This window comes from Pseudomonas putida (assembly GCA_041071465.1).
Classification (GTDB): Bacteria; Pseudomonadota; Gammaproteobacteria; order Pseudomonadales; family Pseudomonadaceae; genus Aquipseudomonas; species Aquipseudomonas putida_P.
In genome coordinates this window covers 2,926,031-2,983,701 of the sequence record CP163498.1, presented here as the reverse complement: position 1 = coordinate 2,983,701, position 57,671 = coordinate 2,926,031, and the positions used below count along the sequence as shown (strand labels likewise).

Below are 57,671 nucleotides of genomic sequence, written 5' to 3'. Positions count from 1 at the left end.
CGTACCGAGCAGCAGTTTCAGCAGTGGCTGGGCAGCCACCCGCACAACCCCTTGGCCTGGCAGCGGGTCAGTCATCTGGGCGACGAGCTGGCCGGGCTGCCCAAGGACCTGAGCCGGCGCACCCTGGAGGGTAGCCAGCGCCAACGCGTCAGCCGCCGGGACCACCTGAAGTTGCTGGGGCTGTTGGCCGTAGGCGGCAGCCTGGGCTGGGCCGCACGCGAACCGCTGGGCCTGCCACAACTGCTGGCCGACAGCAGCACCGCCACGGGTGAACGGCGCCAGTGGCAAAGTACTGACGGTAGCCGTATCCAGCTCAACACTGCCAGCGCCATCGACCTGCACTTCAGCGCGCAGCAACGCCAGCTGGAGCTGATACGGGGCGAAATCAGCCTGGACAGCAACCCGAATGACAACCGCCCGTTCCACATCGACACCCGTATCGGTCCGCTGACCACCGTCGATGGCCAACTGTTGCTGCGTGAAAACAGCCAGGGCCTGCTGCTGTCGGTGCGTCGAGGTGAAGTCACGCTGTTCCCTGCCTCGGCCTCACCGAGGCAGGTGCTGCCAGGTGAAACCTTGCAAGTCGGGACCAACGGCAGCATCCAGGCGTTGGCGCTGCACAGCGACCCTTGGGGCTGGACTGACGGGGTACTCAGCGTGCAACAAATGCCACTTGCCGAATTTGTCAGCGAACTCGGCCGCTACCGCCCGGGCCTGTTGCGCTGCGCTCCAGAGGTGGCGGGCCTGAAGGTCTCAGGCACCTATCAGTTGGCCGACACCGAGCAAATCCTGCAGTTGCTCAGCCGCAGCCTGCCGGTGCGGGTCGACTACAGGACCCGCTACTGGGTAAGCATCGGCGCGGCGTGAGGGGCATTATTCCGCCACAGCCCGCATCCGCCCTGCACGCCGATACGACTGCCTGGCAAAGCACACGAACAGCCCGGCCATCAGTGCCAGCGCCATGGGCAGGCCATGCGGCGCGACGTTCATGGCTGCCCCACTGACCAACGGCCCCACCAGGCTGCCCACGCCCCACAACAAGCCCACGCTGGCATTGGCTGTCACCAGGTCCTGGCCCTTGAAGCGCTGCCCGATCAGCACCAGCGCCAGGGTATAGATGCCCCCTGCCACCGCGCCCAGCACCACCAGCAGCGGCCACAGCAGCCAGGTCAGGTTCAGCAGCCAAGGCAAGCCGATGCCGATCGCCATCGCCACCAGCCCGCACGCGAGGTGCAGCCCGGTGCGCTCGACCCGGTCGGCCAACCAGCCCAACGGCAGCTGGAACAGCATGTCGCCGGCAAACACCACTGTCACCATCAACGCCGCCACGCCAACGGCAAAACCATGACTGGTGGCGTAAACCGGTAGCAGCGACAGCACCACGGCATCGAAGAACGAGAAGAATAGCACGGCCATGCACAACGCCGGCGCCACACGGAAAAACCCGGCTAGGCCGAAGCTCTTTTCGCCCTCTTCGTGTTCGACATGGTCGTTGGGCACGGTCAGCACGATGCACAGCAACGCCAGCCCATAGCAGACCGTGACGACACCCGTTATCCAGGGGCTGTTTGCGCCCAGCACTGCCAGCATGGCTGGGCCAAGCACCTGAAAACCGGTGAAGCTGGTGGCGTACAGGGCCATGATCTTGCCGCGGTTGTGCTCTGGGCACAGTTCGTTGACCCACGACTCGCCGAGGATGATGGCGATCCCCATGCCAAGCCCCAGCCCCAGGCGTAGCAGCGCCAGCAGCCACAGCGAGCCGAACGCCGATTCAAGCAAGGCAATGCTGACCGTGCACAGGCTGAAACACAGCAGATAGATGGTGCGCCGGGTGAGATGACGGCAACAGGCGTCGACCAGAAACGCCGAGAGCATCATGCCTGCGGCAGGGATGGCCGAGATGATGCCGATTTCCAGGGTGCTTGCCCCCGCCTCATGCAGGCGCAACGACACCAGCGGCAAGCTGGCCCCCAGGCTGAAACCCACAACCGAAACGGCGAACAACAGGCCCGCCAGTAAACGCATGTTCATGTACCACTCCTTGCAAACCGAAAAGACGTGCAGACACAGGCGCGCACGCCGGGGCGGCGAGCGACGCAAAAGCGCAGATCAGTTCAGGCGAGGTGTGGCGAAAAGGTGAAGGCAAACAGCACGCTGCGGCGGCGCTTGAGTACCGTGTCGCTCGGCCATGCACGACGCAGGGCCTGGAAGGCAGGCTGGCGGGCGCTGGGCAGGGATTGGGTACGGCACATTGCTTTGGCTACTACGCAGGTGGTTGGAAAAAGAGGCGGCACTCTAGGCCAAGGGTGCCCAATCGTCAATCGTCGGGGCTGCTTTGCAGCCCCGCTTGCATCAGCGCTTACCGGTGCTCGGCAACAACACCGCCAGTAGCCCGAACAATGGCAGGAACGAGCACAGCCCGTACACATACTCGATACCGCGCAGGTCTGCCACATACCCCAACAGCGCCGCGCCAATGCCGCCAAAGCCGAACATCAAGCCGAAGAAGATCCCGGCAATCATGCCCACACTGCCCGGTACCAGTTCCTGCGCATACACCACGATGGCCGAGAACGCCGACGCCAGGATAAAACCGATCACCACGCTCAGTACCGTGGTCCAGAACAGGTCGGCATACGGCAGCGCCAAGGTGAACGGCGCCACGCCCAGGATCGAGAACCAGATCACCGCCTTGCGCCCGATACGGTCACCGATCGGCCCGCCAAAGAAGGTGCCCGCTGCTACCGCGCCGAGGAACAGGAACAGGTGCAGCTGCGAGCTGGCCACCGATACACCGAACTTCTCGATCAGGTAGAAGGTGAAGTAGCTCGTGAAGCTGGCCATGTAGAAGTACTTGGAGAACACCAACAGGCCCAGCACGATCAGCGCCGCGATCACCCGATTGCGCGAAATGCCGTGGGTGGCTTGCACCGCCTTGCGCGCCTTGGCCTGGTTGAGGTGCTCCTTGTACCAGCCGCGCAGCATCAGGGTGACACCGAGGAAGAATAGCCCCGCCAGGCCGAACCAGGCCACGTGGGTCTGACCGAACGGAATGACGATGGCCGCCGCCAGCAGCGGGCCCAGTGCTGAACCGGTGTTGCCGCCCACTTGGAAAGTCGACTGGGCCAGGCCGAAACGCCCACCCGAAGCCAACCGCGCGATACGCGAGGTTTCCGGGTGGAAGGTCGACGAGCCGATGCCCACCAGCGCCGACGCCAGCAAGATCATCGGGAAACTGCCGACGAAGGCCAGCATCACGATGCCCACCAGTGTGCACAGGGTGCCTAGGGGCAGCAGGTTGGGCGTCGGTCGGCGGTCGGTGAAGAAGCCGACCCAGGGCTGCAACAGCGAGGCGGTGATCTGGAATGTCAGGGTGATCATGCCAATCTGGGCGAAGCTCAGGTCGTAGTTGGCCTTGAGCATGGGGTAGATCGCCGGCAGTACCGACTGGATCAGGTCGTTAATCAAGTGCGCCAAGGCACAGAAACCGATGATGCGCATCACCAGCGGTGTGGCCTGGTTGGCCGTTGCAGCGGTGGATGCGGTGGAGGCACTACTGGTGGCCATTTGCCTAAATCTCCGTCCTCAGGTTTGGGATCCGATTATCGGGAAACAAATAGATACATAGCTACCTTTTTTATCCCTCTGTCGCAACGTACTTGAAAATGGTTCTCAATATAATTAGCATCCTTGGCTCATTATCCCTGTCATCGTTGGGCGAAACGGCCCCTATCGTGAGCAGACCGAACCCATGAGCCCGATGCCCGCCAAGCAACTGCAGCCCGACCCACAGCAGGAAGCGCTGGAGTGGTTTTCGTTGCTGCGCCAGCCCGGTTGCGACGACACCCAGCGCCAGGCATTCGCGGCCTGGTGCCAAGCCCCTGAGAACGCACACGCCTATGCCGAGCTGGAAACGTTCTGGCAACAACTGCAACCACCCCCCGCTCGCCCTCGCCCACGGCAAGTCGCTGTGCAGCGCAGCCACCTGGGCAAATGGTTGGCGGTTGTATTCCTGCTTGGTTTGGGCGCCGCAGCCTACCTGTACTGGCCGCTGATGCAACGCCTGGCCAGTGAGCTGCACACCGATGTGGGCGAGCGCCGCAGCACGCGCCTGGCAGATGGCACGACATTGAACCTGGACAGCGCCAGCGCGATGAACGTCGACCTGCGCGGGCGCACCCGCCTGCTGCACCTGGTGCAGGGCCAGGTGTTCATGGAAGTGATGCTCGACGGGCGAGCCATGGAGGTAGAAGTCGGCAACGCCCGCATCCAGGTGTACGGCACCCGCCTGCAGGTAGCCCGCCATGCCGGGCGTGACGAACTCGTGGTACTCAGTGGCAAGGCCATGGTCACCCAGGGCGGTGAGCAGCGCATGGTCTCGGCGGGTGAGCGGGTGACCTTCGATGGCATGCGCATCGACCCGGTGCAGAAGGCCGACCTGAAGACCGCCGACAGCTGGCGCAGCGGTCGCCTGAAAGCCACCGACATGCCTTTGGGGCAAGTGCTGGAACGCCTTGCCGGTTACCAAGGGCAGCGTCTGTGGATGATGGATGAACAAGTGGCGCATCGACGCGTGAGCGGCGATTTCAATCTCGACCGGCCTGGCGAAAGCCTGCAATCCCTGGCTGACGCCCAGCATCTGCAACTGCAGGGCGTGCTGGGACACTGGCTTGTGGTGCGCTGAAACAGGGGCTGGCTGCTAAGTTTTTGAAAGCGTGCAAATTTTTTTTGAAATGAGTGTTGACAGGGGGGCCGTTCAAGAGAATAATGCGCGCCATCGGCTACATAGCTCAGTTGGTTAGAGCATAGCATTCATAATGCTGGGTCCGGGGTTCAAGTCCCTGTGTAGCCACCAAACAAGACGAAGGGCTTACCGCAAGGTAAGCCCTTTTTCTTTGCCTACGAAAAAGTTGTCGCCTGGCGATAGGCTGGCCCCTGCTGCAGCTACAGCGCCAATGACAGCGCCAATACCACGGCCACGATCAAGGCCAGTGCCTTCAGCCCCCGGCTCGAAAGGCGCTGCTGATTGCAGCTCAGTTGCGCGCTGCATGCAGGCGCCTGCTTGAGCACTTGCATGGGGCCCAGAGTTTCATGCATGCGCTGGAATGCTTCCAGATGCTCACTGTCCTGCGCTAACCAGGCACGGAACGCCTCACGGTCGCGCCCACTCGGCTGGCCCTCCAGACGCACCAGCCATTCGGCAGCTTCGTGAAGGATTTCCGGGCTCACAGACAGGCCTCAGCGGCGGCAGATGGGGTTGGTATCATCGCGAAGCTTCGCAAATGGGAATGATTCTATTCTAAATGGCCATCACCCCAACATGCAATCATCCCCGCTCAACGGATACCGGCCACCGCCACTGCCAGGCCAAGCCCGATCAACGCCAGCCCAATGACGCGGTCCACCAGCACCTGACGGTCGATCATTGCCTTGCGCAATGCTGTGCTGGAGAAAAACACTGCGACCAGGCTGAACCAAAGCCAATGGGCAAAGGACATGAATGCGCCGTAGGCGAATGCCTGCTTCAATGGGCTACCAGGTTGCACCACCTGGGTGAAGGCGCTGATGACGAATAACATGGTCTTGGGGTTGAGGGCGTTGGTCAGAAAGCCGGTGCGCAGCGCTTGCACCATGCTGGCGGCCGATTGACCGCCCCCCTCAAGGCTGATGCGTTGAGTATTGGTAAGCGATTTGTAGCCCAGGTAAACCAGATAGCCCGCGCCCAGTACTTTCATGCCCAGGAACAGCGCCGGGCTCTGGCTGATAACCACGGCAATGCCCAAGACCGTATACAGCACGTGCACTTGTACCCCCAGGGCGATACCCATTGCGGCGGCCAGCCCGGCCTTGCGGCCCTGTGCATAACTGCTGCGAGTGACCATGGCGAAGTCGGCGCCAGGACTGATGACGGCGAGCAGGGTAAACAAGGCGACGGCAATTAGTTCGGTCATGCTGAGGGGCTCTCGATAGGCGATGAAAATGCGCAGACCGCGTTATTATCGAGTGCTTATAGAAGAGTAAAAATCGATTTAAAGTGCTGTAAATCTGATAGTTTTCCTCACAGACAAGCAAAACGTTAACCTGTGCAAACGCTTGCACAGGCCAGCAGGAAGACCATGAAACTGCCGCCATTAAATGCCTTGCGTTACTTCGACATCGCCGCCCAAACCGAGAACTTCGTGCGCGCCGCCGAACACTTGCACGTCACTCACGGCGCGGTCAGCCGCCAGGTACGCCTGCTTGAAGAAAGCCTTGGCGTCGAGCTGTTCGAGCGCCGTAACCGGGCCATTTTCCTCACCCCCGCCGGCCGAGCCCTGCAAGGCACTACCCAGGCAATATTCGAACAACTCGAAGGCGCCGTGCAGCGCTTGCAACAACAGGCCCGCGACAATGTGCTGGTGCTGTCCTGCGAGCCGACCATCGCCATGCGTTGGCTGATCCCACGCCTGCCCCGCTTCCATGCTGCACACCCCGACCTGCAGTTGCACCTGGTGGCCGCAGGCGGGCCGCTGGACTTCGCCCGCAGCGGTGTCGACCTGGCAATCCGCCGCGACGACTTCCACTGGGGCAACCAGCTGTACAACCAGAAAATCTGTGACGAATGGATCGGCCCGGTGCGCCACCCCGGCGCCCCCATTCAACTGGACGGCCAGCGCTTGCTGCACAGCACCACCCGCCCCGCTGCATGGCCCACCTGGCTGCGCCTGAGCGGCCAGCAGGCACTGCACAACGAACGCAGCGACTACGAGCACTTCTACCTGTCTATCCAGGCCGCCAGCGCCGGCCTGGGCCTGGCCATGGCCTCAGCCCTGATGGTGGGCGACGAACTCGACAGCGGGCAGTTGCAGGCCCCCTACGGTTTTGTGCGCGACGGCTCGGCCTATCACCTGCTTAGCCCACTGCCCCTGGACGACAACAGCAAACGCCAGCGCTTCGCCGAGTGGGTAATGGACGAATGCCGGCGCTCTCTGGCTCATTTGGGCTTGTTGCAGAACGACGACCCCGCACTGCCATCGCCACCCCAGGTGCGATAACCGGCGGTATCCACGTGAATGCGGCCTGAAGGATAGCGCCCCAGGCCCATGTTCCAGGCCTGCCCGTGCTGCTGCCAGAAACGGCACAGCGGGTAGGGGTCGGCCCAGGCTGGCAGCAAGATATCGACGGCGAAAGCGCGCATATGCGCACTGTTCGCTGCCCCGCCGGCGCAGGCGTTCAGTCGCGGCTCACGGTAAGCCGAAACCACCTCGAACTGGCGCAGGATGCCTTGGTCATCGAGTGTCTTGATCAACGCAAGGGTGGTGCGCACAGCCGGCCAATTGCCGGCGGGTGGCACGGCGAAAGGCGACGCTCGGCACAGCTTCCAGTCCGAGGCCGACCGCAGCAACTGATGGATAGGCACTACCCCATATAGACGGGCATCGACCAGCATTTCACGAAAGGGCCGAGTTTGATGGTCACCAGCCCACTGGGCGAACATCCACACGTCGCGCTCATCGGCGTGAGCAGCCCCGGCAATCAACAGGCCTGCTACAAGAAGCAGTTTTTTCATCCTTAAGCCATCCGTGCTTGGAGAACAAAGAAAACCACGCTGTGGCTGCTATCGATTAAGCCAGGTCAATCCTCAAGCAGCGTGCAGGCCATCACCAGGGCATCTTCACGGCCACCAGCAATCGGATAATAGTCACGGCGTCGGCCGATTTCGTTGAAACCGTAACGTTCGTATAGACGATAAGCCGACTGGTTGCTGGCGCGTACTTCCAGGAAACATTCGCGACCATTGAGCTGGTAGGCCCGGGCCATCAGGTGCTCGAGCAGGCGCAGGCCCATGCCGCAACCCTGGTTTTCCGGCTTTACGGTGATATTGAGCAGGTGGGCTTCGTCGATGATCACGTTGATTACGCCATGGCCCACTTGCTGCTGGCCGTCGAACATCAGCCAGACCTCGTACGACTTGAGCGCATCCTGAAAGATTCCGCGGGTCCAGGGATGACTGAACGCGGCATATTCGATCTTAAGCACGGCATCCAGATCCGCCTCGGTCATCGGGCGGAAACTGATCGAGTCACTCATTCAACGCTCTTCCAGCGCGCCATCAGCTGGCGCATGGCTTTCCAGACGTCCGCCTTGCGTTGCGGCTCGTCCATCAACAGTTCAAGGCCCGGCAGCGCCCAGGCGTCGCCCAGGCCGTCCAGCTTAAGGGGTTGGTAATAGGCCTCGGCATCGGCATTGGCGGCAAAGCGCAGTGCCGGCAAGCCAATCAGCCACAGACAGGTGCTCGGGGCGTCTTCTAGGCGGGCCTGGACAAAACCCTGGACGAAATCGCGCGCGGCCTCCGGGCCCTGGTCCATGTTGCCGCGCACCAGCAGCGGCCAGCGCACAGGCTCGCCGATGATCTGCGGGGCGTCGGGCAGGCCGGCGGCACGCAGCATGTCCTTGAGCAGCAGGTAGGACGGGTCGCGGCTCTGGAACGGCTGGCCTGTGGCCAACTCCACCAGCAATAGGCAACTGCCGGTGCGCAGCAACTGCAACGAGAAGCGTGGAGGTGGCACGGGCGCCGGGCGGGGTGCCGCCGGCTGCTCTTCGGCCTCGACCGGCTTGGCGGCGGGTTTGGGCGCGCTGTTCGGGCGCGGGATCTCGATTTTCGGCCGTTCGCCGGAACGGGCCTGGGGTGTGGCGGGAGCGTCATTTGCAGCCGGTGCCGGCCTGATTTCGAAATCGACATCCTCGACCGTCGCCACCGGCAACAACAGCTCCGGCCGCGACGGTGCGGCGAACGGCAGTTCGGCGCGCGGCAACCAGTGCACCACTTGCATGGCGGAAAGGTAGGCGCGGCGACGGGGTTCGGTGAGCAAGGGATGGGTATCCGAGGGGTGAAGACAATTGGGCATTCTAACGTGTACGCCTTGGTTTTTGCAGCGCCTATCAGACCGAGCGCCGCCCGTGCGGCGCTCGCGCTCAAAAACGCCCCAAAAACAACGCCATACACCTACTAGCCATAAGGTTATCCCTCATTACAGACCAAGGGGTGAAAACCTCCCCCCGGGATGCAGTACAATCGCCCCCTTTTTCTTGGCAACGAGTCGAAGCCAATGATCGAACCCAAGCGCGTCCTGCGCGCCCTAGCCGAACACTGGGCCCTGATCGAGCCGCTGTGCGAGCGTTTCGACCAGGGCACCCTGAGCCTGGTCGAGTTGCGCCAGCATGTGGCCCGCCAGCAGCTCGAAAGCACCCCGCAGGACATCACCCAGCTACTCGACGTGTGGATCCGCCTGGATATCCTGGTCCCGGTCGCCAAGAGCCCGAACCGCTTCGAGCTCAACGCGCAGATCCACGACTTCCTCGCCTACCTGCGCCGCGAACACCGGCTGGGTCTGTGCCTGGAAATCGAAGCCTACTTGCGCCACCTGGAACGCCTGGCCGGGCACATCCAGGATGCCTTCGACAATCGCGACAGCGACGACCTGGCGCGCCAGCTGCGCCTGCTCGACATGCGCGTGCGCGATGTGCTGAAAAAGCTCGACAACGACGAGCAGGCGCTGGTGGCCGTGGCCGAACGGGCCAAGACCAGCAACCGCCAGATTCCGCTGCGCCAGCGGTATGCCGAAGTACTCGCCACCTGGGACGAATACGTCGAGCCGATGATCCAGCTGGTCAACGCCGACGGCGCCTTCGAGCAGGGCGTGCGCAAGGTCGAGACCGTGCTGTTGAAGCTGCTGGGCGAACAGGCGCGCCTGGGCCACCTGGTCGATGACGACATGCTGCTGCGCACCCATGCGCGCATCCTCGAAATGCAGACCAGCGCCCAGCTGACCCTGCGCCACGCCCGCGAGCTGCTACTGCCACTGCGCGAAGAAGCACGCCGGCACAATGCCGTGACCCGTGGCGCCGCACTGGCCCTGTCGGTGATCCGGCGCAAGGGCATCGATGCCGTGCCGCAAGCGGCCATGCCGATGTTCACCCGCCCGCAAAGCACCTTCCTTGGCAGTGCCAGCCAGGTCGAGGCCTACGTCTACGCCCTGGCCCGCTTCGAACCCAAGCCAGCGCGCTTCCCCAAGGCCCACAAGACCCAGTCCGGTGCCCTGCCCCGCGCCCCGCGCACGGTGAAAGAAATGGCCGAACGCTGCGAACAAGCCCTGCCGCTGCCTGACCTGATGGTCTGGCTGCTTGAGCAGGAGCCCGAGGGTGCTACGGACGAGTTGCTGTACTGGTTCTCGCGCCTGTCGCGGGAAAAACGCTTCAAGCGCGAACGCCTCGACCGCCGCGAGTACACCACCCAGGAACACCTGGTCAGCCTGCGCTCGTTCGCCCTGACCTCCAGCCGCGAAGACGCCGCCAGCGCGCCTACCGAATCCAACGCGAGCCCAGCCCATGCATCTTGATCTTTCCGAACTGTCCCAGCTCGCGCCGATCTTCCGCGAGCTGTTCAAAGGCTTCCACGTCAGCCGCCGCGACCCCGAGTTGTATGCGCAGCTGTCGAATTTCCAGGACCAGTACCGCACCCTGTTCAAGGCCCTGGGCTTCGAACTGGTGTGCGACACCCGTGGCTTCTACTACTTCGTCCCGGACATGACCGCCGCCCAGGTCAACAAGACCGCGCAGCGCCTGTCGCTGTTCACCTTCATCCTGGTCGAACACCTTGCCGACCAGGGCCGTGACCCGATGGCCGTACTCGACGGCGGCAGCATTGGCCGCGACGAACTGCCCTCGCTGCTGGACAAGTACCGCGACCTGTTCCTGCAAGCCGAAGTGCAGACAGTGGACGAGCTGGAAGAAAAGATCCTGCGGCGCATGACCCAGCTCGGCTTCGCCCACGAGGAAGGTGGTATCTACCGCTTCCTGCCGCCCATGCACCGCTTCCTCGATGTGTGCCTTTCGGTGCAGCAAGACCGCGACCTAGCCGCCACCCTGCACAGCGACCTGCCGCTGCCGCCCCCGGTACTGGTCGAGGAAGAAAGCGCCGAAGAACTCAACCGTACCGACGACCCGCTCGACCTCACGCCCTTCGAGGGCGAGGAAAGCGAAGAGGACGCGCTGGCCCGGGCCATCCGCGAAGAGCAACAGGAGATTGACGCATGAGCCAGGAACGCTACGGCATCCGCCGCTTCGCATTGCTCAACACCGCCGGCTACAGCCTTGGCCTGTTCCCGCTGGAGCACCCGCTGTCGGTGTACGGCGCCAACAACCTGGGTAAATCGGCGTCGATCAACGCCCTGCAATTCCCTATCCTGGCGCGCATGTCGGACATGAGCTTCGGCAAGTACAGCCTCGAGCAGTCGCGCCGCTTCTACTTTGCCAGCGACACCTCGTACATTCTCTGCGAACTGAGCCTGCCCCACGGCCCGCACGTGATCGGCGTGGTCGGGCGCGGCCCGGGTGGCGGTTTCGGCCACCAGTTCTTCGCCTACAAAGGCGAACTGGACCTGGCCCACTACCAGAAAAACGACACCTGCCTACGCCAGAAAGAGCTGTTCACCAACCTCGAGCGCCTTGGCATCAAGGCTTATGAAGTGAAGCCGGACGAACTGCGCCGGTTGCTGGTTGGCGGCCACACCTCGGTGCCGCTGGACCTGACCATGATCCCGCTGCGCTCCACCAGCGAGCAAAGCCTGAAAACCTTCCGCGCGCTGTTCATCAACCTGCTGCACATGCGCGAAATCACCGCGGCCAAGCTCAAGCAGCTGTTCCTCGACGCGTTCGAGCACAGCCTGCGTTCAGGCAGCGTCGACTACATCGCGGCGTGCGAAGAGGCCTTCCGCGACGTACGCCGCATGGAGCAGGACTACAACGCCCTGGTTGCTGCCGGCCCACTGGTCGAGGCCCTGGCTGGTGGTGTTGCCCAGCGCGACATCCTGCGCGGCAAGCTGCACCGCATTTCGCCTGTGCTCGACACCCTGCTGGGCACCTGGCAAGAATACGCCATGGCGCGCAAGGAAGAGCTGGTCATCCAGTCCGAGCACTACCGTGGCGAGCAGGACCGCCTGCAGAACGATCAGCGCGGCGGTACCCAGGAACTGATGCGCCTGGAACGTGAAATCACCGGTATCCAGCGCTGGCTGGGCGAGCTGTCGGTGCTCAAGCACCGCTTCGCCCTGGTCGATGACGTCAAGGTGCTGGAGCAGCAGTTGCTGGCGGCCAAGGACGCCCACGACGAACTGGCCGGCGCCCTGGCCCAGTCGCGGCAGTTCAGTGCCGAAGACCTGGACGAGCGCGTACGCGACCTGGAAAAACGCCTGAAGCAGGTCAAGCAGCAGCTGGACCACGCCGACAACAACAGCTACGCCCGCCTGCGCGAAGAGTTCTCGCAGCAGGACGTCGACCGCCTGATGCGCCTGTTCAACGGCGCACTGTTCAGCCTGCCGCTGGGCGACCGTGGCATCGAGCTGGACGACAGCGACCTGTGGGTGAAAACGCTGGAAGCGGTGCTGGATGGCTTCAAGGGCGAACGTTTCGAAGCCCCGGGCCTGGCCATCGACTTGACCCACATCGACCCGCCGGCACTGCAAGCCCTGGCGGACCGCGCCGCCCTGCGCGACCAGAAAGAGCGCCTGGAAAAGAGCTGAAGCAGCTCAAGACCCAGCAAGCCGTGGCCGCCGACCGCTCCGCCTCCAAAGCGCAGACCGAAACCCTGTACCAGGAAGTGCTGGATGCGCAGAAAGCGCTGGAGGACTTCCGCCGCAGCCAAACCCTGGCCGCCGAAGAGCCCGAGAAGCTGGAACAGCTGTCGCAACTGGAAGCCGCCCAGGACGAACTCAAGCGCTCCAGCGATGCCTTCACCGAGCGTGTCCAGCAGCTGTCGGCCAAGCTGCAGCTGGTCGGTAGGCAGCTTGGTGACCTGGAGTCCAAGCAGCGCACCCTGGAAGACGCCCTGCGTCGTCGCCAACTGCTACCGGCCGACCTGCCCTATGGCACGCCGTTCATGGAAGCCATCGACGACTCGATGGACAACCTGCTGCCGCTGCTCAACGACTACCAGGACAGCTGGCAAGGCCTGCAACGTGTGGATAACCAGATCGAGGCGCTGTACGCCCAGGTGCGTCTGAAAGGCGTGGCCAAGTTCGACAGCGAAGACGACATGGAACGCCGCCTGCAGTTGCTGGTGAACGCTTATGCGCACCGAACCGACGAGGCCCTGACCCTGGCCAAGGCCCGCCGCGCTGCAGTCACCGACATCGCCCGTACCCTGCGCAACATCCGCAGCGACTACGACAGCCTCGAGCACCAGCTGGCCTTGTTCAACCGCGAGATCAACAAGCGCCAGGTGTCCAACCTGGAAAGCTTCCGCGTGGTACTGGCGCCGAACAAGGAAGCGCTCAAGCACATCGACCAGATCATCCACAGTGCCGGCCAGTACGAAGAAGGCGAAACCCTGTCGGTGTTCGACCTGACCCAAAGTGCCGATCAGGACAACAAGAACGAAGAGGCCAAGGAATACCTGGCACGCCTGGTGGCAGCCAACCACAACCAGTTGGGCCTCAAGGACCTGTTCGAGCTGGCGTTCGAGATCACCAAGGTCAACGGCCAGCCGATCATCCACGCCGACATCGACGGCGCAGCGTCCAACGGCACCACCATGACCATCAAGGCGCTGACCAACATGTACCTGTTGCTGCACCTGATGGACCGCGACCTGGCCGGTCGCATTCGCCTGCCGTACTACCTGGACGAAGCGGCGGACATCGACGAACGCAACCAGGCGGCACTGCTGGAAACCAGCCTGCAGCTGGGCTTCGTGCCGATTCTGGCGAGCGTGAAGCCGCAGGTATCGGCACGCGTGGCGATCGACCTGGAAGGTGGCAGCGGGCCAAACGGCATCTACATCGACGAGGCGGACTGGAAGTTCATCAGCCGGCTGGATGAAGTGAAGGCGGTTGTGCGTGAGGATCAGGCCGAGGAATTGGCCTGATATCGGTGTGATGGGGCCGCTCCTACAGGGATATGTGCTCCCCTGTAGGAGCGGCCTTGTGTCGCGAAAGGAGGCCGAAGGCCTCCCGGCAATCTACCAGGCTATCAATGAGCCCAAGGCAAGATCGGTATCGCGGTCACCGCATTCTGCGGGCTGCCTTCGATCATGCGGTCGCTGTACACCAGGTACACCAGCGTATTGCGCTTCTTGTCCAAAAAGCGCACCACCTGCATGGTCTTGAACACCAGCGAGGTGCGTTCCTTGAACACTTCCTCGCCATCCTTCAACTCACCCTTGAAGTTGATCGGCCGACCTGACGGCAGGCAATCGACGCCTCCGCACGGTCTTCCGCCAGCCCCAAGCCACCCTTCATGCCGCCAGTCTTGGCCCGTGACAGGTAGCAGGTCACGCCCTCGACCTTGGGATCGTCAAACGCTTCGACCACAATGCGGTCGTTCGGCCCAAGGAACTTGAAGACCGTGGACACCTGGCCGACTTCCTCGGCCCCGGCCAGCATTGGCAGTGCCAGCGCTGCCACGGCAATCACCCGCTTGAACAGGCTCATACCAGCACCAGATTGTCGCGGTGTACCAGCTCAGGCTCGGCGCTGTAGCCAAGAATCGACTCGATCGCGTCCGAGGGCTGGCCAATGATCTTCTGCGCCTCCAGGGCGCTGTAGTTGGCAAGGCCGCGGGCCACCTCGATACCGTCCGGGCCAACACACACCACCATCTCGCCACGGCGGAAGCTGCCCTGCACGGTCTTCACGCCGACCGGCAACAGGCTCTTGTTGGCCTGGCGCAGTGCCTGCACGGCACCGGCATCCAGCACCAGGGTGCCACGGGTCTGCAGGTGGCCTGCCAGCCATTGTTTGCGCGCAGCGAGCATGCCGCGCTCGGGCGACAGCAAGGTACCCAGGCGCTCGCCCGCCTTGAGGCGATCCAGCACGCGCTCGATGCGGCCACCGATGATGATGGTGTGGGCACCGGAACGGGCAGCCAGGCGCGCTGCGCGCAGCTTGGTCTGCATGCCGCCACGACCCAGGGCACCACCGGTACCACCGGCCACGGCATCCAACGACGGGTCGTCGGCACGGGCTTCGTAAATCAGTTGGGCTTGCGGGTTGTTACGCGGGTCGGCGTCGAACATACCATCGCGGTCGGTGAGGATCACCAGCAGGTCGGCCTCGACCAAGTTGGCTACCAGCGCCGCCAGGGTGTCGTTGTCACCGAAGCGGATTTCGTCGGTGACCACGGTGTCGTTTTCGTTGATTACCGGCACCACACCCAGGTCGACCAAAGTGCGCAAGGTGCTGCGGGCGTTCAGGTAACGCTTGCGGTCGGACAGGTCGTCATGGGTCAAGAGGATCTGCGCGGTGTGCTTGCCGTGTTCGCCAAAGCTCGACTCCCAGGCCTGCACCAGGCGCATCTGGCCGAGCGAGGCCGCCGCCTGCAGCTCGTTCATCGCGCTCGGTCGCGTAGTCCAGCCCAGCTGGCTCATGCCGGCAGCAACGGCCCCGGAGGAGACCAGTACCAACTCCACGCCTGCCTCACGCAGCGCGACCATCTGCTCGACCCAAACGGCCATGGCGCCGCGGTCGAGGCCCTTGCCATCGGCGGTCAGCAGAGCACTGCCAATCTTCACGACCCAGCGCTTGGCGCCCGTCACCTTGCTTCGCATCTTCTTCCAACCTATGTCGAATCTGTAGATACCGTGGATACAAAAACGCCGCTCCAGAGAGCGGCGTTTAGTGTACTGCAACCGATCAGTCGCGCACGTAAATGATTTCCGGGCCGTCTTCGTCGTCCTCGAAATCATCGTCCCAACCGTCATCGTCGCCGATGTCGTGCACGCTCTTGACGCCGGTGCGACGCAGGGTACGGGCGTCGTCCAGGGCCTGCAGCTGGGCACGGGCTTCGTCTTCGATGCGCTGGTCGAGGTCGGCCAGCTCTTCGGCGTAGGCCGGGTCGTTGGCCAGGCGATCGGCGCGGTCTTCGAGGTAGCGCATCAGGTCATGGCTGAGCTTGTCGGTACCCTGCTTGGAGATAGCCGAGATCACGTAGACCGGGCCTTCCCACTCGAGGCGATCAATCACTTCCTGAACACGTTCATCACGCTCGTCGTCCATGACCATGTCCGACTTGTTCAGTACCAGCCAACGCTCACGCTCGGCCAGCGACGGGCTGAAGCGGGTCAGCTCGTTGACGATGACTTCGGCGGCATCGGCCGGGCTGCTTTCATCCAGCGGCGCGATATCCACCAGGTGCAGCAGTACGCGAGTACGCGCCAGGTGCTTGAGGAAGCGGATACCCAGGCCGGCACCCTCGGAAGCGCCTTCGATCAGGCCGGGGATGTCGGCGATGACGAAGCTCTTCCAGCGGTCGACGCTGACCACGCCCAGGTTTGGCACCAGGGTGGTGAACGGGTAGTCGGCCACTTTCGGCTTGGCGGCCGAGACCGAGCGAATGAAGGTACTCTTGCCGGCGTTCGGCAGGCCCAGCAGGCCGACGTCGGCCAACACCTTCATTTCCATCTTCAAGTCACGCTGGTCACCCGGTTTGCCTGGGGTGGTCTGGCGCGGCGCACGGTTGGTGCTGGACTTGAAGCGGGTGTTGCCCAGGCCGTGCCAGCCGCCTTGTGCAACCATCAGCTTCTGGCCAGGGGTCACCAGGTCACCGATCACTTCCTGGGTCGAGGCGTCAATCACGGTGGTGCCGACCGGCACGCGCAGGAACAGGTCTTCACCCTTCTTGCCGGTGCAGTCGGTGCTGCCGCCGTTGGAGCCGCGCTGGGCTTCGTGGTGACGGGTGTAGCGGTAGTCGACCAGGGTGTTCAGGTTTTCGTCGGCAACCATGTACACCGAGCCACCATCACCGCCGTCACCGCCGTTGGGGCCACCGTTCTCGATGAATTTCTCGCGACGGAAGCTCATGCAACCGTTGCCGCCGTCACCGGCTTTGACCCGAATCGATACTTCGTCAACAAACTTCATTAAAACCGCCTCTCGTCGGCAGACGAGCTGAATGACTCAAAACATGAGGCTCTTGCAAAAATGAGCGCGGCGGCCCCGTACGACCGTAGAAACCAACGCCGGCAACCCAGACAAACAGCTTTGCAAGAGGCTCACCACAAACGAAAAAGCCCCGTCGCATGACGGGGCTTCTGGAGCGACGTCGCGATTAAGCGGCGACGATGCTCACGTAACGGCGCATGAACTCGCCTTTCTTCTCGAACTTGATCACGCCTTCGATCTTGGCGAACAAGGTGTGGTCCTTGCCCATGCCAACGCCGTAGCCAGCGTGGAATTCGGTGCCGCGCTGACGGACGATGATGTTGCCTGGCTTGATAACCTGGCCGCCATACATCTTCACGCCAAGGCGTTTAGATTCTGAGTCGCGACCGTTACGAGTACTACCACCAGCCTTCTTGTGAGCCATGGTTCAATTCTCCAAATAAATTCAGGGGATCTAGGGGATTAAGCCTGGATGCCGGTGATTTTGATCTCGGTGAACCACTGGCGGTGGCCCATACGCTTCATGTGGTGCTTACGACGACGGAACTTGATGATGCGAACCTTGTCGTGGCGGCCTTGCGAAACGACTTCGGCCACTACTTTAGCGCCAGCAACAACTGGAGCACCGATGGTGACTTCTTCACCGTTGGCGACCAGCAGAACGCGATCGAAGGTCACGGATTCGCCAGTGGCGACTTCCAGTTTTTCGATCTTGAGGAATTCACCTTCAGCGACTTTGTACTGCTTGCCGCCGGTAACGATTACTGCGTAAGACATGGTATTTCTCCGATAATCCTGCTCACCCAGCGCTTTATATGATGAGTATTGGCTGGCATGGCTGCACAGGGCTGGAACGGCCCGGCGCAATTGCGTAAGGCAGGTGCTGCCCAGGAAGTTAGGGTGCGCGATTGTACGCAACCGCGGTTTTGCTTGCAAGTACCGCCCCCGGCCAGCTGGCACCGCGCCTTGACACACCGGGACCCGCGACCTAGCATGCCGCGCAACCTCACTGGAGCAGCCGATGCAACCCCAAACCTTCTACCGCGCGGTGGCTGATGATTTCAGCGCCGTCGACGAGATCATCAAGAAGCAGCTGACCTCGCGCGTGCCGCTGGTATCGAAGATCGGCGACTATATCACGTCGGCCGGTGGCAAGCGCCTGCGTCCCCTGCTGGTACTGCTGTGTGGCAAGGCCCTGGGCCGTGAAGGCGACGACCTGCGTCTGCTGGCCGCCACCATTGAATTCCTGCACACCGCCACCCTGCTGCACGACGACGTGGTCGACATGTCCGGCATGCGCCGTGGCCGCTCCACCGCCAATGCCCTGTGGGGCAATGCGCCGAGCGTATTGGTGGGTGACTTCCTTTATTCGCGCTCGTTCGAAATGATGGTCGAACTGGGCTCGATGCCGGTCATGCAGATCCTCTCCAAGGCCACCCGGGTGATTGCCGAGGGTGAAGTGCTGCAGCTGTCGCGGGTACGCGACGCCAGCACCACCGAGGAGGTCTACATGGAGGTGATTCGCGGCAAGACCGCGATGCTGTTCGAAGCCTCGACCCACAGCGCCGCAGCGCTGGCCGAAGCCACTGATGAGCAGCGCGAAGCCCTGCGCACCTTCGGCGACCACCTGGGCGTGGCCTTCCAACTGGTCGACGACCTGCTGGACTACAAGGGTGACTCGCAAACCCTGGGCAAGAACGTCGGTGACGACCTGGCCGAAGGCAAGCCTACCCTGCCGCTGATCTACACCATGCGCGAAGGCACTGCCGAGCAGGCCGCACTGGTTCGCCAGGCGATCCAGAAGGGTGGCCTGGAGGATCTGGAGCAGATTCGCGTGGCGGTCGAAGAGTCCGGCGCACTGAAGTACACCGCAGAGCTGGCGCGTGATTATGTGAAGCGTGCCATTGCATGCCTCGAAGTACTACCAGCCAGCGAATACCGGGATGCGCTGGTTGAGCTGAGCGAGTTTGCGGTCGCGCGTACTCACTGACAGACAGAGTCGTCTTCATTCGCGGGCAAGCCCGCTCCTACAAGGACTGCGCCGCCTGTAGGAGCGTGCTTGCCCGCGATGCTTTTGTCCGGACATAACCACTTCTGGAAAAATACCTTTTACAATGTGGGCTTTTAACCGCCCGTCTGTTTGTTTGAGGATCCGAAGTGAGCACTCTGCCACCCTGCCCAAAATGCAACTCCGAATACACCTATGAGGATGGCACTCAGCTGATCTGCCCTGAATGCGCCCACGAGTGGTCGGCCAGCGGCGATGCCGAGGCCATCGACGAGGTGGTGAAAAAGGACTCGGTCGGCAACATCCTGCAGGACGGCGACACCGTCACCGTGATCAAGGACCTCAAGGTCAAAGGTTCGTCCCTGGTGGTCAAGGTTGGCACCAAGGTCAAAAACATCCGCCTGTGTGACGGCGACCACGATATCGACTGCAAAATCGACGGTATCGGCGCCATGAAGCTGAAGTCCGAATTCGTGCGCAAAGTCTGATTACACAAAAATCCGCCAATTGGCGCTTGCTATTTTGATAATAAGAATTATTCTCATTGGAACCGCTTTCCAAGGAGAATAGCCATGACTTATCTGATCGACGCCTGGCTGGACCGCCCTCACCCCTACCTGCGCATTCTTCATCGGGAAACCGGCGAAGTGTGTGCGGTGCTTGAACAAGATGCACTTGACGAATTGCGTGACCAGGGCGACCTGGACATGAGCGGGTTGAATTCGAGTGAACCTGGGGTACTGAAGGAATTGGTGCGGAACTTGTTTCTGTTCTGCTATGCGCGGGCATTGCGCCCGATGGGGACAGATTGGAATTGAGGCCAGCAGGGCTGGCCTCTTCGCGAGCAAGCCCGCTCCCACAGCGACCGCGCAAGGTTTGAGTTCTGCGCAATACCTGGAGGAGCGGGCTTGCCCGCGAATGGGCCGCAATGCGGCCCCGAGGGCATTACAGAACGTCGAGCAACTCGACGTCGAACACCAGTACGCTGTGCGGCGGGATGCTGCCAACGCCTTGGGCACCGTAAGCCAGCTCGCTCGGCACGTACAGGCGCCATTTGCTGCCAGCGTTCATCAGCTGCAGGGCTTCGGTCCAGCCAGCGATCACACCACCAACCGGGAATTCAGCCGGCTGGCCGCGCTCGTAGGAGCTGTCGAACACGGTGCCGTCGATCAGGGTGCCGTGGTAGTGCGTACGCACGTTGCTTTCGCGGGTCGGCTTGGCGCCTTCACCTGCGGTCAGTACTTCGAACTGCAGGCCCGAAGCCAGGGTGGTGATGCCATCACGCTTGGCGTTTTCGGCCAGGAATTCCTTGCCAGCGCCAGCAGCGGCTTCAGCCTTGGCGGCCGCTTCGGCTTGCATGATGTCACGGATCACTTTGAAGCTGGCCGACAGGTCGGCTTCGCTGACGCGGCTGTCGGCGCCGTTGAAGGCGTCGGTCAGGCCGGCCAGGATGGCTTCCAGGCTGACGCCTGGTGGCGGGTTGTCGCGCAGCTGGCCGCCCAGCTGACGGCCGATACCGTAGCTGACGCGCGTTTCGTCGGTGGACAGATTGAGTTCGGACATTGTCGTGCTCCACTGCAGGGCGCAGTGCAGCCGCGCCCTTGATGAAAAGGGCGAGCAGCCTAGCACACTGGGGCGCGGCGAGCAGCTACCAGGCCGAGCGCTGGGAGATCGGCACCTTCAGGTCTTCTTCCGGGTGCGTACCCATGCCGCACATTTCGTCCTGCACCGACCAATGCACCAGGTTCATCGAGACCATGGGGATGGTTTGCAGCAACTTGCGCGCATCTTCCACCGAGTGCACGCGCAAGCGTTCACCACGGGTATCGGACAGAGGGTGAGCGTGGCCTTTGACCCGGGCCTCGAGCAGGTAGTCACCGCCTTCGATGGCGATCAGGTTCAGTTCGTCGACATGGCCAGCCCTGGCCTCGGTGTTGAGCTGATGCAGGTTCATGAGAGCACCTCGCGATGAGAACCACGCATGAGTGCTCATTTTTTCTACAGGCCAGCCGAAAGCACAAGCCAGAAACAACACCGCCCGTCCGTTTTGCAACGGACGGGCGGTGAATGCAGCAACCTGGCTTAGTGCTTGGTCAGCTTGTCCAGGTAGCCCATGCAAAACGCCGAGATCACGAAGGTCATGTGGATGATCACGTACCACATCAGGTAATCGGTGGAGATGTTCTGCGCATCCATGAACACCCGCAGCAGGTGAATCGACGAAATCGCCACGATCGATGCGGCAACTTTCATCTTCAGCGACGAAGAGTCCATCTTGCCGAGCCAGTTGAGCTTTTCCTTGCTTTCGTCGATGTCCAGTTGCGAAACGAAGTTCTCGTACCCGGAGATCATCACCATGACCAGCAGGCCACCCACCAGCGACATGTCGATCAGCGACAAGATCACCAGGATCAGGTCGGCTTCGCTCAGGGCGAAGACGTTGGGCAGGACATGGACCACTTCCTGGAAGAATTTCAGTGCCAGGGCCAGCAAGCCAAGGGACAGGCCGAAGTAGATCGGGGCGAGCAGCCAGCGCGAGGCATACATCGCGTTTTCGAGGATACGTTCCATGAAGTTCAGGACTCATCAGGTGACTAAAAATCGACGGCGAGTATAGCCAGCCACCTGTTACAGCAAAAGCCCGGTGAACGGGGGGCTGTTTTACAGCCCCGGCAATCGTTCAGGTCTCTGGATGAAACTGGTAATCCCCAAGATTACGGCACCGCTCGCCATTGATCCGCCGTAACTGCGCCTGCAAATGCAAACACCAGATCTGCGGGTCTTCGGCCACCTGGTACCCATGCAAGGTCAGGCTGTCGACGATGGCATTGAGCACTGATTCGGCCACCAGCGGCCCATGAAACGGCCCCTGCGCCTTGATCGCGGAAGGTTGTTCACCGGCCATGCCGGCGGCGAACAGCAACGTCCACATGCCGTTGTCCCCGGCCAGTGGGCGGATGCTGCATTCGATGCGGGTCACCAGGCCCAGGCACTGGCGTGTGAGGCTGAGGTTGCGCATGGCCGCGTCCCCTCCAAAAAGCCTTGTTCAGCCTGAACCTCAGGCTGTTTCCATCCTGAACCTGATACCGTCCTTAAGTTCCAGCATAGAAGAACAGTACAGAAAGATGGAAAACCGGCGCTGAACGGTAGCACATCGCCGCCAGCGCCAGTTTATTGACTCAAGCCGGTTTGGCCTTGGCAATCACCTCTTCCAGGTGTTCCTTTTCTGCCTTCTCGATTTCTTCTTCGCTGATCATCTCGGCAATTTCACGCAGGCGCTCCACCACCCGAGCATTGACGCTGCCCTCGGTGAACAGCCCCTTGTCGTCGAGCACCCCGGCCTCCTCGCCCACCAGCAGGCTCAGCGCCTCATCAGCCTGGCTGACCGCATAGACGTGGAACATGCCGTTCTCCACGGCCTGCAGCACGCGCTCATCAAGCATCAGGGTGGCAACGTTGGCACGCGGAATGATCACCCCCTGCTCGCCCGTCAGGCCTCGCGCCTCGCAGAGGCGGAAGAAGCCCTCGATCTTCTCGTTGACCCCGCCCACTGCCTGCACTTCACCAAACTGGTTGATGGAACCAGTGATAGCGAAACACTGCTTGAGCGGCGTGCGCGACAAGGCTGAAATCAGCGTGCAGGCTTCGCCCAGCGAGGCGCTGTCACCGTCCACGTAGCCGTAGGACTGTTCCAGGGCGATGCTCGCGGAAATCGCCAGCGGGAATTCCTGGGCATAGCGGCTGCCCAGATAACCGGTAAGGATCATCACGCCTTTGGAGTGGATCGGCTGGCCAAGGTTGACCTCACGCTCGATGTCGACAATGCCGCTGCCGCCTGGGTACACAGTGGCCGAAATACGTGCCGGCATACCGAACGCCGAGTCGCCCACCTCCAGCACCGTGAGGCCGTTGCACTTGCCGATTGCAGCACCTTCGGTATCGATGAGGATGATGCCGGCGAGCATGTCGTCCAGCACCCGCTGCGACACACGCCCGGTGCGGGTGGCCTTGGCCTTGAGCGCACGCTCGATGTGGCCGGCGTCGGTCATTTCGTCACTGGCCAGCTGGCGAATGAAATCAGCCTCGCTCACCAACTGGAACAGGTCGCCGATACGCGCCGACAGGCGCGACTGGTTTTCAGCCAGGCGAGCGCTGTAGGTGGCCAGGCGCGCCACGGCGTCGCTGGTCAGCGGCGCCATGCCCTCTTCGTTGGTGCGGGTGCGCAACAGCTGGGCGAACTGCTCCAGGTTCTCGTCGACCATCGGCATGTCTTCGTCGAAGTCCACCAGCACGCGGAACATCTCCTGGAAGTCCGGGTCGTGGTCCTGCAGCGCGTAGTACAGCTGGCGCGAGCCGATGATCACCAGTTTGACGTTGAGCGGAATCATCTGCGGCTGCAGGCTGACCGTGGCGACACGGCCCAGTTCACCGATCGGCGACTCCATCTTCAGCTTGCGCGACTGCAGTGCACGCTTGAGCGCATCCCAAACGAACGGCTCGCCCAGCATCTTCTCGGCTTCAAGAATCAAGAAGCCACCGTTGGCACGGTGCAGCGCGCCTGGGCGCAGTTGGCGATAGGAGGTGTACAGCGCGCCTTGGTCGGTGCTGTATTCGATACGGCCGAACAGGTTGTCATAGGTCGGATGCGGCTCGAACACCACCGGCGCGCCGCCGGCTGCGTGATGGCCCACCACCAGGCTGGGCGCGTACTGCTCTTCGAGCAGCTTGCGGGCCACGGCGTCGGTCTTGCTGTCATCCACCAGTTGCTCGACCACGGTACGCAGCAGGTTCAACTGCACCGATTGCAGGTATGCGCAGACCGCCGCGTTCTCGGCGTACTTTTCCGACAGCGGCGCCAACAGCGGCTGCAGCGCCAGGGTGATGGTTTCTTCGTTCAGATGGCGCAGTTGGTTGTTCGACTCGCGCTTCCACTGCGGCAAGCTGGCCAGCTCTTCGTTCAGCTGTTCCTCGAGCAAGGCAATGTCTTCGTGGAACTGCTCGCGTACCGCTTCCGGCAACTGGGCGAACTCGGCTTCATCCAGCGCCTTGCCATCGGCCATCGGCGTGAAGGCGACGTTGCTGGCATCGCGATACAAGGCCACGTCTTTTTCCAGCGATGCGCGCTCTATCACGTCCAGGGCGCGGTCATAGCGCTGGTTGAAGGCACGGTCGATAGCACCCTTCTTCTGCTGATAGGACGGGTGTTCGAAAACGGCAGGGAACGTGGACAGCAGGTTGTCGATCAACCCGCCCATGTCGCTGATGAACTCGGCGGCGCTCCCGGACGGCAGCTCCAGTGCCCGTGGCTCACGGGTGTCGTCGAAGTGGTTGACGTAGACCCAGTCGGCCGGGGTCTGCTGGCGCTTGCCCTCGGCCTTGAGGTAGCGCTTTACGAACGAGAAGCGCCCGGTACCGGGCTCACCCATTACATACACGTTGTAACCAGGGCGCGGCATGGCCACGCCAAACTGCAGGGCCTCGACAGCACGCTCCTGGCCCAGGACTCCGCGAAACGGCTCCAGATCGTCGGTATTGGTAAAGGCAAACTGCTCGGGGGAGAAACGCCGGGTCAGGGCTTCAGGCGCGAGACGCAGGCGCGCAGCGACAGGATCGGGCATTGGGTTTCCTTACTTCGGCGGGCAGATGACCAGCATTCTGGCGCTGCCCCAGCGCGCCTTGCAAGGCTCTACGGGACTTTAATATCGCGGCAGGTCTTAGCCCGTGCAGGTCATGTAACAGCAAATTTTTCGCAATCAACAACGCAACCTTTAGATCGTGCCTAAACTCCAAGCTGCGCGGGTGGGTGAAAAGCTTTCCCGACCTGGCAACCGAGTTGCCAGAAACCCTGACCCTTGGTTAAGACAAAGAGAACAAATGCTATGAAACGGATTCTTCTGGGTACTCTGTTCACCGTGGTCTCGCTGAACGCCATGGCCGAAGCGCCTGGCGGCCCGAACTGCGGCTGGGGCAACATGCTGTTCGAAGGCCAGCGCGGCACGCCGGCACACTTCCTGGCTTCCACCACCAACGGCACCTCCGGTAACGCCACCTTCGGCATGACCTCCGGCACCAACGGCTGCTCGACCAAGGCTTCGCTGACCTACGGCGGCAAGTCCTGGTTCGCCATGAACGGCATGATGAACGAGCTGTCCGAAGACATGGCCATGGGCCAGGGCGAAGCACTGACCACCTATGCCGTCGTCCTTGGTGTGGCCCCGGAAGACCGCGGCTACTTCAACTCGGTCACCCACCAGCACTTCAACCAAATCTTCAGCAGCGCCGACGTCACTGCCGAAACGGTTCACAGCAACACCCTGGCCGTTCTGAAAAGCGACCCACGCCTGGCCAAATACGCCACCGAGGCCTAAGCACAGCTGCTCCCGCCCCACCCGGGGCGGGTTTCGCCTTTTTCGGCATCGTTTAGAAGTAGTTGCCCGATATGCTCAAACGCCTCGCTGCCCTGGCGCTGTGTGCCTGCGCCCCCGTACAAGCCGCGCCCGTGCTGGATCAAGGCCGTCTCCAGCAACTGGCCAATACCCCTTACTGGCTCGCCATTGGTCACTACGAAACCGCCAAGCTCGGCGGCTGGCGCAGTTATGTGGACGATGATGCGTTCTTCCTCGCCGAGGACGGTGCGCATCACCCCGACCAGGAGCTGAAGGCCACGGTCGACGCGCTGTATGCCCCGGCCAGCCTCGGCGACAAGCACGCCCAATGCGTATTCCCGGCGCGTACCCGCTGGCTGCGCGAACAACTCGACCTGCAAGGCTTGCCGCAACCGGACTGCCAGGAATTCAAGACCTGGTACCAGTCGATCGACCCGCACAGCGCCGCGCTGATCTTCCCGGCAGCTTACCTGAACAGCCCGTCGTCGATGTTCGGCCACACGCTGCTGCGCATCGACCAGTCCACCACCCGCAGCGACGACACCACCCTGCTGAGCTACGCGATCAATTTCGGTGCCTACATCGAAGGCAGCGACAACAGCATCCTGTACGCCTGGAAAGGCCTGATGGGGGCTACCCAGGGCTGTTCGCGCTGATGCCCTACCAGGAAAAACTCTCCGAATACCGCAGCCTGGAAAACCGCGACCTGTGGGAGTACCAGCTGGACCTGACACCCGAGGAAACCGGGCGCATGGTCGAGCACGTGTGGGAGCTGAAGCAGATCCAGTTCGACTACTTCTTCTTCGATGAAAACTGCTCGTATCGCCTACTGGAGCTGCTGCAAGTGGCCCGGCCGAGCCTGGACCTGACATCACAGTTTCCGCTAACCGCCATTCCCACCGACACCGTGAAAGCCGTGAAGCAGTCCGGCCTGGTCGCCAGTGAGACTTACCGCCCCTCTCGCGAGCGCGAGTTGCTGGCCCGTGCCGAGCCGCTTGACCACAACGAAAAACGCCAGGTACTGGCGGCAAGCGCCGACACCGCGCAGCTGCAAAGCGCCGAATTCAAAGCCCTGCCCCGCGAACGCCAGGCGCTGGTGCAAGATGCGGCGTATCGCCTGGAGCGGTACCGGGCCAATGGCCAGGAACGCGACCCCGGCCAGGCAAAACGCAGCTTCGAGCTGCTGCGTGCAATCAACGGCAACCCACCGCCGCCCCTGCAAATCGAACGCCCCGGCCTGCCCGAGGATGGTCATGACTCGCGCACCTGGCAGTTGGGCGTGGGCACCCGTGAAGACCGTGCCTACGCCGAATACGGCCTGCGCATGGCCTACCACGACCTGAATGACAACGCCTATGGCTTCCCGCTGGGCGCGCAGATCGAAATTTTGCAACTGAAGGTGCGCCAGTACGAAGGCAACGATTGGCAGGTACAACGGCTGGACCTGGCCACCATTCGCTCACTGACGCCACGCAACGAGCTGCTCAAGCCCTGGTCATGGCAGGTGGCTGGTGGGCTGGAGCGGGTGCCGGGCAAGCACGATGACGAGGTGCTGGTGAGCCATGTGAATGGCGGCGCCGGTGGCACCTGGCAGCTGGCCGACGGTTTGTTGGGCTTTGCCCTGGGCACGGTGCGGGTCGAGCATCACAATGACTTCGCCCAGTTCATCGCCCCAGCGGCGGGGTTCAATGGCGGGCTGCTGTGGCGCAACGGCTTGGGCAACATGACGCTCGAGGCCAAGGGCGACTACTTCACCAATGGCGAAGTGCGGCGCAGCGTGAGCCTGAACCAGCAATGGGAAATCAGCCAGAACCTTGGGCTGCGGTTGAGTGCTTCGCGCGAATTCAGCCATTTGGCTACCGCGCAGAACGAGGTGATGCTGGAACTGAAGTGGTATCACTACTAGCGGGTCGGGCCTGCGCGCTTTTTGTAGGAGCGGCCTTGTGTCGCGATCGGGCCGCAGAGCGGCCCCAGCAATATTTGCATCATCGCTGAAATCCCGGGGCCGCTTTGCGGCCCGATCGCGACACAAGGCCGCTCCTACAGACAGCGCGTCAGGCTGAAAGCTGAGTATCCCAACCAACTCTTTGACACTGTTTTGACACCTCCCCGACAAATCGCCACCTAGACTTTCCACCATCAACGGGAGGGTCTGGTGGTTATGTCGCGGTACTGGTTCGGCGTGTGCATTGCGTTGTTGCTGTCAGGTTGCGAAACCACCCACGAGCAGATGGTCAACCATGGTTATCCCCCGGCCTATGCCGATGGCTTTCAGGACGGCTGCAGCAGCGGTCGCCAGGCGGCCGGGCTGATGGTGGGCGGGTTCAACAAAAACGTGCCGCGCTACCTGCACGAGCGCCAGTACGAAACCGGCTGGGACGACGGCTTCCGCCAGTGCCACGCCATGCAGAACAGTGAAGAACAGCGCGAGTACCACGAGCGCTTCTGGGACCAGCGCGACCGCGAGTGGGAGCAGGAAAAGGACCGTGGTGCCGCCAAGGCCTATCGCCACGACTGAGTCGCAAACGGACATCCCTTGAAACCGGCAGCCTGCCATGATGGTCTCCTGCACAAGGAGCCCCCGCATGAGCCGAGCATTCGTCAACGAAGACCAGGCCGCCGCCCAGGCCGACCAGCCGGTCGAGCGACGCATCAGCGAACAGCCCAACTACGTCACTGCCAGCGGACTGCAGCAGTTACAGGCGCGCGTGGCCGAGCTGAATGCCTTGCGCAGTGAACTGCTGGCACAAGGTGAGCGTGGCGACAAGCAGCGGCTGGCCGATACCGAGCGCGACCTGCGCTATTTCAGCGCGCGGGTACAGAGTGCCCAAGTGGTGCCGGCGGCGGCTTCTCGCAGCAAGGTGCAGATTGGTAGCCGGGTGCGGTTCGTGGATGCGCAGGACCAGGAGCATGTGATGCGACTGGTAGGCGAGGATGAAGCGGATGCTGGGCGTGGATTGATTAACTGGGGGTCGCCGTTGGGGCGGGCTTTGCTGGGTGCGGGGCCTGGGGATGAAGTGGTTTGGCGGCGGCCGGTGGGGGATCAGGTGATCGAGATACTTGAAATTGAGGGTGAAAGCTGAGGGCCCTGGGGGCTGCTTTGCAGCCCTTTCGCGACACAAGGCCGCTCCTACAAGATTGCGCGATCATTCAGGTTGTCGCGGTCCCCTGTAGGAGCGGCCTTGTGTCGCGAAAGGGCCGCAAAGCGGCCCCCAGCAGCCTCAGATCAGACGACGCCCTGAGCCAGCATCGCATCGGCCACTTTCACAAAGCCTGCGATGTTCGCACCTTTGACGTAGTTGATACGGCCATCGGCTTCTTCACCGTAGTGCACGCATGCATGGTGAATCGACTGCATGATGTTGTGCAGCTTGCTGTCCACTTCACCGGCAGTCCACAGCAGGCGCATGGCGTTCTGCGACATTTCCAGGCCCGATACGGCCACGCCACCGGCGTTGGAGGCCTTGCCCGGGGCGTACAGGATGCCGGCGTCCAGGAAGATATCCACAGCTTCCAGGGTGGTCGGCATGTTGGCGCCTTCAGCCACGCAGATGCAGCCGTTACGCAGCAGCGTGCGGGCGTCCTCGGCGCCCAGTTCGTTCTGCGTGGCGCACGGCAGGGCGATGTCGCACGGCAGGCTCCATGGGGTCTGGCCTTTGCGGAACTCCAGGCCGAACTGCCCGGCCAGCTCGCTGATGCGGCCGCGCTTGACGTTCTTCAGCTCCATCAAGGCGTCCCACTGGGCATCGGTCAAGCCGGCTTCAGCGTACAAGGTGCCTTCGGAGTCAGACAGCGAAATCACCTTGCCGCCCAGGTCCATGACCTTGCGCGCGGCATACTGGGCAACGTTGCCCGAACCGGACACCGCCACGCGGCGACCGTCGATACGCTTGTCCTGGCGTTTGAGCATTTCTTCGGCGAAGTACACGCAGCCATAGCCGGTGGCTTCCGGACGGATCAGGCTGCCGCCGTAGGTCATGCCTTTGCCGGTCAACACCGAGGTGAACTGGTTGGCCAGGCGTTTGTACTGGCCGAACATGAAGCCGATTTCGCGGGCCCCCACACCGATGTCACCGGCCGGTACGTCGCAGTCGGCGCCGATGTGGCGGTACAGCTCGCTCATGAAGGCCTGGCAGAAGCGCATCACTTCAGCGTCGCTCTTGCCTTTAGGGTCGAAGTCCGAGCCGCCCTTGCCGCCGCCCATGGGCAGCGAGGTCAGGGAGTTCTTGAACACTTGCTCGAAGGCCAGGAACTTCAGCACGCTGAGGTTAACCGACGGGTGGAAACGCAGCCCGCCCTTGTACGGGCCAATGGCGCTGCTCATCTGGATGCGGTAACCGCGATTGACCTGCACCTTGCCCTGGTCATCGACCCAGGACACGCGAAACAGTACAGCGCGCTCGGGCTCGACCATGCGCTCGAGGATGCCGGATTGCAGGTAGTGAGGGTTGGCCTCAAGGAATGGCCACAGGGTGCGCAGCACCTCTTCCACCGCCTGGTGGAATTCCGGTTGGCCAGGGTCACGCTGTTGCAGGCGTGCAAGGAAATTGTCGACAGATTCGATCATGGTAGACATCTCACCGAAGGTTTTGGACTTATTGGTTTTTTCAGGAATGTACCAAGAAGCAATCGCACCGGAATAGGGCGAGATGTCGTTTTTTTGAAATTATTTGGTGCGTTTTATATAAATGTATACAAAATAACCGCCCAGCACCCTGCTTCTGCCTGTGCGGCGGGCACAAAAATGGGGCCACCATGGGCCCCATTCCTGTGCATCAAAAAACCGGCTTACTGAGCCAGCTTCTTGTGCCGTACACGGTGCGGCTGGGCAGCGGCATCGCCCAGGCGCTTCTTGCGGTCAGCTTCGTACTCGGTGTAGTTACCTTCGAAGAACACCACGTTCGAGTCGTCTTCGTACGCCAGGATGTGGGTAGCCACACGGTCCAGGAACCAACGGTCGTGGGAAATCACGATCGCGGCGCCCGGGAAGTCCAGCAGGGCCTCTTCCAGCGAACGCAGGGTTTCGACGTCGAGGTCGTTGGACGGTTCGTCGAGCAGCAGGACGTTACCGCCCTCCTTCAGGGTCAGCGCCAGGTGCAGGCGGCCACGCTCACCACCGGACAGGTCCTTGACGAATTTTTGCTGGTCGCCACCTTTGAAGTTGAAGCGGCCAACGTAGGTACGCGAAGGGATCTCGTAGTTGCCGATGCGGATCTGGTCGGAGCCGTCGGAGATCTGCTGGAACACGGTCTTGGCGCCGTCCAGGTCCTCGCGGCTCTGGTCCACACAGGCCAGTTGCACGGTTTCACCGATCTCGATGCTGCCCGAGTCTGGCTGCTCCTTGCCCATCAGCATGCGGAACAGCGTCGACTTACCGGCACCGTTACCACCGATCACGCCGACGATGGCACCCTTGGGCATGGCGAACGACAGGTTGTCGATCAGCACGCGGTCACCGTAGCCCTTGGTGACGTTCTTGAACTCGATGACCTTGTCACCCAGGCGCGGACCGGCCGGGATGTAGATCTCGTTGGTTTCGCTGCGTTTCTGGAATTCCTGCGACTGCATTTCTTCGAAGCGCTGCAGACGGGCCTTGGACTTGGACTGGCGGGCCTTGGCGCCTTTGCGCACCCACTCCAGTTCCTCTTTCATGGCCTTCTCGTGGGCGCTCTGCTGCTTGGATTCCTGCGCCAGACGGTCCGACTTGGCTTCCAGCCAGCCCGAGTAGTTGCCTTCGTACGGGATACCGGCGCCGCGGTCCAGTTCCAGGATCCAGCCGGCGACGTTGTCGAGGAAATAACGGTCGTGGGTAATGGCTACCACGGTGCCAGGGAAGTCGTGCAGGAAGCGCTCAAGCCAGGCCACCGAGTCGGCGTCCAGGTGGTTGGTTGGTTCGTCGAGCAGCAGCATGTCGGGGGCCGACAGCAGCAGGCGGCACAGGGCCACACGGCGCTTCTCACCACCAGACAGGTGTTCGATGCGCGCATCCCAGGCCGGCAGGCGCAGGGCATCGGCGGCGACGTCCAGTTGGCGCTCCAGGTTGTGACCGTCGGCGGCCTGCAGGATGGCTTCCAGCTTGGCCTGCTCGGCGGCCAGCTTGTCGAAGTCGGCATCCGGGTCGGCGTAGGCGGCGTAGACCTCGTCCAGGCGCGCCTGGGCGTCCTTGATCACGCTGACCGCTTCCTCGACCACTTCACGCACGGTCTTGGTCGGGTCCAGTTGCGGTTCCTGGGGCAGGTAACCCACGTTGATGTCGGGCATCGGACGGGCTTCGCCGTCGAATTCCTTGTCGACGCCCGCCATGATCCGCAGCAGGGTCGATTTACCGGCGCCGTTCAGGCCGAGCACGCCAATCTTGGCGCCCGGGAAGAACGACAGGGAAATGTTCTTGAGAATTTCCCGCTTCGGCGGCACGACCTTGCTCAGCCGATGCATGGTGTAGACGTATTGAGCCAAAACCAAGCCCTCTAATCAGATAGGTAAAGACATCGACGATCGCCCCGGCAGCATGGCCTGGGGGATGTGTTGGGTGTCATTGAACAAAGTCGACCATTCTACGCCAACGCGCAGCGTTGCATAGGAGGGACCGCCAGTGGGGGGTGGGATCGGTGTGATCCTTGGGGGGGTCTATTGCCTGTTCCGGCCTCTTCGCGGCTAAAGCCGCTCCCACAGGAATATCACTGCCTTCAAGGGCAATACAGCACCTGTGGGAGCGGCTTTAGCCGCGAAAGGGCCGCCGCAGTGGCCGAAGAGGGCTCAGACGTGACGCTGCTTGGCCTTGCCACGCGGCAAACGGCAACGGTCGCTCTGCTCAGCCAGGCGAGAGGCCCAGGCGGACTTCACGCTGAAGCCTGCGCTGAGGGTAGGCTGCTGCTCGGCGCCCTTGGCCACATTAGCCGGCTTGGCGGCCGCAGGCGCCGTACTGACAAGCTTGGCAGCAGGCTTGGCCGCAGCCACGGCAACGGCCGGCGCAGCTGCCACCTTGGCGGTCTTGCGCAGTTCAGCCAGCGATGGGGCCTTGCTCTTGGCGGTGGCAGCCGCGTCTGGTTTGACCAGCGAACGCTGGCACGATTTGCAGGATACGTCCTCGGTCACGGCAGTGCTGACAAGGGTCTGACTGCTGCGCCCACAGGCGGAATCGAGGCCATTGGAGGAAAAGTGAGTAACCAAAACCGAACATCTCCGATGCGTTGTCATGTGAAGCGGGCGCTATTCTCGCACAGGTTGCAGGGGCTTGCCGAACCACCGGGCAGGCACCATCGGTCAACATGGCTGGCACTTTGCCATAATCCTAGGCATGCTAGCCGGTTTCGGGTGTCCGGCCTTATAGTGCGCCACCGCGTCGCAACAACCAGGCACCGGCATACACCGTGCATGATCCTTCCCTGCCATCGCCAGCCCAATCGCAGGATCAACGCTTGACCAACCTTACTCATCCGTCGTCATTGCGTACCGCGCAACAAGCGCCCGCCGTTACCCTGCGCGGGTCGATCAAGGGTGCGCTGGCACTGTTGGCCCTGATTCTGCTGGGCCTGCTGCTGTGGCAACTATTCGCCCAGTTCAACCATACCCAGGCCGACCTGCGCAAACAGAGCCTGGACGCCACCGCGGAACTGGCCGATCACCTGAGCTTGAACATGGCGTTCAAGGCGCAGCAGGCAGTGAATGTGGTGCAGCCCTATGTCAATGCACCGACACCCGCTGCCCTGCCGAGCCTGGTGGACACCCTGCGCGAGCGCCTGCCTGCCTTGCAAAGCGTGGCCTGGCTGGACAGTGCCGGGCAACTGCGCGTCGACAGCCTGGCCGGCAGCCCGGACCGCCAGTTGCTTGACGAACTGCTGACACTGAACCAGGGGCGCCCGTACTTCTTCACCAATTCGGCCGACAACCGCACCCTGTATCTGTTGCTGCGCCAGGCCGCCGAACAGGACCGTGGCTACTGGTTGCTGCGCCTTTCACCGGACTACTACCGCGAGCTCACCCTCCACCTCGATGGTGGCGGCCACCCGCTGTGGCTGCTGGAGAACAGCCGCAGTGGCGAGGTGCTGCAGCGCCACGCCCCAACCGATACCAGCAACGCGCCGCTGCAAAGCGTGATGCTGGCCTTCATCGACAACAGTACCTGGCAGTTGCGCGGCCTGTTCGACGCCGAGCTGGCCCAGCAAAAGTTATTGCCGGCGCTGATCGGCAAATGCCTGCTGGTGCTGTTTTGCGCCCTGCTGCCGGTGCTGGCGCTGATCAACATGCGCCGCCGCCAGCGCGCGCTGCAGGAAGACCGCCGGCGCTATCAGGAAATTTTCGAAGGCACCGGCGTGGCCCTGTGCGTGCTCGATTTGTCCAGCCTGCCCAGCCAGCTCGACCGCTACCACCTGCGCAACCGCGCTGCGCTCAAGCACAGCCTGGCGCTGGACCCGAACCTGCGCCGCTCGCTACTGCTGGAGCTGAAGATCACCGAGGTCAACCAGGTGGCGCGCCAACTGCTGAACATCGAGTGCCACGAAGGCGCATGGCAGCGGCTGATCGACGGCACCGGCGATGGCCGCGACAGCGTCGGCATGCAGCTGATCGACGCACTGATCGAGCAACGCCAGCTGCTTGAGCTGGAAGTGCGCCTGCCGGCACCGCTGGGCGGCGAACTGCACCTGTGGTTGATGGCGCGCCTGCCGCAGCAGCGCCGCGACTACCAGGCAGTGATCCTCAGCATCAGCGACATCACCAGCCGCAAACAGGTCGAGCTGTCGCTGCTGGAGCGCGAAGGCTTCTGGTCGGACGTGGTGCGCACCGTACCCGACCAGTTGTACGTGCAGGATGTGCTGAGCCAGCGGATGATCTTCAGCAACCGTCACCTCGGCCAGACCCTGGGCTACGACCGTACCGAGCTGGCACAGATGGGCGACCGCTTCTGGGAACTGCTGCTGCACCCCGAGGATGCCGCGCACTACCAGGCCCTGCGCCAGCAACAGCGCGACAGCGGCCATGACCAACCGCTGCACTGCCAGTTGCGCTTCCGCCACCGCGACGGCGGCTGGCGCTGCTACGACATTCGCGAGCAGGTGCTGACCCGCGATGCCGAAGGCCTGGTGACGCGCATCATCGGCGTGGGCAAGGATGTGACCGTGCAGATCGAGGCCAGCCAGTCGCTACGTGACAGCGAGCAGCGCTACCGCATGCTCGCCGAAAGCATCAGCGACGTGATCTTCTCCACCGACAGCCTGCTCAAGCTCAACTATGTCAGCCCCTCGGTACAGAGCGTGCTGGGCTACCAGGCCGACTGGATATTCGCCAACGGCTGGCAGTCGATCATCGCCAACCCGGCCCAGCTCACCGGTATCTACAGCCTGATGGAGCGCGTCAGCAAAGCCATGGGCGACCCATCGCAACTGGCGCAACTGCGCAGCCAGCTACCGACCCAGCTGTTCCTGTTCGACTGCCTGCGTGCCGATGGCCGCAAGATCCCCATCGAGCTGCGTCTGGTGCTGGTGTGGGACGATGACCAGCGCTTTGAGGGCGTGCTTGGGGTGGGCCGCGACATCAGCCAGCAACGCCGTGCCGAAAAAGACCTGCGCATGGCCGCAACGGTATTCGAACACTCCACGTCGGCGATCCTCATCACCGACCCGGCCGGCTACATCGTCCAGGCCAACGAGGCGTTCAGCCGCGTCAGTGGGTACGCCGTCAGTGAAGTGCTCGACCAGTTGCCGGGCATGCTCACCGTCGACGAACAGCAGGAGGGCCACCTGCGCTATGTGGTCAAGCAACTGCACCAGCGCGGCAGTTGGGAAGGCGAGGTGTGGCTCAAGCGCCGTGACGGCGACCACTACCCGGCCTGGGTGGGCATCACGGCGGTACTGGACGACGAAGGCGACCTGGCCAGCTACGTGTGCTTCTTCACCGACATCAGCGAGCGCAAAGCCAGCGAACAGCGCATCCACCGCCTGGCCTACTACGACGCCCTCACCCACCTGCCCAACCGCACGCTGTTCCAGGACCGTTTGTACAACGCCCTGCAACAGGCCGAGCGGCAGAAGGCCTGGGTGGTGCTGATGTTCCTCGACCTCGACCGCTTCAAGCCGATCAACGACTCCCTCGGCCATGCCGCCGGCGACCGCATGCTCAAGGACATGGCCCTGCGCCTGCTGGCCTGCGTGGATGACGACGACACCGTGGCACGCATGGGCGGCGACGAGTTCACCCTGCTGCTGCAACCGCGCCCCACCCGCGAGATGGCCCTGAACCGCGCCATCCATGTGGCCGAGAGCATTCTCGGCAGCCTGGTGCGGCCGTTTGTGCTGGAAAACCGTGAATTCTTCGTCACGGCCAGTATCGGCATCGCCCTCAGCCCGCAGGATGGCAGCGAGCTGAGCCAGTTGATGAAAAACGCCGACACCGCCATGTACCACGCCAAGGAACGCGGCAAGAACAACTTCCAGTTCTACCAGGCCGAAATGAACGCCAGCGCACTGGAGCGCCTGGAGCTGGAAAGCGACTTGCGCCATGCCATGGAGCAGAACGAGTTCATCCTGTACTACCAGCCGCAGTTCAGCGGCGACGGCAAGCGCCTGACGGGCGCCGAGGCCCTGCTGCGCTGGCGCCACCCCACCCGTGGTCTGGTGCCACCGGGCGACTTTATCCCGGTGATCGAAGAACTGGGCCTGGTGGTGGACGTGGGTGACTGGGTGCTGCGCGAGGCCAGCCGCCAGCTCAAGGCCTGGCACAAGGCCAAGGTGCGGGTACCCAAGGTGTCGGTGAACATATCGGCGCGGCAGTTCTCGGACGGGCAACTGGGCACGCGGATTGCCAATATCCTCGAAGAAAGCGGCCTGCCACCGGCATGCCTGGAGCTGGAGCTGACCGAAAGTATCCTGATGCGCGAAGTGAACGAGGCGCTGCAGATTCTTGCCAGCCTGAAAAACCTCGGCCTGAGCATTGCGGTGGACGACTTCGGCACGGGTTACTCGTCGCTCAACTACCTCAAGCAGTTCCCCATCGACGTACTGAAGATCGACCGCACCTTCGTCGACGGCCTGCCCGAAGGCGAGCAGGACGCGCAGATCGCCCGGGCGATCATCGCCATGGCCCACAGCCTCAACCTGGCGGTAATCGCCGAGGGCGTGGAAACCCACGAACAGCTGGAGTTCCTGCGCGAGCATGGCTGCGACGAGGTGCAAGGCTACCTGTTTGGGCGGCCGATGCCGGCGCATCAGTTCGAGGCGCAGTTCTCCAACGAGACCCTGTTCATGTTCCATTGATGTGCCAGCGATGGGGCGCGCGGCGCCCCTGAAAATGGACCTTAGAGTCAACTCATGGATCTACGCAGCCCAGACACGGCGCGGGATGCAACATGAGCCCCATTGGTCCGCGACTTGATGCCACTTCATATGCCAGCCGCGAATCAATCGGTTAGAATGCCCACCCAAATTACCCCGATCCTTGAGGACCGCCATGTTCAGCCGTGATTTGACCATTGCCAAGTACGACGCCGAGCTCTTCGAAGCCATGCAGCAAGAAGCCCTGCGCCAGGAAGAGCATATCGAGCTGATCGCTTCGGAAAACTACACCAGCCCGGCCGTCATGGAAGCTCAGGGCTCGGTCCTGACCAACAAGTACGCCGAAGGCTACCCAGGCAAGCGCTACTACGGTGGTTGCGAGTACGTCGACATCGTCGAGCAACTGGCCATCGACCGTGCCAAGGAGCTGTTCGGCGCCGACTACGCCAACGTCCAGCCGCACGCTGGCTCCCAGGCCAACGCTGCCGTCTACCTGGCCCTGCTGTCGGCCGGTGACACCATCCTGGGCATGAGCCTGGCCCACGGTGGTCACCTGACCCACGGTGCTTCGGTAAGCTCGTCGGGCAAGCTGTACAACGCCATCCAGTACGGCATCGACGGCAACGGCCTGATCGACTACGACGAAGTCGAGCGCCTGGCTGTCGAGCACAAGCCAAAGATGATCGTTGCCGGCTTCTCGGCCTACTCGCAGGTTCTGGACTTCGCCCGCTTCCGCGCCATCGCCGACAAGGTCGGTGCCTACCTGTTCGTCGACATGGCCCACGTTGCCGGCCTGGTTGCCGCTGGCGTGTACCCGAACCCGGTGCCGTTCGCCGACGTGGTCACCACCACCACCCACAAGACCCTGCGCGGCCCACGCGGCGGCCTGATCCTGGCCCGTGCCAACGCCGACATCGAGAAGAAGCTGAACTCGGCTGTGTTCCCGGGCGCCCAAGGCGGCCCGCTGGAGCACGTCATCGCCGCCAAGGCCATCTGCTTCAAAGAAGCCCTGCAACCTGAGTTCAAGGCTTACCAGCAGCAAGTCGTGAAGAACGCCCAGGCCATGGCCAGCGTGTTCATCGAGCGTGGTTTCGACGTGGTTTCCGGTGGCACCCAGAACCACCTGTTCCTGCTGTCGCTGATCAAGCAGGAAATTTCCGGTAAGGACGCTGACGCTGCCCTGGGCAAAGCCTTCATCACCGTGAACAAGAACTCGGTCCCGAACGACCCACGTTCGCCGTTCGTCACCTCGGGCCTGCGTTTCGGCACCCAGCCGTTACCACCCGTGGTTTCAAGGAAGCCGAGTGCAAGGAACTGGCTGGCTGGATCTGCGACATCCTGGCTGACCTGAACAACGAAGCGGTGATCGACGCCGTACGTGAGAAGGTCAAGGCCATCTGCAAGAAGCTGCCGGTTTACGGCAACTGATTGGCGCCAGCCTGAAGTGAAAAAGCCCGGCCCAGTGCCGGGCTTTTTTGTTTTTCATGAACCAGGTTCGCTGACCTGTCGCGGTCCCTGTGGGAGCGGGTTTACCCGCGAAGAAGGCAACGAGGTGAATGGCACCGGCTACGCCGGTGTTCGCGGGTAAACCCGCTCCCACAGGTAATATGCTTGCCTTCAGTACTTGGGCCCAGTCCAAGCTGATTCCCCATTACCAACCACAGGCCACACCTTGACCAGAGAACAACTCGAGACCCACCAGATCCCGATCTACTTCGCTGCCGTGCTCGCCGCCGTTGCCTTCGGCTTGGTGGCCACTGACAGCGCGCGGTATCTGGAAGCCGTGGTCACCCCGGCCATTGCCGTGCTGATGTACGCGATGTTTCTGCAAATCCCTTTCCTCGACCTGCGCCAAGGCCTGGGTAATCGCCGTTTCATGGGCGCCCTGCTGCTCGCCAACTTCATTCTTGTGCCGCTGTTGGTCTGGGCGATCACTCGCGGGTTGGTCGAGCACCCGGCGATTCTCGTCGGTGCCTTGCTGGTGCTGCTCACGCCCTGCATCGACTATGTGGTGGTGTTCACCCACATCGGCAAAGGCGACTCGCGCCTGACCCTGGCCGCCACCCCGGTGCTGTTGCTGGTGCAGCTGGCACTGCTGCCGATCTACCTGGCCCTGATGCTGGGGGCCAACAACAACGTGGTGATTTCCATCACCCCGTTCGTGGAAGCCTTCGTGCTGCTGATCGTGCTGCCCATGCTGCTGGCCGTGCTCACCAGCCTAGGTGCCCGCCGTTCGCGCACCGTCGCAACCTGGAACGACGCCTGGGCGTGGTTGCCCGTTCCGGCGATGGCCTTGGTGCTGGTGGTAGTGATCGCGTCGCAGATAGCCGTGGTGCTGCGTGATTTCGACCGTTTGCTGCCGGTGATTCCGGTGTACGTCGGCTTCATGCTGCTGGCGCCTGTGCTCGGGTTCGTCTGCGCGCGGCTGCTGCGCCTGCCGGCCACCGAAGCACGCTCGGTAACCTTCAGCGCCGCCACACGCAATTCGTTGGTCGTATTGCCGCTAGCGTTGGCGCTGCCGGAAGACATACGCGGGTTGGCGGCAGCGGCGGTGATCACCCAAACGCTGGTGGAGCTGGTGAGTGAGCTGGTTTATGTGCGAATGGTGCCTCGGTTGGTGCGTTGACACCGGCACCCGCAATACCAGCGATGGGCCGCAAAGCGGCCCCTTGGGTAATCACCAGTTATACGTCACCGTCCCGTAAACCGTGCGCTGCTGCCCATACTGGCAGCCCATATCGCTGAAACAGCCGGCCACATACTCCTTGTCGAACAGGTTGCTGGCATTGAGCGCCAGCTCCACGCCTTTGAGCGAAGCGTCCAGCTTGCCCAACTCGTAGCTGACCATCGCATCCACCAGCACGTAGCTGTCGACCTTGAAGCTGTTCTGCGCATCGCCGAAGGTGCTACCCACATAACGGGTGCCAGCGCCCAGCCGCAGCCCGTTCAGCGATCCACCTTGCAACTGGTAGTCCGCCCACAGCGAGGCCATGTGCTCCGGCGTACGGAACGGCGTATTGCCCTGGGTGCCGCGCTCGGACTGGGTAACTTCGACATCGTTCCAGGTGTAGCTGCCAATCAGGTTGAAGCCCGGCGCCAGCTCGGTTCTGGCCTCCAGCTCTACACCGCGTGAGCGTAATTCGCCTTCCTGGCGGCTGAAGCCGTTGATGGTCTCGGTGACGTTCTGCTTGGTCAGCTCGAACACCGCGAGGGTGTACAGGCTGTTGCTGCCCGGTGGCTCGTATTTCAGGCCCAGCTCGTACTGTTTGCCGGTTTCCGGGTCGAGCTGGGTGCCATCGGCGGTAGTGCCCATCACCGGCAGGAACGACTCGCTGTAGCTGACGTACGGCGCCAGGCCATTGTCGAACAGGTAGACCAACCCGGCACGGCCGCTGAATTTCTCGTCCTTCTGAGTTTGCGGGGCGCGATCGTCCTTCTGGTTGACCGCCCAGTCGTAGCGCCCGCCCAGCAGCAACACCCAGTTGTCGATACGCAGCTGGTCCTGCAGGTACACGCCGGTCTGGGACAGCTTCTGCTCATAGCTGGCAAAGCTGAACGGCACTGTGCTCAGCGGCTGACCGTACACCGGCTGGAACGGGTCGAAGCTTTGCAGGATGAAGTCCAGTGACTGCTGCTGGTCGAACTTGCCGTTGTTGTAGTCCACCCCACTCAGCAAAGTGTGCTCCACCGGCCCGGTCGCGAAGTCGGCCTGAACATGGGTGTCCACCGTAAACAAACGGCCATCGCCCTTGCGCTGGTCGCTGTAACGCGAATACTGCCCACCGCCGACTGGGCCGAACAAGGCGATTTCGCTGCTGGCCTGGCGGTAGTTGCTGTAGCGCACATTCTGGCGCAGGGTCCAGGTTTCATCGAAGTGATGTTCGAACACATAGCCCAACGAGGTCTTTTCGTTGGTCATGAAGTCGTAGGCGCTGTCGCCCACGTAGGTGTCACGGTCCAGCCGGCCACGCGCATCGCGGAACACGGTGCCGCTGGCGGGAAGCGAGTTGGCGAAGTTACCAGTCTGACGCTGATACTCACCCAGCAGGGTGAACTCGGTATTGGCACTGGGCCGATAGCTGAGCGCCGGGGCGATGTACTGCCGGCGGTTGGTGATGTGATCGGTCTGGGCATCGGTTTCGCGGAACAGGCCGGTCAGGCGATAACTCCAGATGCCTTCGTCATCCAGCGCATCACCCAGGTCGAAGGCGCCTTGCTGATAGTTCAGGTTGCCGGCCTGCAACTGCACTTCGTGCAAGGGCTGCTGGGTGGGGCGCTTGCTCACCAGGTTGATCTGCCCGCCTGGGTCCGAGGCGCCGTACAACACCGAGCTGGCACCACGCAGTACCTCGATGCGCTCCAGGCCATACGGTTCTGGCGCGTCCCAGCCGAGAAACTCCGGCAGGAAGGTACGGGTGCCATCGCGCAGCATGCGCCCGGTGCCCTGCTGGAAACCGCGGATGGACAATTGATCGACGACGAACTGCGGGCCAGCCAGTTCGGTGTTGACGCCTGGGGTGTAGCGCAGCGCCTGGGCCACGGTCTTGGGTTGCTGCGCCTCGATCTGCTCGCGGGTAATGACCGAGACCGAGGCTGGGGTCTCGATCAACGGGGTGTCGGTCTTGCTGCCGACCGAAGAGCGCTTGGCCACGTAGCCATCGTCCGGGCTGACGGAGCTGTAGGCCTGGCCAACGATCGACGTGGCCCCAAGCTCCAGCGCGCCAGACGATTGCGCAGCGGGCTCCAAGGTGACGCTGGTGCTGCCGGTGGCGCGCCAGGTCAGGCCACTGCCCTGCAGTAGCTCGGACAGCGCCGCTTCCGGTTCATGCCGCCCAGTGACGCCTCGGCTGCTCTTGCCCTGCACCAAATTGCCATCGAAGATCACCTGCAGTCCGCCCTGCGCGGCCAGACGGTTGAGCGCACTGGCCAGGGGTTGCGGGGCGATGTCGAACTCACGCGGCTCGGCCAGGGCCAGCCCTGGCAGCAGCGCGCACAGCAAAGAAAACGACGTCATCGACGCCCTGCGAAATTGCCCTCGGTCCATCACACTCCCCTTTCAAATACGAAGCATTCGTTTTTGAGAAGGGATGACGGATGACTGTGACAGACCCGTAAAAATAATTGTCGATGCAGGCTAACCCGTGCTCAGTCACGCGCCTCAAACACCAGCAGAAAATCCGAGTACCGATGAATGCTCAGGGGGAACGCCTGCTCAAGGGTCGCCAAGCCTTCATCCAGCCGGTCCAGCTGGAAGGTGCCACTGACCTTGAGCCCACGCAATTGCTCATCGCCAATCAGCAACCACCCCGGCCGATACCGTTCCAGAGCCTTCAGCACCTGCGCCAGCGGCGCCTGCTCGAACACCAGCCGCCCCTGCTGCCAGGCCAGTGCACTGTCCACATCCAGCCCGTGCTTGCCGCCCAACCGCCCAGCCTCTCGCCCCACCGCTTCACCGGCAGAAAGCTCGACTCGGTCGGCGGTATCACTGACCGCCACCCGCCCACGCTTGACCACCACCCCCACCGACGCGCCCTCACGGCTCACTGCATACACAGTACCCAACGCCGTAGCCTGCACCGCCCCTGCCTGCACGGTGAACGGCCGTGCCGGGTCATGCGCCACCTCGAACACCGCCTCGCCCTTGCGCAAGGTGATACGCCGCGCCCGGTCATTCATCTCAACGTCCACAGCCGACTCGGCATCCAGGCTGATACGCGAGCCATCGCTCAACGCGACAACCCGGCGCTCCCCTACCCCGGTCCGATAATCCGCGCCCCATTGCCCATGCCAGGCCAACGCCACGCCGACGCCCAGCACCAGCACCGCCGCACTGGCCAACGCCCATTGCCGGGCCGGCGCACGCCGCCGCGCAGGGGCCTGAAGCTGCCCGCTCAACGCCCATAGCCGTCTTGCCTCGACAAACGCCTGCTGATGCTCCGGCGCCTGCGCGCACCAGGCCCGCGCCGCCTCCACGTCGCCAGGCCGCACATCCCCCAAGTCAGACGCACTACCCAGGCCTGGGCAGCCCGGCGTACGTCAGGTGAGGGGTCGAGGGGAGCGGAAGGCTTGTGCATAACGGTCAACGTTGCAAACTCTGGCCCAGAAAGTCCAGCGCAATGGCCAACTGCTTCTCCACCGTGCTCACGGAAACGCCCAACTGCTCGGCCACCGCTTTGTGCGCCATACCCTCCAGGCGGCACAGCAGAAAAATCTCCTGGCAACGTGGCGGCAGGCGCTGCAACGCCTCGGCCATCAGCGCCAGCTCGCGCCGGGCGGCGACTTCGGCAAATGGCTCGGGGCTTTCGCCGGTGACTTCGTACAGGTACGCCATACCTTCGTCATGCTGCCCCCGCGTGCCACGGCTGCGGGTGTGGTCGATGACCAGGTTGCGGGCAATGCGAAACAGCAGGCTGCGCAGGTTCAGCACCGGGGCCCGGGGTGGTTGGCGCAGCATGCGCAGGTAGGTTTCCTGCACCAGGTCGGCGGCGGTGTCGGTGTTGCGCAACTGGCGGTACAGGAACGCGCGCAACTCTCCGGCATGGGCCTTGAAAGCCAGTTCCAGCTCTTCGGTCTTCATGCGTGGGGCGACCCGGGCGGGGGAAGAAGGCGCTGACTTTAACGATAAGGGTTTTCATTTACAACGGGCGCCTTGCACGCCGCATCCTGGGCATTGCCGAGCTTGCGCTGCAGCCACTGGCGGATCCAGCCGTGATGGAAACGGTAGAGTGCCGCCAGTTCGAGGCCTGGGGCTGTAGCACTGGGAACGGGCAATTGGAGCGCGGAACGTCGGCGGCGTTGGTCATGGGTGGCGCTTGGTCTAGAAACCGAGCGCCACCTGCGCGGCGCGTGATCTGCCCCTCGCTTACAAAGCCTTCATCTCATCAATATCCCGCGCCACCTGATCCGCAGACTGGTCGAACATCGCCTGCTCCTGCGCATCCAGCGGCAACTCGATCACCCGCGCAAGCCCCTCGTCTGCGAGTACACAGGGCACGCCCATGGCAATATCCTTGCGCCCATATTCACCCTGCAGAATCGCCACAGCCGGCAAAATGCGGTTTCGCCCATTGGCGATGGCATCCACCATCTGTGCAATCGCCACGCCCGGTGCATCGCAGGCGCTGCCCATCTTCTTCAAGCCCAGAATCTCGCCGCCGCCTTTGCGAGTTCGCTCGACAATCTGCTCGATCTGCTCGCTGGAGAGAAAATGCGACAGCGGCACCGAGCCGATCTGGCAGTAGCGCATCAGCGGCACCATGCTGTCGCCATGCCCCCCCAGCACCAGCGCCGTGATGTCCTTGGCAGAAAAGCCGGTTTGCTCGGCGATGAAACACTTCATGCGTGCGGTATCCAGCACGCCCGCCTGCCCAAACACCTTGTCGCGCCCCAGCCCGCTGACGCTCCAGGCGCGATAGGTCAGCACGTCGACCGGGTTGGACACCACCAATACCGTCGCTGCCGGGGCATGGTGTTTGATGTCCGTCATGATGCCATCCAGTATCGGCAGGTTGATGCTCAGCACATCCTGACGTGACTGGCCGGGCTTGCGCGGTACGCCCGCCGTAATCACCACCAGGTCGGAACCGTCCAGCATTTCGGCCTTGGCCCCGCCGTAGACTCGGGTATCCGAGCCAGACTCCACGGCGGCCTGCCACACGTCCAGCGCTTTGCCCTGCGCCAGCTCGCCCTGCACATCCATCAACACCAGCTCACGGCACAACTCATCCCGGGCAATGATCTGCGCCGCGGCCTCGCCGACCAGGCCGGCACCTACGATTGTCAATTTGTTCACCAGACACCTCCCAGCGGCGCGCGCCACCAGGAACACGCCTGCGTATAGAAAGAAGTATTGCCCGCTGGGGCCAAAAGGCCACCCGAAGGCGATACCTGGCCATCAGAGCCAACCCGCATCGGCACGCCCGCCAAGACCCGACTGCCTGCTCTTGACAGTCTCCCGCCGCAACGCGAATACTTTGAGAGGATTCATATAGATGACCAAATAACAAGGTGAATCACCCCATGAATGCTCTGCCCTGCAATGCTTTTTCGCCCGGTGCTGCCCCTGCGTGCACCCGCCTCGGATTCACCCCTTCAGCTAAAGCGCCCGCCCAACCGAGACTGCCTGAATGACCCCCTTGGATATACAGCTGTTACTGACCGCGCTGGTCAGTGTCCTGGTGCTGGTGGCACTCATCGTGTCGCGCCTGAAGATGCACCCGCTGCTGGCCTTGCTGGTGGTGTCCATTGGGGTGGGCTTCGCTACCCGCATGGAGCCAGGCAGCATCGTCTCCCACTTGCTTACCGGCGCCGGAAAAACCCTGGGGGCCGTCGGGGTGGTGATTGCCCTGGGCGCGATGCTCGGCAAAATTCTGGCTGACGCTGGCGTCACCGAGCAGGTCGCTGATGTCATCCTCAAGCGCACCTCGGACCGCATGATTCCGTGGGCCATGATGTTGGTTGCCTTCGTCATTGGCATCCCCATGTTTTTCGAAGTGGGCCTGGTGATCATGCTGCCGCTGATTTTCAGCGTGGCGCGCAAGCTGGAAAGCAAGGCCCGCTTCAAGGGCTCTGCATACGTGTATGTAGGCGTGCCGGTGATTTCGGCGCTGGCTGCCATGCACGGCATGGTACCGCCGCACCCTGGCCCCCTGACCGCCATCGCGGTGCTCAAGACCTCGGTTGGGCCCACCATGCTTTACGGCTTCCTGGCGGCTATCCCGGCAATGATCCTGGGCGGCCCGCTGTATGGCATGTTCATTTCGCCGCGCATGAGCACTCGGCCTGATCAGGCTTTGCTGGACCAGTTCACCCTGGCTGAAAAAGCCGACGATCAACCCCGCCCCGGCGTAGCGATCGGCATGCTGGCCGCGTTGCTGCCGGCGATTCTGATGCTGGTGCATGCCGTCGCCGAGATGCTGCTACCCAAGGGCAACCCGTTGCTGGAGCTGGCCAGTTTCCTCGGCAACCCGCTGATCGCCATGTTGCTGGGCGTGCTGTTCGCCGGCGCCAGCCTGGTACTGGCGCGCGGCGGTGACGCCGAACACCTGCGCGATGCACTGGGCAAAAGCCTCAAGCCTATCGCCTCGATCATCATGATCATCGCCGGCGGCGGGGCTTTTCAGGAGATGCTGACCAGCGCCAAGGTGGGTGATGCCATTGTGCACCTGACTCAGCAATCGGCCTTCCCGCCCTTGATGCTGGGGTGGTTGATCGCGATGTTGCTTTCGGTGTCTACCGGCTCCGCCACGGTAGGTATCGTTGGGGCTGCCGGCTTGCTGGCACCGCTGGCAGGTGCTGACCCCAGCCTCAACCTGCCGTTGCTGGCCTTGTCCATCGGCTGTGGCTCGCTGTTCTTCAACTATGCGAACCATGCAGGGTTCTGGATGGTGAAAGAGTCCTTTGGGATGACCATGGGCGAAGCCACCAAGACCATCTCGGTGGTGCAGTCCATCGTGGCGGTGGTCGGGTTGATTGTGGTGCTGGTCTTGAATGCGGCAATTACTGTGAATTGATCCCGGGGCATTGCTCAAGCTGCACGACCCATCGCCAGAAGGTCGTGCAGCCGATTCCGGCAAAGGCAGTTTCCAAATTTCCTCTTCCCCCCTACAATTGCAACTGATTCTTATCTGCGGCCAATTGACGGGAAGAGGAACGTGCCCACTGATGCCCCGTTGCAACCCCTCGACAGCCTTTATCGCGACCACCACGGCTGGCTGCAAGGTTGGCTACGTCTGCGCCTTGGTGATCGAGAACGGGCTGCGGATATTGCCCAGGACACTTTCCTGCGCCTGCTGGTAACGCGACGCCTGCCAGAGCAGAACGACGGCCGCCGTTTCCTGGCCCAGATCGCCCGCAACCTGGTCATAGACCAATGGCGTCGCCAACGGATCAAGCACGCTTACCTGGAGAGCCTGGCCGCCCTCCCCGAACCAGAAAGCCCGTCGCTGGAAACCCGCGCCATCGTGATCGAAACCCTGATGCAGATCGACGCCATGCTCGACAGCATGCCGGCGAAGGTGCGCGAGGCGTTCCTGCTGTCGCAGTTTGAAGGGCTGACCTATAGCCAAATCGCCGAACGCCTCGAAGTCAGTGTCAGCTCGGTACAAAAGTACATGCTGCGCGCCATCACCGCCTGCTATCAGGTGCTGTACGCCGAATGAAAACTTCCAACGAAACGCCCATCGCCGCAACCATCGTCGAACAGGCCAGCCATTGGTTAATGCTGCAATGGAGCGGCGAGCTGGACAAAGCACAACAGCGTCGCTTTGCTGAGTGGCGAAATGCGGACCCGGAACATGCCCGTGCGTGGCAGCGCCTGGAGCACCTGCAACATACCCTGAGCGGTGTGTCAGCGGATACCGCGCTGGCCGTGCTACGGGAGCAGCCTGACGCGCGCCGTCGACAGACGCTAAAACTGCTCAGCGCCCTGCTTTTGGCTGGCGGCAGCGGTTACATCGTCCAATCGCAATTGCCTTGGCGCGAGGCCATGGCAGATCTGCGCAGCGGCACGGGTGAGCGCCTGCAGCGCACGTTGGCCGATGGCAGCCGGCTTGGCTTGAACAGCGGTAGCGCGGTTGATATCCAGTTCAGCGCAAGCGAGCGCCGCATTCGCCTGCTCGCTGGGGAGTTGCTGCTCGACAGCGGCCATGACCCCGCGCAACGCCCACTGATCGTGGACACCATAGCCGGGGATGTCCTGGCACTCGGCACGCGCTTTTCCGTGTACCAACATGACGATAAATGCCAGGTCGACCTGTTTGAGGGCGAACTGGAACTGCGCCCGCGTCAGGCTCGCGCCATACGCCTGCAAGCCGGACAAGGTTGCTGGTTTTCCACCACCCAGATCGGTGACATCGCACCCGCGAATCTCAACGCCATCGCCTGGCACGAAGGTCGGCTGATCGCCGAGCGCATGCCCCTCGGGCAGTTCACCGCAGAACTGTCTCGCCATCGGGCCGGTGTGCTGCGCTGCGACCCTGCCGTCGCCGCCCTGCCGCTAACAGGCGTTTTTCCGCTGGCAGACACCGATCGCGTACTTACAGCGCTAGAGCAATCCCTACCGGTAAAAGTACACCGCCTGACACGTTTTTGGACCACCATCAGTCCCGCATGACCAGCGTTACCCAAGTGCTGCAACGGCAATGAATGAAAAAAACGCTGCTGCCCGTTGTCGGTTTTGCCGACTCGTCCGGGATACCTCTTGAATTTAACCAAGAAGCATTCTCAAGAGGAACAGTCAGAATGCCGTATCTGCCCACAACACCCCGTTCTCGATTGAGCCTTGCGGTTCGTCACACCCTGTTTGCCGGCTTGCTTTGCAGCAGCCCCCTTCTAGTGGCGCTGCCCGCAACATCGGCTGGCGCCAGCGAGCAATCACGCAGTTACGCCATCCCCGCCGGCGGCCTGGATCAGGCGTTGAACCGCTTCGCGAGCGAGGCCGGCATCCTGCTTTCTGCCGACGCCCAGCTGACCGCCGGCAAGCGCAGCGCTGGGCTCAATGGCAGCTATGACATTGACGAGGGCCTGGCCCAGCTGCTGGCGGGTACTGGCCTTCGGGCACTCAATAGCGGTGGCAACTATACGGTGGAGGTCGTTGCCGACAGTGGTGGCGCCCTGGAGTTGAGTGCAACCAACATCATCAGCAACCAGCTGGGCACCGTCACCGAAGGCACGGGGTCCTACACGCCCGGCACCATCGCCACGGCCACCCGCCTGGTGCTGAAACCCAGGGAAACCCCGCAGTCGATCAGCGTGGTCACTCGTCAGCACATGGATGACTTTGCCCTCAACACTGTCGACGCAGTCATGCGCCACACCCCAGGTATTACCGTGTCGGCTTACGACACTGATCGCACCAACTACTATTCGCGCGGTTTCTCGATCAACAACTTCCAGTACGACGGCATCCCCTCCGCCGTGCGCAACGTCGCCTACTCGGCAGGCAACACCCTGAGCGACATGGCGATCTACGACCGTATCGAAGTGCTCAAGGGCGCATCCGGCCTACTCAGCGGCGCAGGCTCGCTGGGCGGCACCATCAACCTGGTACGCAAAAAGCCCACCGCCGACTTCCAGGGCCACGCCACCCTGGGTGCAGGCTCGTGGGACAACTACCGCAGCGAACTGGATGTCAGCGGCCCGCTGACCGAAACCGGCAACGTTCGCGGCCGGGCCGTGGCCGCCTATCAGGACAAGCATTCGTTCATCGACCGCTACTCGAGCCAGAACTCGGTGTTCTACGGCATCCTCGAGTTCGACCTGTCACCTGACACGCTGCTGACGGTAGGCGCCGACTACCAGGACAACGACCCCAAGGGTTCCACCTGGTCTGGCAGCTTCCCGCTGCTCAATTCCAAGGGCGAGCGCAACGACGCCAAGCGCTCGTTCAGCAACTCGACCGACTGGAGCAGCTGGCAGCAATACACCCGCACGGTGTTCGCCACCCTGGAACACGACCTGGGTGACGGCTGGGTGACCAAGCTGCAACTGGACCACAAGTACAACGGCTACGATGCGCAAATGGGCGCCATCCAATTCGACCAGCCGCAGCCCGACGGCAGCGCTGAAATCAACGCACAACGCTACAAGGGCGACACCACAAGCGACTCGGCTGACCTTTACGTGAGCGGCCCGTTCAGCATGCTCGGCCGCGAGCATGACCTGGTACTGGGCGGCTCGATCAGCAAGGCCCACTGGAGCGGCAAGGGTTACTGGGACGAAACCTTCTCGGTGCCGAACCGGGTGGACTACAACAACTGGCACGGCAACCTGCCCAAGCCCGACTGGGGTCCGGTGTCGCAGCGCACCGACGATGTCATCCGCCAGACCGGCGTGTACCTCACCACCCGCCTGAACGTGACCGACGACCTGAAAGTGCTGCTGGGTGGCCGCGTGGTCAACTACAGCCTGACCGGCCTGACCCCGACCTACACCGAGTCCGGGCGCTTCATTCCCTATGCCGGCGCCATCTACGACCTGAACGAAAATTTCTCGGTCTACGCCAGCTACACCGACGTGTTCATGCCCCAGGAAAACTACAACCGCGACCGCGACAACAAACTGATCGAGCCGGATGAAGGCGAAAACTACGAAATCGGCATCAAGAGCGAGTTTTTCGACGGCCGCCTGAACGCCAGCCTGGCCTACTTCGAGGTCAAGGAAAGCAACCGCTCGGTGCCGGATGACGCCTACAACAACCAGACCCCTACCCCGCCCAACTACGCGTTCAAGGGCAGCAAGGCGACCACCAAAGGCTACGAGCTGGAAGTGTCCGGCGAGCTGGCCCCGGGCTGGCAGGTGCAGGGCGGCTACACCCACAAGGTGGTGCGCGACAGCAACGACGTGAAGCTCTCCACCTTCGAGCCCGAAGACCAGCTAAGCCTCTACACCACCTACAAACTCACCGGTGACCTGGACAAGATCACCCTTGGCGGTGGTGCGCGTTGGCAGAACAAGGCCTGGCAGCAGATCTGGAACAGCCCCAAGGGCATGAACGAGGACGTTACGCAAGAATCCTACTGGGTGGTGGACCTGATGACCCGCTACCAGATCACCCCGAACCTGTCGGCGACCGTCAACCTCAACAACATCTTCGACAAGTATTACTACACCAACGTCGGCTTCTATAACTCGGCCATTTACGGCGAACCGCGCAACGTCATGGTCACTACTCGCTGGGACTTCTGAGGCCAGCGCGGGCCAGGGGCCTGGCCATCACCCAGGCTATCGCGTCACCCGGTAAGAGCAGCCTTGTGCTGCTCCTACAGGTTCCGTGCTTACCGTGGCATCGCCCAGCAGCGGCCTTGCGCAGAACTCAAACACCCACACAATCGCTGTAGGCGCTGGGTTGCCTGCGATGGGCTGCGCAGCAGCCCCAGCCTCCCTCAAGGGCACAAGTCAGAAGTTGTACTTGATACCCGTCATGATGTTTCTTGGCGCACCGTACATACCGTGGTCGCCGGCATAGCTGAGGTACTCGCGGTCGAACACGTTGTTCAGGTTCACAGACGCACTCAGGTGTTGGTTGAAGTCGTAGCGCGCCAAGAGGTTGGTGACGGCATAGCTGCCCTGAGTGAAGGTGTGCAGGTCGGCACCGGTTTTACTCTGCCAGTTCACACCGCCGCCAAGGGTGACCTTGTTCAAGATGCCCGGCAGGCGATAGCTGGTGAAGGTCTTCAGACTGTGGCGAGGCAGGGTAGTAACGATACGTTGGTCGTCAGCGTCGGTGCTGACTGCATAGGCATAACCGGCAGATGCCTGCCAGCCTTCAGCCAGTTCTCCATCCAGGGTAAATTCAGCGCCCTTGGTAGTGGTGCCCTGTTCTGACTTGTACGTGTTGCCGCCTGGGGTATCGATCCAGATCGCCAGGTTGTCCTGCTCGATCTTGAACAGCGCGACGCTGGAGTTCAGCTTGCCATCGAAGTGGCTGCCCTTGATACCAACTTCATAACCGGTGCCTTCCATCGGGTCCAGTGGTTTGTTGTTGATGTCGCGAACCCAGGACGACTGAGGGTTGAAGATTTTCGTATAGCTGGCATACAGCGACCACGTATCGTTGACGTCATACACTACGCCGGCATACGGAATGTAGACGCCGGTCTCCGACTCTTTGGTCTTGGTTTTTTCTGCGTTGTAGGGTTTGTCCTCGATCTCACGATGCCAGTCGATCACGCGGCTACCCAGCAAGATACTGAGAGCGTCGGTGGCATGCAGGCGCGTGGCGAGATAAGCGGCGTATTGGGTTTCGTCGTTAGTGGATTTGCCAGTGACGTTGAATTCCGGTTTTACCGAGTTGCCGTTCCAGTTCAGCAGGTTGTCGATCGCCCCGGCCGGAGAGCCGGAATAGTCGTACTTCCAGCCGCCATAGCTTGGCACGTTCTCGTAGTAGTTGGACAAGGTCACACCGGCGATCAACTCGTGCTCGCGGCCCAACAGGCCGAACGGGCCGGTCAGGTAGGCATCGATGTTGTTCTGGCGCGGGATACCAGAGAAACGCACGGGCAACTGAGTGGTGCCGCTTCCGTCCGGGTTGAGGCCACCGTTTACGTAGTTGAAGACTTCATCGAACTTGTTTTCGGAGTGGGTCAGCTCGATCTTCCCGCTCCAACCATTGGCGAACTGCTGTTCGATCGACGTGAAAAAGCTGGTTTGTTCATGGTCGTTGTACGACCAGGTTTGAGCTGAATTGAGCGAGCGTTTGAGGTTGGTGCGAGAGCCGTCGGTGAAACGGGTCGGCAGGCCAGAGCGCATTGGGGAGTCAACGTCTGTGCGTTGGTAACTGAAGCCCATGGTCAGTAGGGTGTCTTCAGTCAGGTCAAACTCGGTAATGCCGTAGATCAGTTGCGAGTCCTGCTTGTAGCGGTCGACCCAGGACCGCTCGGTCTTGAAGTCGGCGACCACACGACCGCGTACGTTACCGGTTTCGGTCAGCGGGCCAGACACATCAAAGCCGGTACCGTAGCGGTCCCAATTACCGGCTTCGGCCCAGACGCTGGCCTGTGCCTCAGCGGTCGGACGCTTGCGGATCAGGTTGATCGTCGCTGAAGGGCTGCCCAGGCCGCTGATCAAGCCGGTAGCACCGCGCACCACCTCCACACGGTCATACATGGCCATGCTCTGGGTGTAGTTGTCCATGCGCTTGACGGTGGGCACGCCGTCGATTTCAAAGTTCTGAATCTCGAAGCCCCGAGAGAAGTAACCGTCAGACTCGGCACCCAGTCCGTCGCGCAACACGATGACGCCCGGGGTGGCATCGAGGGTGTCACTGAGATTGGTCAGGCGCTGATCATCCAGGCGCTGGCGGGTCATGACGGTCAGCGACTGCGGGGTTTCTTTGGGGGTCAGGTTCAGGCGGGTCGAACTGCTGGAGGAATAGGTGGTGTACAGCCCGGTACCTTCTGTCGTCGACCCGGGCGCTTTGCCCGAAATTGAAATGCTTTGAAGCTCCAGGGCGCTAGAAGCTGGCGCTCGTTGCAGGGTGTATCGCCCATCCGGCTGGCGAACCGCAATGAGTTGGCTGCCTGCGAGTAGCACCTGTAAAGCACCGTCGACCGTGTAATCACCACTCAAACCTGGGCTGTTTTGCCCGGCAATCAAATCATTGGAAAACGACAGCAGCAAATGGGCTTGCTGGCCCAGTTGGTTGAGCGCAGTACCGAGTGACGCCGGGGGAATTTCGTAGTGTTGCACGCTGTTATCGGCGGCTGCCCACACGGGCGATGAAGTAGCGATCAGAACCGCCGCGGCGCAACCCAATGTGTTGGCGAGCGACCTGTAGTGCGACGAAATACTGCGGTGAGGCATGTGAAGTTCCCCCGATGATTTTTGATGTATGGCCTATGAGTCTCGCCAGAAATCAAAACGGCTCATCGAGGACGAAAAAACTTCAGACGTTCGCTGGCGAGGGACGCAAGTTGATCCACAGGCGAGTGAAACGCTGTACCTCCAATTGCAGCGTCTGGGCGACGGCATCGATGACTCGATCGCTGTCAGCCAGCGGGTAGGTGCCCCACACGCGCAGATTGGCCAAGGCGGCGTCGCACCCAAGATACCCATGACGATAGCGGCCAAGTTCGTCGAGGAAAGCCTGAAGCGGTTGGCCGTTGGCGACGATCATTCCTTCGGCCCAGGCGGGGCTGGATGCTTGCATTACACCCTGATCGAGCACCCCAAGCGGCCCGAAACGCGCCAGCTGCCCGGCTTGCAGGGCAGTCCAGGTGCCGGCCTGAGTCGGGGTCACTTGAAGCGAGCCACGATAGACCGCCAACTGGGTAGAGCCATTGTCGAGCTGCCGTATCGTGAAACGTGCCGAGGACGCTTGCGTGCGAACCTGAGCGGTATCGATGAATAGCGCCGGGTTCAAGGCAGCATCAATCAAGACCTCGCCGCTGAGCAATCGAAGGTGCCAACGATGGCCCGTCGCACGAGCGTTTATCGCGCTATGGGTATTGAGTTCTAGCGACAGATCCGAGGCCAGCGCAACACGTCGCTGCTCGCCCACACCCGTGGTGTAATCGGCACTGAGGCGCGACACCATTTCGCTGTCTCGACTCATCCATGCACCGGCGCTTGCAGCCAGCAACAATGCCAACCCTTTTATCGCCCGACGCCTGCTCAGCTTTTCCTGGGAGGGAAGCAACAGCGCCCGCCGGGCAAGGTCTGGATCGCCTCGGGTGCGCAAAGAGTCGAGCTGCTCCCCCAGCGCCAAGGCTTTTTCCCAGGCCAGTTCATGCAAAGGGTGTTCACTGCGCCATGCCACAAAAGCGGCCTGTGCGGATGAATCGAAATTGGCCTCCTGCATATCGAGCCACCACTCCATCGCCTCCTCACACATTTTTGGCGATAGCGATGGTTCTCGGCTAACGGCGTTACCGGAAATCGTCATTGCAGCGATTCCGTCACCAGCATGCATCGCGCACCCGCTTTGATGATATGGCGTTTGACGGTAGCGATCGAAATACCCAGCCGTTCGGCAATTTCTCCGTGGCTGAGCCCGTCCAGTTGCGACCAGAGAAAAGCCTTTTTGACGGCGACATCCAGTTCGCAGAGCGCTTCGTCGAGCCGAACCAGCGTCTCGAAAACAATCAGTTGGGTCGCCAGATCCGGCAGCACGCTTTCGTCTTCCGTCTGGAGCGCATCCAGGTAGGCTTTTTCCAAGCGTGCGCGGCGATAGTGGTTGGACAGGACACTGCGTGCCACCTTGGCCAAGAAAGGCCGAGGCTGGCGGACTTCAAATGCCTGGTCACTGACCAACAGACGCATGAAGGTGTCCTGCATCAAATCAGCAGCGCGGTGTGAGCAGCTCAATTGCCGATACAGCCAGCTACGCAACCAGCGGTGTTGCTGTTCGTACAGAGCAGTGAACTGAGCGGTATCGACGGATGCCATTGGCGGTCACAGAATTGATGCAAATGAGAAGCGGTATCATATTTGACTAATAGGGTGCCGACAAGGATGCAAAAGGGCGCAGTGTGTGAAGGGCTGCGTAGCAGCCCCAATACCCCTATCCAACGGGAATGGACCACCAGGCAGCCGTTATTAGCTAGAGACCAGCGCACCGGTGATAGTTGGCTCCGCCTTACTCAATGATCTGGCCTACCCGCCTGATTCTGCTCACTTCGCGCCATCACCTTCCCACACTGCTCACTGGCCAATCGGCTGATGATCCGAATCGCCTGGTGGATACCGGCTGTGTTACGAAAGCTCAGTCGCGGGTTGTGTTCGCATTCCAGCATTTCATCGTGCTGGACCAAGGCCTCGCCTAGCAGTTCGAGCGTCCAGGCGTAGCTTTGGAGGGTGGATAGGCGCTCGTATTCAGTCATGGCGTGCCTCCGATTGCGCAGAGACAATGCGGGAATGGCTGAAGATGAAGTAGCTGCGGACCGTCGGGGAACGACGGTGGAGAACGGATGTGAGGATCTGTAACGGATCTACGGTGGTCATGCATGAGTTCCTTTCGTGATGGAACTGCCACCGCTCGCGGCCAAGCAAGTTAAGGTGGCAGCAGTACGCGGGTTGGCCGACCGGGACGAAAGGAGCCCGGCACACCCGAAGGTGTCCCGCGCACCACCGCCATAACACGACATCGCGGGCACAGAAAAGCGCCTGCGATGAAGACTGGGCGCTGATGCGCCTTTCGATTCCGACCGGCCAAGGTCGCGTCGCCGATGCTTCGGCGACGTGGGGACTTTATTCCCGAGTGGCTGATTTCGCAAGTTTCTGAGAGTACGAAAAGGCTGCGTGTTTCGTGGGAAGATGGCTGCCACAGCCTGGCAGTCACACCAAATCAAATGCTCGCAAAACTAACAGGTGCAAAGCCCCTGCCGGTTGCCCGGTGCCTGCTCCTCGCAAAAAAACCAGGATCTGCACGCTCGCTGTAGGAGCTGGCTTGCCTACGATGGGCTGCGCAGCAGCCCCTGCAATCCTTCCCCAAATGACTAAATCACAGGCAGGCCCCAAGCTAAGGGCCCCATCCAATGTGAACGGCTTTAGCGCTAAACGTCGGTTGTTGTTATGTAGATTAGAACTAGAATCTACGCAGGCGAGGATGTATTACGCATGTAAAAACAGCACATTGAAAAATGCCAACCACCTTCCCTACAGAGCTACATCCATGGCTACGTATTCGCGAGATCCAGCTGTTTTAGACAGAGTCGAGGAGCTGTGCCGCAACTGTAATTTAGGGAAATACCGACACTTCAATGCATCTTCCAGAGCCAAGCGCCTTAACGACTATCTAGGCTTACCTGTAGTGGCTATCAACATAATACTTGGCTCTGTATTTTTCATAGCACTGAGCCAAGATCTGCCCTCGATAACCAAGTGGGCCGGAGGCTTCCTAGGCCTGGCCGCAGCGCTTATCGGCGGCATTTCCACGTTCTTCAATTTCGGGAAACTTTTCGAAGGGCATCGCAGCATTGCTAACAAGTACATCAATCTCGCTGCAAAATGCGAAATATCAATCGCCCGCTACCGAGACAATTTAATTGACCTGGAAGGATTAGACAAGCTACTGCAAGATCTCCAGGAATCTTACTCAGAGATAAGTGAGGAGTCTAAAGCGTTCCCCACCAGCGAGCGTGACTTTAAAGTCGCGCTTGACAGTGAAACCATTCGCGTAAAAACAATGAGAGATCGACAAAAAGGTGAGTCACGGCCCCCACTTTAGTAATCGTCAGACCCAGAGCATTCGAAAATTCCAAAGCAGCTTGCCAGCATCAGGGGCTCCCGGTAAATGGCGTGCTACACAAGCGGCTCAAGAAATTTCTCCGCAGGCCGATCCAATCAGTTGTAAACCTCACAGCCCAGGAGAAAAACTTGCAACCAAGAAAAGCCATGACTTCAACGATCAATTTCCTAAAGCAACCAATAAACATAGTTCTCTTGCTTGCTGCTGCGTTTCCCTTGAGCGTAGTGCTTTGCGGTCTGACTTCACTTTCAAAGCCCAAGACAGAGGCCATGACAGTGGAAGTTTTAACAGCTTGTTCTGACAGCAATACTTGCTCAAAAAAAATAATACTACTAAGTGGAAGAATATTCAGCAACGAAGCACAATCAACCATTCAATCACTTGAAATAACCTTAACAGAAAATCCTGACATTAGAGATATTTGCTTAAATAGCATTGGAGGGGACAATGACGCCGCTGTAGCAATTTCCCTATTTATTGCCCAAAAAAAACTGAACACCTGCCTTGCTAATCGATATCAAAATATCGATGGAACCACTCATCCGCTTTCATTTGTGAGCTGTCAGTCATCCTGTACCTGGGTGATGCTTGCAGGTAAAGAGCGGACGATCTTCAGCTCAGATGTTTTTATTGGCTTCCATGGCAGTAAAAGCTGGGTAGGCATCGGCAAGTGCCATTGCACCTTCAATGATGAGAGTGCTAAAACTGGATGGCAGAAACTTATTGTGAATCTTTCCAATGCCAACGAAATATCACCCGAAGCTCTGGACGCTCAACTGAAGCTGTTAGATTGGTCGTTTGACCAGGGATACGGCCGAACTGTACCCAGAAAACTAGACTTGTTACTTACCAAGGATTACTACTTTACGCAGGACTCTCGCGCCATTTAAAACGCACTATTCAGAAAACTTATCACACCCAAGCAAGAGTTCTTCACGTTCATGCTTTTTAAGCATCTGCATATCTGGCACGGCAAGATAGGATTTTAGCGCAACAGATATATCAACAGCCCGGCTCACCTGGCCGTGTTCATCGCCTCGCTCATGGCACTGGGAACCGAGAACTATCACGACGCCAGTCATCCTGCCGCGCCCAAGAAACGCATCACATTGCTGCGAACGGTAGACGGTACGCTGACGCTGGAACCCCGCGAGGGCGATCGGGTGCTCGGCTTCCACTACTCGGTATGACCTGAACACCCTAGCCCACGCAACGAAGCACCAAAGTCGGTGAAATTCCGATCGACTAGGCAAAAGAAAAGGCGACCCTTTTGGGGCGCCTTCGGATGTTAATGAGTTTGTACTCGCAGCAATTCTTTAGTTTCGGGATCTACGATCCATTAGATCAGAACCCAGTCGAATCATCGGCCGTATGGTGGGGCCTATCGACTGCCCTTGCGTCAGTGTG

48 protein-coding genes, 1 tRNA gene and 4 pseudogenes (1 of these 53 cut by a window edge) are annotated in these 57,671 nt (G+C 61.5%); 24 read left to right on the top strand and 29 right to left on the bottom strand.

Features of this window, described 5'->3' with window-relative positions; translation table 11 throughout:
* On the top strand, positions 1-867 hold the 3' portion of the coding sequence (locus tag AB5975_13855; GenBank protein XDR22775.1) for a FecR domain-containing protein. It extends 90 nt beyond the left edge of the window; the window shows 867 of its 957 coding nt (coding positions 91-957); the start codon falls outside the window, past its left edge; its stop codon occupies positions 865-867.
* Between the two features lie 6 nt (positions 868-873).
* On the opposite strand, the gene AB5975_13850 is transcribed toward AB5975_13855, so the two are convergent.
* The 3 genes from AB5975_13850 to AB5975_13840 all read right to left on the bottom strand — a co-directional run bounded on the left by AB5975_13850 (position 874) and on the right by AB5975_13840 (position 3,567).
* Complete coding sequence (locus AB5975_13850) at positions 874-2,031, bottom strand: MFS transporter (protein ID XDR22774.1); 1,158 nt, start codon at positions 2,029-2,031, stop codon at positions 874-876.
* Positions 2,032-2,114: 83 nt separating this feature from the next.
* Positions 2,115-2,252, bottom strand: coding sequence for a hypothetical protein (locus AB5975_13845; protein XDR22773.1), 138 nt, complete (start codon positions 2,250-2,252; stop codon positions 2,115-2,117).
* Between the two features lie 100 nt (positions 2,253-2,352).
* Positions 2,353-3,567: an MFS transporter gene (locus AB5975_13840; GenBank protein XDR22772.1), complete on the bottom strand. Its 1,215-nt coding sequence runs from the start codon at positions 3,565-3,567 to the stop codon at positions 2,353-2,355.
* A gap of 184 nt (positions 3,568-3,751) precedes the next feature.
* Here AB5975_13840 and AB5975_13835 point away from each other — a divergent pair, with 184 nt between their 5' ends.
* Together AB5975_13835 and AB5975_13830 are read left to right on the top strand one after the other, a co-directional pair.
* Positions 3,752-4,684, top strand: coding sequence for a FecR domain-containing protein (locus AB5975_13835; protein ID XDR22771.1), 933 nt, complete (start codon positions 3,752-3,754; stop codon positions 4,682-4,684).
* A 95-nt stretch (positions 4,685-4,779) separates the two neighbouring features.
* Positions 4,780-4,855: transfer RNA gene (locus tag AB5975_13830), tRNA-Met, on the top strand.
* 89 nt (positions 4,856-4,944) lie between these two features.
* On the opposite strand, the gene AB5975_13825 is transcribed toward AB5975_13830, so the two are convergent.
* Positions 4,945-5,229 (bottom strand): FecR/PupR family sigma factor regulator, encoded by a 285-nt coding sequence (locus AB5975_13825; protein ID XDR22770.1) that lies wholly within the window; start codon positions 5,227-5,229, stop codon positions 4,945-4,947.
* Between the two features lie 107 nt (positions 5,230-5,336).
* Positions 5,337-5,951 (bottom strand): LysE family translocator, encoded by a 615-nt coding sequence (locus AB5975_13820; protein ID XDR22769.1) that lies wholly within the window; start codon positions 5,949-5,951, stop codon positions 5,337-5,339.
* Positions 5,952-6,116: 165 nt separating this feature from the next.
* Between AB5975_13820 and AB5975_13815 the strand changes: the two genes are divergently transcribed.
* A complete protein-coding gene (locus tag AB5975_13815; protein ID XDR22768.1) occupies positions 6,117-7,034 on the top strand; it encodes a LysR substrate-binding domain-containing protein in 918 nt (305 codons plus the stop codon).
* Here AB5975_13815 and AB5975_13810 read toward each other — a convergent pair.
* The 3 genes from AB5975_13810 to AB5975_13800 all read right to left on the bottom strand — a co-directional run bounded on the left by AB5975_13810 (position 6,974) and on the right by AB5975_13800 (position 8,852).
* A complete protein-coding gene (locus AB5975_13810) occupies positions 6,974-7,549 on the bottom strand; it encodes a DUF882 domain-containing protein (protein ID XDR22767.1) in 576 nt (191 codons plus the stop codon). The genes AB5975_13815 and AB5975_13810 overlap by 61 nt on opposite strands.
* Positions 7,550-7,614: 65 nt before the next feature.
* A complete protein-coding gene (gene rimI, locus AB5975_13805) occupies positions 7,615-8,070 on the bottom strand; it encodes a ribosomal protein S18-alanine N-acetyltransferase (protein XDR22766.1) in 456 nt (151 codons plus the stop codon).
* Entirely contained in the window at positions 8,067-8,852 is a 786-nt protein-coding gene (locus AB5975_13800) for an energy transducer TonB (GenBank protein XDR22765.1), read from the bottom strand. The genes rimI and AB5975_13800 overlap by 4 nt, the downstream gene beginning before the upstream one ends.
* 237 nt (positions 8,853-9,089) lie before the next feature.
* On the opposite strand from AB5975_13800, the gene mksB reads away from it, so the two are divergent.
* The 3 genes and pseudogenes from mksB to mksF all read left to right on the top strand — a co-directional run bounded on the left by mksB (position 9,090) and on the right by mksF (position 13,903).
* A complete protein-coding gene (gene mksB, locus AB5975_13795; protein ID XDR22764.1) occupies positions 9,090-10,379 on the top strand; it encodes an Mks condensin complex protein MksB in 1,290 nt (429 codons plus the stop codon).
* Positions 10,369-11,076, top strand: a complete 708-nt coding sequence (mksE, locus tag AB5975_13790) for an Mks condensin complex protein MksE (GenBank protein ID XDR22763.1) — start codon at positions 10,369-10,371, stop codon at positions 11,074-11,076. The genes mksB and mksE overlap by 11 nt, the downstream gene beginning before the upstream one ends.
* Positions 11,073-13,903: pseudogene (gene mksF, locus AB5975_13785) on the top strand (Mks condensin complex protein MksF). The gene mksE and the pseudogene mksF overlap by 4 nt, the downstream one beginning before the upstream one ends.
* 104 nt (positions 13,904-14,007) lie before the next feature.
* On the opposite strand, the pseudogene AB5975_13780 reads toward mksF, so the two are convergent.
* The 5 genes and pseudogenes from AB5975_13780 to rplU all read right to left on the bottom strand — a co-directional run bounded on the left by AB5975_13780 (position 14,008) and on the right by rplU (position 17,693).
* Positions 14,008-14,420 (bottom strand): annotated as a pseudogene (locus AB5975_13780) (CreA family protein).
* Positions 14,421-14,464: 44 nt separating this feature from the next.
* Complete coding sequence (gene proB / locus AB5975_13775; protein ID XDR22762.1) at positions 14,465-15,583, bottom strand: glutamate 5-kinase; 1,119 nt, start codon at positions 15,581-15,583, stop codon at positions 14,465-14,467.
* 85 nt (positions 15,584-15,668) lie between these two features.
* Positions 15,669-16,895 carry an Obg family GTPase CgtA gene (gene cgtA / locus AB5975_13770; protein XDR22761.1) on the bottom strand — a complete coding sequence of 409 codons (1,227 nt, stop codon included), beginning with the start codon at positions 16,893-16,895 and terminating at the stop codon, positions 15,669-15,671.
* Between the two features lie 187 nt (positions 16,896-17,082).
* Positions 17,083-17,340: a 50S ribosomal protein L27 gene (gene rpmA, locus AB5975_13765; protein XDR22760.1), complete on the bottom strand. Its 258-nt coding sequence runs from the start codon at positions 17,338-17,340 to the stop codon at positions 17,083-17,085.
* Positions 17,341-17,378: 38 nt separating this feature from the next.
* Positions 17,379-17,693, bottom strand: coding sequence for a 50S ribosomal protein L21 (gene rplU, locus AB5975_13760; protein XDR22759.1), 315 nt, complete (start codon positions 17,691-17,693; stop codon positions 17,379-17,381).
* Positions 17,694-17,937: 244 nt separating this feature from the next.
* Here rplU and AB5975_13755 point away from each other — a divergent pair, with 244 nt between their 5' ends.
* The 3 genes from AB5975_13755 to AB5975_13745 all read left to right on the top strand — a co-directional run bounded on the left by AB5975_13755 (position 17,938) and on the right by AB5975_13745 (position 19,742).
* A complete protein-coding gene (locus AB5975_13755) occupies positions 17,938-18,906 on the top strand; it encodes a polyprenyl synthetase family protein (protein ID XDR22758.1) in 969 nt (322 codons plus the stop codon).
* Positions 18,907-19,073: 167 nt separating this feature from the next.
* Positions 19,074-19,412 (top strand): zinc ribbon domain-containing protein YjdM, encoded by a 339-nt coding sequence (locus AB5975_13750; protein ID XDR22757.1) that lies wholly within the window; start codon positions 19,074-19,076, stop codon positions 19,410-19,412.
* A gap of 84 nt (positions 19,413-19,496) precedes the next feature.
* Entirely contained in the window at positions 19,497-19,742 is a 246-nt protein-coding gene (locus tag AB5975_13745; protein ID XDR22756.1) for a hypothetical protein, read from the top strand.
* A gap of 127 nt (positions 19,743-19,869) precedes the next feature.
* Here the strand turns inward: AB5975_13745 and AB5975_13740 are convergent, their stop codons facing one another.
* From AB5975_13740 to AB5975_13720, 5 genes are all read right to left on the bottom strand, one after another.
* Positions 19,870-20,487: an FKBP-type peptidyl-prolyl cis-trans isomerase gene (locus AB5975_13740; protein ID XDR22755.1), complete on the bottom strand. Its 618-nt coding sequence runs from the start codon at positions 20,485-20,487 to the stop codon at positions 19,870-19,872.
* A gap of 85 nt (positions 20,488-20,572) precedes the next feature.
* Positions 20,573-20,878 (bottom strand): DUF6482 family protein, encoded by a 306-nt coding sequence (locus tag AB5975_13735; protein XDR22754.1) that lies wholly within the window; start codon positions 20,876-20,878, stop codon positions 20,573-20,575.
* Positions 20,879-21,006: 128 nt separating this feature from the next.
* On the bottom strand, positions 21,007-21,495 hold the full coding sequence (locus AB5975_13730) for a TIGR00645 family protein (GenBank protein XDR22753.1): 489 nt from the start codon (positions 21,493-21,495) through the stop codon (positions 21,007-21,009).
* Between the two features lie 109 nt (positions 21,496-21,604).
* Entirely contained in the window at positions 21,605-21,943 is a 339-nt protein-coding gene (locus AB5975_13725; GenBank protein XDR22752.1) for a hypothetical protein, read from the bottom strand.
* 160 nt (positions 21,944-22,103) lie between these two features.
* Positions 22,104-24,542 (bottom strand): Lon protease family protein, encoded by a 2,439-nt coding sequence (locus tag AB5975_13720; GenBank protein ID XDR22751.1) that lies wholly within the window; start codon positions 24,540-24,542, stop codon positions 22,104-22,106.
* A 261-nt stretch (positions 24,543-24,803) separates the two neighbouring features.
* Between AB5975_13720 and AB5975_13715 the strand changes: the two genes are divergently transcribed.
* From AB5975_13715 to AB5975_13700, 4 genes and pseudogenes are all read left to right on the top strand, one after another.
* Positions 24,804-25,292: a DUF3015 domain-containing protein gene (locus AB5975_13715; protein XDR22750.1), complete on the top strand. Its 489-nt coding sequence runs from the start codon at positions 24,804-24,806 to the stop codon at positions 25,290-25,292.
* 71 nt (positions 25,293-25,363) lie between these two features.
* Positions 25,364-27,216 (top strand): annotated as a pseudogene (locus tag AB5975_13710) (DUF4105 domain-containing protein).
* A 255-nt stretch (positions 27,217-27,471) separates the two neighbouring features.
* Positions 27,472-27,828 (top strand): hypothetical protein, encoded by a 357-nt coding sequence (locus AB5975_13705; GenBank protein ID XDR22969.1) that lies wholly within the window; start codon positions 27,472-27,474, stop codon positions 27,826-27,828.
* 67 nt (positions 27,829-27,895) lie between these two features.
* A complete protein-coding gene (locus AB5975_13700; protein XDR22749.1) occupies positions 27,896-28,393 on the top strand; it encodes a GreA/GreB family elongation factor in 498 nt (165 codons plus the stop codon).
* 143 nt (positions 28,394-28,536) lie between these two features.
* Here AB5975_13700 and gdhA read toward each other — a convergent pair whose 3' ends face one another.
* From gdhA to AB5975_13685, 3 genes are all read right to left on the bottom strand, one after another.
* Entirely contained in the window at positions 28,537-29,877 is a 1,341-nt protein-coding gene (gene gdhA / locus AB5975_13695) for an NADP-specific glutamate dehydrogenase (GenBank protein XDR22748.1), read from the bottom strand.
* Positions 29,878-30,098: 221 nt separating this feature from the next.
* Positions 30,099-31,766 (bottom strand): energy-dependent translational throttle protein EttA, encoded by a 1,668-nt coding sequence (ettA, locus tag AB5975_13690; protein ID XDR22747.1) that lies wholly within the window; start codon positions 31,764-31,766, stop codon positions 30,099-30,101.
* Positions 31,767-32,066: 300 nt separating this feature from the next.
* On the bottom strand, positions 32,067-32,480 hold the full coding sequence (locus tag AB5975_13685) for a hypothetical protein (GenBank protein XDR22746.1): 414 nt from the start codon (positions 32,478-32,480) through the stop codon (positions 32,067-32,069).
* Positions 32,481-32,728: 248 nt separating this feature from the next.
* On the opposite strand from AB5975_13685, the gene AB5975_13680 reads away from it, so the two are divergent.
* The 3 genes and pseudogenes from AB5975_13680 (at position 32,729) to AB5975_13670 (ending at position 39,203) form a co-directional block, all read left to right on the top strand.
* Positions 32,729-36,559 (top strand): EAL domain-containing protein, encoded by a 3,831-nt coding sequence (locus tag AB5975_13680; protein ID XDR22745.1) that lies wholly within the window; start codon positions 32,729-32,731, stop codon positions 36,557-36,559.
* Positions 36,560-36,752: 193 nt separating this feature from the next.
* A pseudogene (glyA, locus tag AB5975_13675) lies at positions 36,753-38,005 on the top strand (serine hydroxymethyltransferase).
* A 244-nt stretch (positions 38,006-38,249) separates the two neighbouring features.
* Complete coding sequence (locus tag AB5975_13670; protein XDR22744.1) at positions 38,250-39,203, top strand: arsenic resistance protein; 954 nt, start codon at positions 38,250-38,252, stop codon at positions 39,201-39,203.
* Positions 39,204-39,254: 51 nt separating this feature from the next.
* Here AB5975_13670 and AB5975_13665 read toward each other — a convergent pair whose 3' ends face one another.
* The 4 genes from AB5975_13665 to AB5975_13650 form a co-directional block, all read right to left on the bottom strand.
* Positions 39,255-41,591, bottom strand: coding sequence for a TonB-dependent siderophore receptor (locus AB5975_13665; protein ID XDR22743.1), 2,337 nt, complete (start codon positions 41,589-41,591; stop codon positions 39,255-39,257).
* A gap of 131 nt (positions 41,592-41,722) precedes the next feature.
* On the bottom strand, positions 41,723-42,565 hold the full coding sequence (locus AB5975_13660) for a FecR family protein (protein XDR22968.1): 843 nt from the start codon (positions 42,563-42,565) through the stop codon (positions 41,723-41,725).
* Between the two features lie 91 nt (positions 42,566-42,656).
* Complete coding sequence (locus AB5975_13655) at positions 42,657-43,154, bottom strand: RNA polymerase sigma factor (GenBank protein ID XDR22742.1); 498 nt, start codon at positions 43,152-43,154, stop codon at positions 42,657-42,659.
* A gap of 285 nt (positions 43,155-43,439) precedes the next feature.
* Positions 43,440-44,369 (bottom strand): malate dehydrogenase, encoded by a 930-nt coding sequence (locus AB5975_13650; protein XDR22741.1) that lies wholly within the window; start codon positions 44,367-44,369, stop codon positions 43,440-43,442.
* A gap of 334 nt (positions 44,370-44,703) precedes the next feature.
* Here AB5975_13650 and AB5975_13645 point away from each other — a divergent pair, with 334 nt between their 5' ends.
* The 4 genes from AB5975_13645 to AB5975_13630 all read left to right on the top strand — a co-directional run bounded on the left by AB5975_13645 (position 44,704) and on the right by AB5975_13630 (position 50,263).
* Entirely contained in the window at positions 44,704-46,089 is a 1,386-nt protein-coding gene (locus AB5975_13645; GenBank protein ID XDR22740.1) for a GntP family permease, read from the top strand.
* A gap of 141 nt (positions 46,090-46,230) precedes the next feature.
* On the top strand, positions 46,231-46,737 hold the full coding sequence (locus AB5975_13640) for a sigma-70 family RNA polymerase sigma factor (GenBank protein ID XDR22739.1): 507 nt from the start codon (positions 46,231-46,233) through the stop codon (positions 46,735-46,737).
* Positions 46,734-47,690, top strand: coding sequence for a FecR domain-containing protein (locus AB5975_13635; protein ID XDR22738.1), 957 nt, complete (start codon positions 46,734-46,736; stop codon positions 47,688-47,690). The genes AB5975_13640 and AB5975_13635 overlap by 4 nt, the downstream gene beginning before the upstream one ends.
* A gap of 128 nt (positions 47,691-47,818) precedes the next feature.
* Positions 47,819-50,263, top strand: coding sequence for a TonB-dependent siderophore receptor (locus tag AB5975_13630; protein ID XDR22737.1), 2,445 nt, complete (start codon positions 47,819-47,821; stop codon positions 50,261-50,263).
* A gap of 210 nt (positions 50,264-50,473) precedes the next feature.
* On the opposite strand, the gene AB5975_13625 is transcribed toward AB5975_13630, so the two are convergent.
* The 4 genes from AB5975_13625 to AB5975_13610 all read right to left on the bottom strand — a co-directional run bounded on the left by AB5975_13625 (position 50,474) and on the right by AB5975_13610 (position 54,897).
* On the bottom strand, positions 50,474-52,879 hold the full coding sequence (locus AB5975_13625) for a TonB-dependent siderophore receptor (protein ID XDR22736.1): 2,406 nt from the start codon (positions 52,877-52,879) through the stop codon (positions 50,474-50,476).
* A gap of 82 nt (positions 52,880-52,961) precedes the next feature.
* Positions 52,962-53,960: a FecR domain-containing protein gene (locus tag AB5975_13620; GenBank protein ID XDR22735.1), complete on the bottom strand. Its 999-nt coding sequence runs from the start codon at positions 53,958-53,960 to the stop codon at positions 52,962-52,964.
* Complete coding sequence (locus AB5975_13615; protein XDR22734.1) at positions 53,957-54,463, bottom strand: sigma-70 family RNA polymerase sigma factor; 507 nt, start codon at positions 54,461-54,463, stop codon at positions 53,957-53,959. The genes AB5975_13620 and AB5975_13615 overlap by 4 nt, the downstream gene beginning before the upstream one ends.
* A gap of 194 nt (positions 54,464-54,657) precedes the next feature.
* A complete protein-coding gene (locus tag AB5975_13610; GenBank protein ID XDR22733.1) occupies positions 54,658-54,897 on the bottom strand; it encodes a hypothetical protein in 240 nt (79 codons plus the stop codon).
* Positions 54,898-55,688: 791 nt separating this feature from the next.
* Here AB5975_13610 and AB5975_13605 point away from each other — a divergent pair.
* The 3 genes from AB5975_13605 (at position 55,689) to AB5975_13595 (ending at position 57,454) form a co-directional block, all read left to right on the top strand.
* Complete coding sequence (locus AB5975_13605; GenBank protein ID XDR22732.1) at positions 55,689-56,243, top strand: SLATT domain-containing protein; 555 nt, start codon at positions 55,689-55,691, stop codon at positions 56,241-56,243.
* Positions 56,244-56,410: 167 nt separating this feature from the next.
* The gene (locus tag AB5975_13600) at positions 56,411-57,154 is read left to right on the top strand and encodes a hypothetical protein (GenBank protein ID XDR22731.1); all 744 of its coding nucleotides are present in this window, start codon (positions 56,411-56,413) and stop codon (positions 57,152-57,154) included.
* 153 nt (positions 57,155-57,307) lie between these two features.
* Positions 57,308-57,454, top strand: a complete 147-nt coding sequence (locus AB5975_13595) for a hypothetical protein (protein ID XDR22730.1) — start codon at positions 57,308-57,310, stop codon at positions 57,452-57,454.
* Positions 57,455-57,671: the final 217 nt, after the last annotated feature.

Excerpts from the sequence above, each read along its gene's own strand:
- AB5975_13850 (XDR22774.1), bottom strand. The coding sequence starts at position 2,031 with ATGAACATGCGTTTACTGGCGGGCCTGTTGTTCGCCGTTTCGGTTGTG.
- AB5975_13845 (XDR22773.1), bottom strand. The coding sequence starts at position 2,252 with ATGTGCCGTACCCAATCCCTGCCCAGCGCCCGCCAGCCTGCCTTCCAG.
- AB5975_13840 (XDR22772.1), bottom strand. The coding sequence starts at position 3,567 with ATGGCCACCAGTAGTGCCTCCACCGCATCCACCGCTGCAACGGCCAAC.
- AB5975_13835 (XDR22771.1), top strand. The coding sequence starts at position 3,752 with ATGAGCCCGATGCCCGCCAAGCAACTGCAGCCCGACCCACAGCAGGAA.
- AB5975_13820 (XDR22769.1), bottom strand. The coding sequence starts at position 5,951 with ATGACCGAACTAATTGCCGTCGCCTTGTTTACCCTGCTCGCCGTCATC.
- AB5975_13815 (XDR22768.1), top strand. The coding sequence starts at position 6,117 with ATGAAACTGCCGCCATTAAATGCCTTGCGTTACTTCGACATCGCCGCC.
- AB5975_13810 (XDR22767.1), bottom strand. The coding sequence starts at position 7,549 with ATGAAAAAACTGCTTCTTGTAGCAGGCCTGTTGATTGCCGGGGCTGCT.
- rimI (XDR22766.1), bottom strand. The coding sequence starts at position 8,070 with ATGAGTGACTCGATCAGTTTCCGCCCGATGACCGAGGCGGATCTGGAT.
- mksB (XDR22764.1), top strand. The coding sequence starts at position 9,090 with ATGATCGAACCCAAGCGCGTCCTGCGCGCCCTAGCCGAACACTGGGCC.
- mksE (XDR22763.1), top strand. The coding sequence starts at position 10,369 with ATGCATCTTGATCTTTCCGAACTGTCCCAGCTCGCGCCGATCTTCCGC.
- proB (XDR22762.1), bottom strand. The coding sequence starts at position 15,583 with ATGCGAAGCAAGGTGACGGGCGCCAAGCGCTGGGTCGTGAAGATTGGC.
- cgtA (XDR22761.1), bottom strand. The coding sequence starts at position 16,895 with ATGAAGTTTGTTGACGAAGTATCGATTCGGGTCAAAGCCGGTGACGGC.
- rpmA (XDR22760.1), bottom strand. The coding sequence starts at position 17,340 with ATGGCTCACAAGAAGGCTGGTGGTAGTACTCGTAACGGTCGCGACTCA.
- rplU (XDR22759.1), bottom strand. The coding sequence starts at position 17,693 with ATGTCTTACGCAGTAATCGTTACCGGCGGCAAGCAGTACAAAGTCGCT.
- AB5975_13755 (XDR22758.1), top strand. The coding sequence starts at position 17,938 with ATGCAACCCCAAACCTTCTACCGCGCGGTGGCTGATGATTTCAGCGCC.
- AB5975_13745 (XDR22756.1), top strand. The coding sequence starts at position 19,497 with ATGACTTATCTGATCGACGCCTGGCTGGACCGCCCTCACCCCTACCTG.
- AB5975_13740 (XDR22755.1), bottom strand. The coding sequence starts at position 20,487 with ATGTCCGAACTCAATCTGTCCACCGACGAAACGCGCGTCAGCTACGGT.
- AB5975_13735 (XDR22754.1), bottom strand. The coding sequence starts at position 20,878 with ATGAACCTGCATCAGCTCAACACCGAGGCCAGGGCTGGCCATGTCGAC.
- AB5975_13730 (XDR22753.1), bottom strand. The coding sequence starts at position 21,495 with ATGGAACGTATCCTCGAAAACGCGATGTATGCCTCGCGCTGGCTGCTC.
- AB5975_13725 (XDR22752.1), bottom strand. The coding sequence starts at position 21,943 with ATGCGCAACCTCAGCCTCACACGCCAGTGCCTGGGCCTGGTGACCCGC.
- AB5975_13720 (XDR22751.1), bottom strand. The coding sequence starts at position 24,542 with ATGCCCGATCCTGTCGCTGCGCGCCTGCGTCTCGCGCCTGAAGCCCTG.
- AB5975_13715 (XDR22750.1), top strand. The coding sequence starts at position 24,804 with ATGAAACGGATTCTTCTGGGTACTCTGTTCACCGTGGTCTCGCTGAAC.
- AB5975_13705 (XDR22969.1), top strand. The coding sequence starts at position 27,472 with ATGTCGCGGTACTGGTTCGGCGTGTGCATTGCGTTGTTGCTGTCAGGT.
- AB5975_13700 (XDR22749.1), top strand. The coding sequence starts at position 27,896 with ATGAGCCGAGCATTCGTCAACGAAGACCAGGCCGCCGCCCAGGCCGAC.
- gdhA (XDR22748.1), bottom strand. The coding sequence starts at position 29,877 with ATGATCGAATCTGTCGACAATTTCCTTGCACGCCTGCAACAGCGTGAC.
- AB5975_13665 (XDR22743.1), bottom strand. The coding sequence starts at position 41,591 with ATGACGTCGTTTTCTTTGCTGTGCGCGCTGCTGCCAGGGCTGGCCCTG.
- AB5975_13655 (XDR22742.1), bottom strand. The coding sequence starts at position 43,154 with ATGAAGACCGAAGAGCTGGAACTGGCTTTCAAGGCCCATGCCGGAGAG.
- AB5975_13645 (XDR22740.1), top strand. The coding sequence starts at position 44,704 with ATGACCCCCTTGGATATACAGCTGTTACTGACCGCGCTGGTCAGTGTC.
- AB5975_13635 (XDR22738.1), top strand. The coding sequence starts at position 46,734 with ATGAAAACTTCCAACGAAACGCCCATCGCCGCAACCATCGTCGAACAG.
- AB5975_13630 (XDR22737.1), top strand. The coding sequence starts at position 47,819 with ATGCCGTATCTGCCCACAACACCCCGTTCTCGATTGAGCCTTGCGGTT.
- AB5975_13625 (XDR22736.1), bottom strand. The coding sequence starts at position 52,879 with ATGCCTCACCGCAGTATTTCGTCGCACTACAGGTCGCTCGCCAACACA.
- AB5975_13620 (XDR22735.1), bottom strand. The coding sequence starts at position 53,960 with ATGACGATTTCCGGTAACGCCGTTAGCCGAGAACCATCGCTATCGCCA.
- AB5975_13615 (XDR22734.1), bottom strand. The coding sequence starts at position 54,463 with ATGGCATCCGTCGATACCGCTCAGTTCACTGCTCTGTACGAACAGCAA.
- AB5975_13610 (XDR22733.1), bottom strand. The coding sequence starts at position 54,897 with ATGACTGAATACGAGCGCCTATCCACCCTCCAAAGCTACGCCTGGACG.
- AB5975_13605 (XDR22732.1), top strand. The coding sequence starts at position 55,689 with ATGGCTACGTATTCGCGAGATCCAGCTGTTTTAGACAGAGTCGAGGAG.
- AB5975_13600 (XDR22731.1), top strand. The coding sequence starts at position 56,411 with ATGACTTCAACGATCAATTTCCTAAAGCAACCAATAAACATAGTTCTC.
- AB5975_13595 (XDR22730.1), top strand. The coding sequence starts at position 57,308 with ATGGCACTGGGAACCGAGAACTATCACGACGCCAGTCATCCTGCCGCG.